This is a genomic window from Rhizobacter sp. P2_H2 (assembly GCF_056403375.1).
This window is the reverse complement of sequence record NZ_JBFUFP010000001.1, coordinates 1-56409: the sequence shown is the minus strand read 5'-3', so window position 1 is coordinate 56409 and position 56409 is coordinate 1. Positions and strand designations below refer to the sequence as shown.

Annotated in this window: 49 protein-coding genes (1 of these 49 only partly in view); 15 read left to right on the top strand and 34 right to left on the bottom strand. The window is 69.3% G+C overall.

The window, feature by feature from the left end; genetic code table 11:
- On the bottom strand, positions 1 to 1880 hold the 5' portion of the coding sequence (gene fusA, locus AC1D15_RS00245) for an elongation factor G (protein WP_477824462.1). Its footprint begins 157 nt before the window's first position; the window shows 1880 of its 2037 coding nt (coding positions 1-1880); the start codon lies at positions 1878 to 1880; the stop codon falls past the left edge of the window.
- A gap of 421 nt (positions 1881 to 2301) precedes the next feature.
- Here fusA and AC1D15_RS00240 point away from each other — a divergent pair, with 421 nt between their 5' ends.
- On the top strand, positions 2302 to 3039 hold the full coding sequence (locus AC1D15_RS00240) for an NAD-dependent epimerase/dehydratase family protein (protein ID WP_047503715.1): 738 nt from the start codon (positions 2302 to 2304) through the stop codon (positions 3037 to 3039).
- A 350-nt stretch (positions 3040 to 3389) separates the two neighbouring features.
- On the opposite strand, the gene AC1D15_RS00235 is transcribed toward AC1D15_RS00240, so the two are convergent.
- Positions 3390 to 3722 (bottom strand): hypothetical protein, encoded by a 333-nt coding sequence (locus AC1D15_RS00235; protein WP_047503712.1) that lies wholly within the window; start codon positions 3720 to 3722, stop codon positions 3390 to 3392.
- Between the two features lie 10 nt (positions 3723 to 3732).
- Positions 3733 to 4728 carry a threonine ammonia-lyase gene (locus tag AC1D15_RS00230; RefSeq protein ID WP_477824461.1) on the bottom strand — a complete coding sequence of 332 codons (996 nt, stop codon included), beginning with the start codon at positions 4726 to 4728 and terminating at the stop codon, positions 3733 to 3735.
- A gap of 58 nt (positions 4729 to 4786) precedes the next feature.
- On the opposite strand from AC1D15_RS00230, the gene AC1D15_RS00225 reads away from it, so the two are divergent.
- Positions 4787 to 5971: a class I SAM-dependent methyltransferase gene (locus AC1D15_RS00225; RefSeq protein ID WP_477824460.1), complete on the top strand. Its 1185-nt coding sequence runs from the start codon at positions 4787 to 4789 to the stop codon at positions 5969 to 5971.
- Positions 5972 to 5977: 6 nt separating this feature from the next.
- Here the strand turns inward: AC1D15_RS00225 and AC1D15_RS00220 are convergent, their stop codons facing one another.
- The 4 genes from AC1D15_RS00220 to queA form a co-directional block, all read right to left on the bottom strand.
- Positions 5978 to 7573 (bottom strand): GMC family oxidoreductase, encoded by a 1596-nt coding sequence (locus tag AC1D15_RS00220; protein WP_477824459.1) that lies wholly within the window; start codon positions 7571 to 7573, stop codon positions 5978 to 5980.
- A 17-nt stretch (positions 7574 to 7590) separates the two neighbouring features.
- Positions 7591 to 9912 (bottom strand): putative bifunctional diguanylate cyclase/phosphodiesterase, encoded by a 2322-nt coding sequence (locus AC1D15_RS00215; protein ID WP_477824458.1) that lies wholly within the window; start codon positions 9910 to 9912, stop codon positions 7591 to 7593.
- Positions 9913 to 10089: 177 nt separating this feature from the next.
- Positions 10090 to 11250: a tRNA guanosine(34) transglycosylase Tgt gene (gene tgt, locus AC1D15_RS00210; protein WP_477824457.1), complete on the bottom strand. Its 1161-nt coding sequence runs from the start codon at positions 11248 to 11250 to the stop codon at positions 10090 to 10092.
- The gene (gene queA, locus AC1D15_RS00205) at positions 11237 to 12346 is read right to left on the bottom strand and encodes a tRNA preQ1(34) S-adenosylmethionine ribosyltransferase-isomerase QueA (protein ID WP_477824456.1); all 1110 of its coding nucleotides are present in this window, start codon (positions 12344 to 12346) and stop codon (positions 11237 to 11239) included. Before queA ends, tgt begins: the two co-directional genes overlap by 14 nt.
- A gap of 81 nt (positions 12347 to 12427) precedes the next feature.
- On the opposite strand from queA, the gene recG reads away from it, so the two are divergent.
- Together recG and AC1D15_RS00195 are read left to right on the top strand one after the other, a co-directional pair.
- Positions 12428 to 14512, top strand: coding sequence for an ATP-dependent DNA helicase RecG (gene recG / locus AC1D15_RS00200; protein ID WP_477824455.1), 2085 nt, complete (start codon positions 12428 to 12430; stop codon positions 14510 to 14512).
- A 102-nt stretch (positions 14513 to 14614) separates the two neighbouring features.
- Positions 14615 to 15826, top strand: a complete 1212-nt coding sequence (locus tag AC1D15_RS00195; RefSeq protein ID WP_477824454.1) for a Yip1 family protein — start codon at positions 14615 to 14617, stop codon at positions 15824 to 15826.
- 82 nt (positions 15827 to 15908) lie between these two features.
- Here AC1D15_RS00195 and AC1D15_RS00190 read toward each other — a convergent pair whose 3' ends face one another.
- Complete coding sequence (locus AC1D15_RS00190; RefSeq protein ID WP_047503692.1) at positions 15909 to 16484, bottom strand: hypothetical protein; 576 nt, start codon at positions 16482 to 16484, stop codon at positions 15909 to 15911.
- Positions 16485 to 16658: 174 nt separating this feature from the next.
- On the opposite strand from AC1D15_RS00190, the gene AC1D15_RS00185 reads away from it, so the two are divergent.
- The 3 genes from AC1D15_RS00185 (at position 16659) to AC1D15_RS00175 (ending at position 18824) form a co-directional block, all read left to right on the top strand.
- Positions 16659 to 17579: a LysR substrate-binding domain-containing protein gene (locus AC1D15_RS00185; protein WP_477824453.1), complete on the top strand. Its 921-nt coding sequence runs from the start codon at positions 16659 to 16661 to the stop codon at positions 17577 to 17579.
- Positions 17580 to 17641: 62 nt separating this feature from the next.
- Complete coding sequence (locus tag AC1D15_RS00180) at positions 17642 to 18175, top strand: Dps family protein (protein WP_047503687.1); 534 nt, start codon at positions 17642 to 17644, stop codon at positions 18173 to 18175.
- Between the two features lie 31 nt (positions 18176 to 18206).
- Positions 18207 to 18824 (top strand): DJ-1/PfpI family protein, encoded by a 618-nt coding sequence (locus AC1D15_RS00175; RefSeq protein ID WP_465110791.1) that lies wholly within the window; start codon positions 18207 to 18209, stop codon positions 18822 to 18824.
- Between the two features lie 376 nt (positions 18825 to 19200).
- Here the strand turns inward: AC1D15_RS00175 and AC1D15_RS00170 are convergent, their stop codons facing one another.
- The 5 genes from AC1D15_RS00170 to AC1D15_RS00150 all read right to left on the bottom strand — a co-directional run bounded on the left by AC1D15_RS00170 (position 19201) and on the right by AC1D15_RS00150 (position 25910).
- Complete coding sequence (locus tag AC1D15_RS00170) at positions 19201 to 20757, bottom strand: SpoVR family protein (protein WP_047504089.1); 1557 nt, start codon at positions 20755 to 20757, stop codon at positions 19201 to 19203.
- Between the two features lie 47 nt (positions 20758 to 20804).
- On the bottom strand, positions 20805 to 22082 hold the full coding sequence (locus AC1D15_RS00165; RefSeq protein WP_047503684.1) for a YeaH/YhbH family protein: 1278 nt from the start codon (positions 22080 to 22082) through the stop codon (positions 20805 to 20807).
- 34 nt (positions 22083 to 22116) lie between these two features.
- On the bottom strand, positions 22117 to 24039 hold the full coding sequence (locus AC1D15_RS00160) for a PrkA family serine protein kinase (protein WP_047503681.1): 1923 nt from the start codon (positions 24037 to 24039) through the stop codon (positions 22117 to 22119).
- A gap of 381 nt (positions 24040 to 24420) precedes the next feature.
- Entirely contained in the window at positions 24421 to 25314 is an 894-nt protein-coding gene (locus tag AC1D15_RS00155; RefSeq protein ID WP_477824452.1) for a ParB/RepB/Spo0J family partition protein, read from the bottom strand.
- 17 nt (positions 25315 to 25331) lie between these two features.
- Entirely contained in the window at positions 25332 to 25910 is a 579-nt protein-coding gene (locus AC1D15_RS00150; protein WP_477824451.1) for an RBBP9/YdeN family alpha/beta hydrolase, read from the bottom strand.
- Between the two features lie 54 nt (positions 25911 to 25964).
- Between AC1D15_RS00150 and argC the strand changes: the two genes are divergently transcribed.
- Positions 25965 to 26906 (top strand): N-acetyl-gamma-glutamyl-phosphate reductase, encoded by a 942-nt coding sequence (gene argC, locus AC1D15_RS00145; RefSeq protein WP_477824450.1) that lies wholly within the window; start codon positions 25965 to 25967, stop codon positions 26904 to 26906.
- Positions 26907 to 26922: 16 nt separating this feature from the next.
- On the opposite strand, the gene AC1D15_RS00140 is transcribed toward argC, so the two are convergent.
- From AC1D15_RS00140 to mnmG, 4 genes are read right to left on the bottom strand one after another with little or no spacing between them, the layout of a single operon-like run.
- Positions 26923 to 27702 carry a ParA family protein gene (locus AC1D15_RS00140; RefSeq protein WP_477824449.1) on the bottom strand — a complete coding sequence of 260 codons (780 nt, stop codon included), beginning with the start codon at positions 27700 to 27702 and terminating at the stop codon, positions 26923 to 26925.
- Between the two features lie 26 nt (positions 27703 to 27728).
- Positions 27729 to 28346 carry a LysE family transporter gene (locus AC1D15_RS00135; protein WP_477824448.1) on the bottom strand — a complete coding sequence of 206 codons (618 nt, stop codon included), beginning with the start codon at positions 28344 to 28346 and terminating at the stop codon, positions 27729 to 27731.
- A complete protein-coding gene (gene rsmG, locus AC1D15_RS00130) occupies positions 28343 to 28996 on the bottom strand; it encodes a 16S rRNA (guanine(527)-N(7))-methyltransferase RsmG (protein WP_477824447.1) in 654 nt (217 codons plus the stop codon). The genes AC1D15_RS00135 and rsmG overlap by 4 nt, the downstream gene beginning before the upstream one ends.
- Positions 28983 to 30965, bottom strand: a complete 1983-nt coding sequence (gene mnmG / locus AC1D15_RS00125) for a tRNA uridine-5-carboxymethylaminomethyl(34) synthesis enzyme MnmG (protein ID WP_477824446.1) — start codon at positions 30963 to 30965, stop codon at positions 28983 to 28985. The genes rsmG and mnmG overlap by 14 nt, the downstream gene beginning before the upstream one ends.
- Positions 30966 to 31094: 129 nt before the next feature.
- Here mnmG and AC1D15_RS00120 point away from each other — a divergent pair, with 129 nt between their 5' ends.
- The 3 genes from AC1D15_RS00120 to AC1D15_RS00110 all read left to right on the top strand — a co-directional run bounded on the left by AC1D15_RS00120 (position 31095) and on the right by AC1D15_RS00110 (position 34597).
- A complete protein-coding gene (locus AC1D15_RS00120) occupies positions 31095 to 31370 on the top strand; it encodes a YkgJ family cysteine cluster protein (protein WP_477824479.1) in 276 nt (91 codons plus the stop codon).
- Between the two features lie 76 nt (positions 31371 to 31446).
- On the top strand, positions 31447 to 32430 hold the full coding sequence (locus AC1D15_RS00115; protein WP_047503661.1) for a Bug family tripartite tricarboxylate transporter substrate binding protein: 984 nt from the start codon (positions 31447 to 31449) through the stop codon (positions 32428 to 32430).
- 211 nt (positions 32431 to 32641) lie between these two features.
- Complete coding sequence (locus AC1D15_RS00110; protein ID WP_477824445.1) at positions 32642 to 34597, top strand: diguanylate cyclase domain-containing protein; 1956 nt, start codon at positions 32642 to 32644, stop codon at positions 34595 to 34597.
- A gap of 287 nt (positions 34598 to 34884) precedes the next feature.
- On the opposite strand, the gene AC1D15_RS00105 is transcribed toward AC1D15_RS00110, so the two are convergent.
- Positions 34885 to 35043 (bottom strand): hypothetical protein, encoded by a 159-nt coding sequence (locus AC1D15_RS00105; protein WP_156154782.1) that lies wholly within the window; start codon positions 35041 to 35043, stop codon positions 34885 to 34887.
- Between the two features lie 128 nt (positions 35044 to 35171).
- The gene (locus tag AC1D15_RS00100; protein ID WP_047503655.1) at positions 35172 to 35867 is read right to left on the bottom strand and encodes a helix-turn-helix transcriptional regulator; all 696 of its coding nucleotides are present in this window, start codon (positions 35865 to 35867) and stop codon (positions 35172 to 35174) included.
- Positions 35868 to 36148: 281 nt separating this feature from the next.
- Here AC1D15_RS00100 and AC1D15_RS00095 point away from each other — a divergent pair, with 281 nt between their 5' ends.
- Positions 36149 to 36427 (top strand): DUF4902 domain-containing protein, encoded by a 279-nt coding sequence (locus tag AC1D15_RS00095; protein WP_477824444.1) that lies wholly within the window; start codon positions 36149 to 36151, stop codon positions 36425 to 36427.
- A 28-nt stretch (positions 36428 to 36455) separates the two neighbouring features.
- On the opposite strand, the gene AC1D15_RS00090 is transcribed toward AC1D15_RS00095, so the two are convergent.
- The 5 genes from AC1D15_RS00090 to AC1D15_RS00070 are packed head-to-tail and all read right to left on the bottom strand — an operon-like array spanning position 36456 to position 40730.
- A complete protein-coding gene (locus tag AC1D15_RS00090) occupies positions 36456 to 36938 on the bottom strand; it encodes a GNAT family N-acetyltransferase (RefSeq protein ID WP_047503650.1) in 483 nt (160 codons plus the stop codon).
- A gap of 9 nt (positions 36939 to 36947) precedes the next feature.
- Positions 36948 to 38120: an ABC transporter permease gene (locus AC1D15_RS00085; RefSeq protein WP_477824443.1), complete on the bottom strand. Its 1173-nt coding sequence runs from the start codon at positions 38118 to 38120 to the stop codon at positions 36948 to 36950.
- On the bottom strand, positions 38117 to 38887 hold the full coding sequence (locus AC1D15_RS00080; RefSeq protein ID WP_477824442.1) for an ABC transporter ATP-binding protein: 771 nt from the start codon (positions 38885 to 38887) through the stop codon (positions 38117 to 38119). Before AC1D15_RS00080 ends, AC1D15_RS00085 begins: the two co-directional genes overlap by 4 nt.
- On the bottom strand, positions 38884 to 40365 hold the full coding sequence (locus tag AC1D15_RS00075) for an alpha/beta hydrolase (RefSeq protein WP_477824441.1): 1482 nt from the start codon (positions 40363 to 40365) through the stop codon (positions 38884 to 38886). Before AC1D15_RS00075 ends, AC1D15_RS00080 begins: the two co-directional genes overlap by 4 nt.
- Positions 40362 to 40730 (bottom strand): glutaredoxin domain-containing protein, encoded by a 369-nt coding sequence (locus AC1D15_RS00070; protein ID WP_047503641.1) that lies wholly within the window; start codon positions 40728 to 40730, stop codon positions 40362 to 40364. Before AC1D15_RS00070 ends, AC1D15_RS00075 begins: the two co-directional genes overlap by 4 nt.
- 128 nt (positions 40731 to 40858) lie before the next feature.
- Here AC1D15_RS00070 and gstA point away from each other — a divergent pair, with 128 nt between their 5' ends.
- Positions 40859 to 41464 carry a glutathione transferase GstA gene (gene gstA / locus AC1D15_RS00065; RefSeq protein ID WP_477824440.1) on the top strand — a complete coding sequence of 202 codons (606 nt, stop codon included), beginning with the start codon at positions 40859 to 40861 and terminating at the stop codon, positions 41462 to 41464.
- The gene (locus AC1D15_RS00060) at positions 41461 to 41823 is read left to right on the top strand and encodes a hypothetical protein (protein WP_477824439.1); all 363 of its coding nucleotides are present in this window, start codon (positions 41461 to 41463) and stop codon (positions 41821 to 41823) included. Before gstA ends, AC1D15_RS00060 begins: the two co-directional genes overlap by 4 nt.
- A gap of 1 nt (position 41824) precedes the next feature.
- Here AC1D15_RS00060 and AC1D15_RS00055 read toward each other — a convergent pair whose 3' ends face one another.
- The 3 genes from AC1D15_RS00055 to pabB all read right to left on the bottom strand — a co-directional run bounded on the left by AC1D15_RS00055 (position 41825) and on the right by pabB (position 45666).
- A complete protein-coding gene (locus AC1D15_RS00055) occupies positions 41825 to 43444 on the bottom strand; it encodes a thioredoxin family protein (protein WP_477824438.1) in 1620 nt (539 codons plus the stop codon).
- An 84-nt stretch (positions 43445 to 43528) separates the two neighbouring features.
- A complete protein-coding gene (locus AC1D15_RS00050; protein WP_477824437.1) occupies positions 43529 to 44260 on the bottom strand; it encodes a hypothetical protein in 732 nt (243 codons plus the stop codon).
- On the bottom strand, positions 44257 to 45666 hold the full coding sequence (gene pabB, locus AC1D15_RS00045; protein ID WP_477824436.1) for an aminodeoxychorismate synthase component I: 1410 nt from the start codon (positions 45664 to 45666) through the stop codon (positions 44257 to 44259). Before pabB ends, AC1D15_RS00050 begins: the two co-directional genes overlap by 4 nt.
- A 27-nt stretch (positions 45667 to 45693) precedes the next feature.
- On the opposite strand from pabB, the gene AC1D15_RS00040 reads away from it, so the two are divergent.
- Positions 45694 to 46221, top strand: a complete 528-nt coding sequence (locus AC1D15_RS00040) for a chorismate--pyruvate lyase family protein (protein WP_465110059.1) — start codon at positions 45694 to 45696, stop codon at positions 46219 to 46221.
- Positions 46222 to 46224: 3 nt separating this feature from the next.
- Here the strand turns inward: AC1D15_RS00040 and AC1D15_RS00035 are convergent, their stop codons facing one another.
- The 7 genes from AC1D15_RS00035 to AC1D15_RS00005 all read right to left on the bottom strand — a co-directional run.
- Positions 46225 to 47082 carry a 2OG-Fe(II) oxygenase gene (locus AC1D15_RS00035; protein WP_477824435.1) on the bottom strand — a complete coding sequence of 286 codons (858 nt, stop codon included), beginning with the start codon at positions 47080 to 47082 and terminating at the stop codon, positions 46225 to 46227.
- Positions 47079 to 47696 carry a hypothetical protein gene (locus tag AC1D15_RS00030; RefSeq protein WP_477824434.1) on the bottom strand — a complete coding sequence of 206 codons (618 nt, stop codon included), beginning with the start codon at positions 47694 to 47696 and terminating at the stop codon, positions 47079 to 47081. Before AC1D15_RS00030 ends, AC1D15_RS00035 begins: the two co-directional genes overlap by 4 nt.
- On the bottom strand, positions 47693 to 49051 hold the full coding sequence (locus AC1D15_RS00025; RefSeq protein WP_477824433.1) for a cytochrome-c peroxidase: 1359 nt from the start codon (positions 49049 to 49051) through the stop codon (positions 47693 to 47695). Before AC1D15_RS00025 ends, AC1D15_RS00030 begins: the two co-directional genes overlap by 4 nt.
- A 65-nt stretch (positions 49052 to 49116) precedes the next feature.
- On the bottom strand, positions 49117 to 51426 hold the full coding sequence (locus AC1D15_RS00020) for an alkaline phosphatase family protein (protein WP_477824432.1): 2310 nt from the start codon (positions 51424 to 51426) through the stop codon (positions 49117 to 49119).
- Between the two features lie 178 nt (positions 51427 to 51604).
- A complete protein-coding gene (locus tag AC1D15_RS00015; RefSeq protein ID WP_477824431.1) occupies positions 51605 to 52519 on the bottom strand; it encodes a hypothetical protein in 915 nt (304 codons plus the stop codon).
- A complete protein-coding gene (locus AC1D15_RS00010; RefSeq protein WP_477824430.1) occupies positions 52491 to 53609 on the bottom strand; it encodes a type IV toxin-antitoxin system AbiEi family antitoxin in 1119 nt (372 codons plus the stop codon). The genes AC1D15_RS00015 and AC1D15_RS00010 overlap by 29 nt, the downstream gene beginning before the upstream one ends.
- A gap of 99 nt (positions 53610 to 53708) precedes the next feature.
- Positions 53709 to 56409, bottom strand: a 2701-nt coding sequence (locus AC1D15_RS00005; protein ID WP_477824429.1) for a hybrid sensor histidine kinase/response regulator, incomplete at its 5' end; no start/stop codon positions are given.

The following is a 56409-nucleotide window of genomic DNA, read 5'->3' as shown; positions in this document are numbered from 1 at the left end:
TTGCCGCGCGGATGCTGGGCGCGCACGTGGCCGCGCCGGCGGTGCAGATCGCCGATGCTGTCGCCGAGGTAGTCGGCCGGCGTGACGACTTCCACCGCCATCACCGGCTCGAGCACCACCGGCGCTGCACGCGCGACGCCGTCGCGGAAGGCCGCGGCCGCCGCCAGCTCGAACGCCAGCACCGACGAGTCGCGCTCGTGGAAGCTGCCGTCGAGCAGCGTCACCTCGAGGTCGACCACCGGGTAGCCCGCCAGCACGCCGGTCTCTGCCGCGCGCTTCACGCCGGACTCGACGCCCGGGATGAACTCGCGCGGGATCGCGCCGCCCGTCACCTGGTTGACGAAGCGCAAGCCCTCGCCGCGCGCCAGTGGCGCGATGCGCAGCGTGACACCGGCGAACTGCCCGGGGCCGCCGCTCTGCTTCTTGTGCAGGTGGCTGACCTCGACCGTGCGCGCGACCGTCTCGCGGTAGGCGACCTGCGGCCGGCCCACCGTGACCTCGACGTGATGGCGCGTGCGCAGCTTCTCCAGCGTCACCTCGAGCTGCAGCTCGCCCATGCCGGACAGGATGGTCTGGCCGGATTCGGCGTCCTGGCGGATGCGCAGGCTCGGGTCTTCCTTCGCGAGCGCGCCCAGCGCCTTGCCGAGCTGCTGCTGGTCGGCCTGCGTGCGCGGCTCCACCGCGACGTGGATCACCGGTTCCGGGATCGAGATGCTCTCCAGCACGACCGGGTGGCGCTTGTCGGCGAGCGTGTGGCCGGTCGTCGTGTCCTTCAGGCCCACGAGCGCACCGATGTCTCCCGCCTGCAGGGCCGGGACTTCCACATGCTTGTCGGCATGCACTTCATACAGGCGCGCCACGCGCTCGGTGCGGCCGGTGCTCGCATTGAGCACGCTGTCGCCCGGCCGCAGGCGGCCGCGGTAGACGCGCACGAAGACCATCGCGCCGTGGTCGTCGGAGACGACCTTGAACGCGAGGGCCGCGAGCGGGCCGTCGGCATCCGACTCGGGTTGGCCTTCGGTGGCGATGTCGCCCGGCGCCGGCAGGTAGTCGACGACGGCGTCCAGCAGCGGCTCGACGCCGCGGTTGCGGAACGCCGAGCCGGCCAGCACCGGCACGAAGGCACCGGCCAGCGTGCCGGCACGCAGGCCCGCGCGCAATTGCTCGACCGAGGGTTCCTCGCCTTGCAGCCAGGCCTGCAGCAGCGCATCGTCGCGCTCGACCACCGCCTCGACGAGGCGGGCGCGCGCGATCGTCGCCTGCGCCTGCAGGTCGTCGGGGATGGCTTCGACGAGTGGCGGCTGGCTGGCATCGGCGGCCGGCCAGACGAGGGCGCGCCGGCCGAGCAGGTCCACGACGCCGCGGAACGAGTCCTCGGCGCCGATCGGCAGTTGCAGCGGCAGGGCTGTGACGCCCAGGCGCGACTCCATCATCTGCACGACGCGGGTGAAGTCGGCACCCACTCGGTCGAGCTTGTTGATGAAGGCGAGGCGGGGCACGTGGTACTTGTCGGCAAGGCGCCAGTTGGTCTCGGTCTGCGGTTCGACGCCGGCGACGCCGTCGAACACGACCACCGCGCCGTCGAGCACGCGCAGCGAGCGGTTCACCTCGATGTTGAAGTCGATGTGTCCGGGTGTGTCGATGACGTTGATCTGCGCACCATTCCAGAACACGGTGGTGGCCGCGCTGTTGATGGTGATGCCGCGTGCCCGCTCCTGCGGGTCGTAGTCCATCACGGTGTTGCCATCGTTCACATCGCCGATGCGGTGGTTCGCGCCGGTGTAGAACAGGATGCGTTCGGTGGTGGTGGTCTTGCCGGCGTCGACGTGGGCGATGACGCCGATGTTGCGAAGGAGCCGGGTGTTGTTGTTGCGGGTCATGACGAATCTTTCAAACTGGGGCGGTTTCGGCCGGCCCCGGCGAAGATCCGCCTGGGCTAGCCCGTAACTTGCATGGCTGGGGTGTTGTCGACGGACACGCCAAAGGACGAGCGCAAGCCTCCCGTGCTTTGGCGGTCCTGAATCGTGGCGATCAACTTGTCGTAGGTGCGCATGGCAGTAACGTGCAGACTGAAAAGCAAAAACCCCGGGGGCAGTGCCGACCGGGGTTTTGGGGACCGGAAGGCGCAAGGCCTTCCGATGTGGCGAAAGACCTGGAACTACACAGCGAACAGCAACACGTCGCCACGCGACGGTGCTGCTTGCGAAATGGCTTCAAGGTTCTTCAACATGGTTGCGATTGTCCTACCGACGCAGAGCACCTGTTGCCGGTGGGGCTACCGCTTTGGTGTGGAATGAGTTCATGACTGCTCAGAAGATTCTTCTCGCCGGTGCGACGGGTGTCGTCGGACGCCGGCTCGTTCCGCTGCTGGTCGGCGGCGGCTACAACGTGTTCGGCATGACGCGCAGCCAGGCGAAGGCAGCGTCGATCATGGCCGCGGGCGCCGAGCCGATCGTGCTCGACGTGTTCGATGCGGCCGCGGTGCGCGCGACGGTGTTGCGCCTGAAGCCCGACGTGATCGTGCACCAGTTGACGGATCTCGCACTGCTGAACGATGCGGCGACGCGCGACGAGGCGCTGGTGCGCAACGCGCGGCTGCGCACCGAGGGCACGCAGAACCTGGTCGATGCGGCGCTTGCCAGCGGTGCGAAGCGGATGGTGGCGCAGAGCATCGCCTGGATCTACGCCGCGGGGCGCGAGCCGCATGCCGAGAGCGATCCGCTGGACCTGAAGGCCGAAGGGGCGCGGGCCACCACGGTGGAAGCCGTGGCAACGCTGGAGCGGCTGGTGACGCAATCGCCGGGGCTCGAGGGCGTGGTGCTGCGTTATGGCCACTTCTACGGGCCGGGCACCGGGGTCGAGACGGCGGCGGGCAAGCCGTCTGCCTTGCATGTCGACGCGGCGGCGTATGCGGCGCTGCTGGCGGTCGACCGAGGCGCGCCGGGCATCTACAACGTGGCCGAGCCGAGCTGGCAGATCACGGGTGACAAGGTGCGGCGCGAACTCGGCTGGGATGCCGCGTTTCGTTTGCGGAGTTGACCGTCGTCTTTGGGCGCGAGCAAAGGCTCGGGTAGGCAGGGTGTGGCTCGCCGGTCGGTGCGGTCATCGCCCTGGGGGCGATGACTCCCCTGCGCTGACTGGTTTCATGGCCCGTCGTCGAAACTCCCTCCACTCACTTCGTTCGTTGTGGTCAAACAGTCGACGACAGTCAGTTGACGAAGCGTGCTGGCGCACGCGGGCCATGAAACCAGCCAGCTCCGGCGCCCCGCCCTGATTGGCGCTCCACACCCTGCCTACCCGAGCCTTTGCGGCCACCGTCCGTCTGTGTTTGGGGGAAAAGATTGAAGTGACCGACGAACGCGCGGACGCTCGCATACTTGTCGGTCACTTTAAGCCTGCCACACCCCGAACCCAGCCTCCCGAAGAGCAATCCCGAGCTCCACTTCCATGTCGCGCGCCCCGTCGTACGGCATCGGGTTGTAGACCTCGTACAGCTTCGGCAGCAACCGCAGCCCATAGGTCGTGACGAAGCGGTTCGCCTGGATGCCGGCCTTGTGCTTGTCGAACCTGACATCCGGGTCCAGGCCCGTCATGCCGACGTAGACGAAGGGCTTGCCCAGCTGGTAGTCGGGGTTCGCCTTGCGGAAGCTCGGCTCGTTCCACACCTGATCGGCCAGCTCCACCACGTAGACGCTGTAGTGATGCTTCGGCCGGCGCGGCATGTCCCGTCCGTCAGGCCGGCTTGCCGCGCGCCACCAGCTCGGCGTGGCGGGCCGCGTCGATGTTGCTGCCGCACATGACCAGGCCGACGCGGCGGCCGTCGAGCCGGTCCTTCAGCGGGCCGAACAGCGCGGCCACCGCGGCCGCCGGCGCCGGCTCGACCGCCAGCTTCATGTCGATGAACAGGTCGTGCATGCCGCGGCACATGTCGTCGTCGGACACGCGCACGATCTCGTCGACGAAGCGGCGGCACACGCCGTAGCTGTACGCCAGCGCATACGGTGCGCCCAGGCTGTCGGCGATCGTGTCGACCGCGTCCAGCTTCACCGGCTCGCCGGCCTGGAAGCTGCGGTACATCGCGTCGGCACCCAGCGGCTCGACGCCGTAGACGCGGCAGTCCGGATTGATCTGCTTGACGGCGGCGGCAATGCCCGAGATCAAGCCGCCACCGCCCACCGGCACCACCACCGCGTCGAGCTGCGGCACCTGCTGCATGAATTCCAGCCCGACCGTCGCGGTGCCTTGCGAGGTCAGCGGGCCGTCGAACGGGTGGATCATCGTGCGGCCTTCGTCGGCCACCAGTGCCTGCGCGCCGGCGAAGGCCTCGTGCACGTTGGCGACCAGCACCACCTTCGCGCCGAAACCCTCGCAGGTGGCGATGCGCAGCGGGCTCGCATGCTTCGGCATCACGACCGTTGCGCTGGTGCCGGCGATGCGCGCCGCGTACGCCACGGCGATCGCGTGGTTGCCGGCGCTCGCGGCGACGATGCCGCGCCGCTTCGCGTCGGCATCCAGCGCCTCGATGCAGTTCAGCGCGCCCCGCAGCTTGAAGCTGCCGGTGGTCTGGAAGAGCTCCAGCTTCAGCCAGACCTCGGTCACCGGCGCGAGCCGGGTCGCGACCGCGCCGCTCTGCCAGCGCCACGCGGGCGTTTCTCGCACCTTGCCGGCCAGGCGATCGGCGGTTGCGCGGATGTCATTCAGGGAGGGGAAGGGCGTGTCGGGGTTCATGGAGATGGATTGTCCGCGCAAGCGCTGCGGTGGCCGAGGGCCCGGGATAATGCGGCCGATGACGAGCAGCACGAGCGACGGCGACAGATTCTTCAAGCGGCTGGCCGACAGCCTGGACGAGCACAGCTTCGTCAAGCTGGTGCTGGCCAAGTACCGCGGGCCCGAGCCCGACCTGCTGCGCGCCACGCTGCGCCGCATCCAGGTGCGCGACGCCGACACCCTCAGCTTCGTCTACACCTACCGCACGCGCGACGTGACCCGCAACATGCCGCTCGCCGACGGCCTGCAGAGCCTGCGCGAACGGGCCGTCGAGCTGTTCGGCCACCTGCACCTGATGACCCGCAGCGAGGACGTGCAGCTGATGGTCAGCAAGAAGGGGCAACAGACGCTGCGCGTGGCGGCCGCCGAACACGAGGCCGACGACGCGGCCGGTGCCCACGACCGCGAGAAGCACCGCTTCGTCGACATCGCCCGCCCGTTCCTGACCGACCTCGGCGTCACGACGCCACAGCACCAGCTGGTGCCGGCGATGGCGCGCAAGTGGAAGCAGATCAACAAGTTCGTCGAGGTGCTCGACAGCGCGCTGAAGGCCTCGCCGCTGCGCGACGCGAAGGACGTGCGCGTGCTCGACTTCGGCGCCGGCAAGGGCTACCTGACCTTCGCGATGCACGAGTACCTGCACGCGACGCGCGGCATGAACGCGCAGGTCACCGGCGTCGAGCTGCGCGAGGACATGGTGCGCCTGTGCAACGCCGCCGCGCAGCGCAACGGCATGGCCGGGCTCGCGTTCCGCCACGGCGACGTGCGCACCCATGCGCGCGAACCGGTCGACGTGATGATCGCGCTGCACGCCTGCGACATCGCCACCGACTACGCGATCGACATGGGCATCCGCGCCGGTGCGTCCATCATCATGTGCTCGCCGTGCTGCCACAAGGAGATCCGCCCGCAGCTGCTGAGCCCGCACCCGCTGCGGCCGATCCTGCAGCACGGCATCCACCTCGGCCAGGAGGCCGAGATGCTGACCGACGGCCTGCGCGCGCTGCTGCTCGAATCGCAGGGCTACGACACGCAGGTGTTCGAGTTCGTGGCGCTGGAGCACACCAGCAAGAACAAGATGATCCTCGCGGTGAAGCGCACGCAACCCAGACCGGTCGACGAGGTGCTGGCGCAGATCCGCGAGATCAAGGCCTTCTACGGCATCCGCGAACACTGCCTCGAGACGCTGCTGGCCGCTGCTTGAACGGGTTCAGCCCGCGGCCAGGATCAGGTCGGCCGCCTTCTCGGCAATCATGATCGTCGGCGCATTCGTGTTGCCGCCGATCAGCGTCGGCATCACCGAGGCATCGACCACGCGCAAGCCTTGCACCCCGTGCACGCGCAGCGACGGGTCGACCACCGCCATCGGGTCGGTGCCCATCCTGCAGGTGCCGCTCGGGTGGTAGATGGTGTCGGCGCGGTTGCGGATCACCTCGCGGATCTCGTGGTCGCTCGAGACACCCGCCGTGAACATGTCGCGCTTCAGGCGCGACGCGATCGCCGGGGCCTGCAGCAGCCGCTGCGTCAGCTTCCAGCCTTCGACCAGCACCTCCAGGTCGTCGGGATCGTCGAAGTACTTCGGGTCGATCAGCGGCGCGTCGCGCACGTCGCCGCTTTGCACCAGCACCGTGCCGCGGCTGCGCGGCCGCAGCAGGCAGACATGGCATGACAGCCCGTGCCGCAGGTGCAGCTTGCGCGCGTGGTCGTCGACCAGCGCGACGACGAAATGCAGCTGCACGTCCGGTGCCGGCGAATCCGGCGACACCCGCAGGAAGCCGCCGCCCTCGGCGAAGTTGCTGGTCAAGAGGCCGCTGCGCTCGCGCCGATAGCGTGCGTACTCGCGCAGCGCGTTGATGCTGCCGGCCGGCGAGAAACCGAACAGCGAGGTGTCGGGCACGCGGTAGCCGAACGTGAAGTCGATGTGGTCCTGCAGGTTGCGGCCGACGCCCGGCAGGTGGTGCTTCAGGTGGATGCCGGTGCGCTGCAGGAAGGCGCCGTCGCCGACGCCCGACACCTGCAGCAGCTGCGGCGTCTGCRGCGCACCGGCGCACAGGATCACCTCGCGCCGCGCCATCAGCCGCTCGACATGGCGGCCGCGTGCCATCTCGATGCCGATGGCCCGCTTGCCGTCGAACAGCACGCGCAAGGTCTGCGCCGTCGTCAGCACGTGCAGGTTGTCGCGCGCGTCCATCACCGGGTGCAGGTAGGCGCGCGCGGCGCTCCAGCGTTCGCCGCGGTGCTGCGTGACCTGGTAGATGCCGATGCCGTCCTGGCTCGCACCGTTGAAGTCGTCGTTGAGCGCGAAGCCGGCTTCGCGTGCCGCCTGCAGCCAGCGCTGCTGCCACGGGTTCGCGCTGCGCAGCTCGCCGACGTGCAGCGGGCCGTCGCGGCCGTGGAACTCGTCGTGCAGGCGCTCGTTGTTCTCGGCCTTCCTGAAGTACGGCAGCACCTCGTCGTAGGACCAGCCCGCATTGCCGAGCGCGGCCCAGTGGTCGTAGTCGCTGCGGTGGCCGCGGGTGTAGATCATCGCGTTGATCGCCGACGATCCGCCCAGCGCCTTGCCGCGCGGCTGGTAGCCGCGGCGGCCGTTCAGGCCGGGCTGCGGCACGGTCTCGAAGGCCCAGTTGTTGAGCCGCGTCGGCAGCATCGTGACCGCGCCGACCGGCATCTCGATCAACGCGCCGCGGCCCTCGCCGCCGGCCTCGATCAGCGCGACGGCGGTCGACGGATCGGCACTGAGCCGGTTCGCGAGCACGCAGCCGGCCGAGCCGCCGCCGACGATCAGGTAATCAACCTCTCCCGTCATGCTGCCTCCCGTGTTCTTCAGATGAGGCTGTGACCGAACTGCGGGGGACCCGGCAACATCAGGTCCTCGATCGACGGCAGGCCGCCGAGCAGCATCGGCGTCCAGTGCTCGGCCGGCGCCGGCGCATGGAACAGGAAGCCCTGGTAGGCGTCGACGCCCAGCATCTGCAGGAAGCGCAGCTGCGCGCCGCGCTCGACCCCTTCGGCCACCACCTGCAGGTGCAGGTTGTTGGCCAGCGTGACGATCGAGCGCACGATGCGCTCGCGCCGTGCATTGCCCGGCAGGTCGAGCAGGAAGCTGCGGTCGATCTTCAGCACGTCGATCGGCAGGTCGGCCAGCTTGGACAGCGACGAGTAGCCGGTGCCGAAATCGTCGATCGAGATCTTGAACGACCATTCGCGCAGCAGCTTCAGCTGCGCGAGCGCCCGCTCGGGCCGCTCGGCGAGGAAGGTCTCGGTGACCTCCAGGTCGAGCGCGCCGACCGGCACGTCGTAGCGGCCGACCGCGGCCAGCACCGTCTCGAACAGGTTGTCGCGGTCGAGGTCGCGCGCCGACAGGTTCACCGCGACGCGCGGCGCCTGCGCGCCGGCCGCCATCCACAGCGCGAGCTGCCGGCACACCTCGTCGAGGATGTAGTCGGTGATGCGCGACACGCAGCCCATCTGCTCGGCCACCGGCACGAACTCGGCCGGCGACACCGCGCCCAGCGCCGGGCTGTTCCAGCGCACCAGCGCCTCGAAACCCAGCAGCTGGCCGTTCGAGCGCACCTGCGGCTGGTAGACGACATGCAGCTCGCGGTCGTCGATGGCCTGCTCGAGCGCCGATTCGATCGCGATGCGCCGGCTCACCGCGCGCTCGCTGATCGGCGTGCCGATCTCCTCGGCGGTGGCGCTGCCCTCGCGCGACAGCTCCATCGCGACGCCGCTGCGGTGCATCACCTCGGCGGCCTGTGCGCTGTCGATCGGGAACAGCGCGGCACCGAGCGCGAGCTCGACCAGCACATGGCCGCTGCCGACCTGCAGCTGGTGCGGCAGCGCCCGGCGCAGCCGCGTCACCGCCATCGTGGCCTGCACCGCCGGCAGCGGCGGCAGCGCGATGGTCAGCATCGAGCCGCGGGTGCGGGCGATGTAGCTGTCCTTGCCGCCGGCCTCGCGCAGCGCGTTCGCGAACGCGACGATGAATTGGTTGCCCTGCGCCATGCCGAAGCGCGCATTGACCTGGCGCAGCGAGCCCAGCCCGCACGACACCACCGGGATCACCATGCCGGCCTGCAGCGTGGCGCGTTGGCGATCGAGCCACTGCGCCATGCCCTCGGGGCGCGGCAGGCCGGTGACGACGTCGTGCGACGCCAGGTACTCGGCCTCGGCCTGGCTGCGCACCAGGTTGCGCTGCAGCTCGCGCAGTTCGGTCACGTCCTGCAAGCTGACCGCGAAATGGCGGTCGCCGCAGGCGAAGCGGCTGCGCACCACCACCCGGCGCTGCGTGCGGCCCTCGCCGGCCAGCCACTCGGTGCCGGCGTCGAAACTCGGGACAGCGCTACCCTCCGGGGCGGTCGAACGCAGCCAGCGGGACAGCGGCTGGTCGTCGATCACGCTGCCGGCGAGCTGCGCGAACAGCCGGTTGCCGCGCCGCACGCGGCCGTCGTCGCGGCACACGACGACGGCGGTGCCCTGGTTCTCGAACAGGTCCTCGTACAGGTCCTGCATGCGCTTCGCATGCTGCTGCGAGTGCTTGACCGCGCTCAGGATGCGGAACACCGCGAGCGGCAGGCAGAAGTTGAAGAAGGTGAAGAGCAGGCCGTGGATGTACAGCGGCGAGGTGTTGAGCGTGACGTCGATCCCGAACACGTTGGGCATCACGTAGCCCGAGGCCGCCAGGCCGAACGGCACCAGGTTCAGCGCCATCAGCGCGAGCGCGAGCCGGTAGCCGCGCAGCAGGCCGGCCAGCAGCGGCGCCGAGTAGCAGAACACGTAGCCGAGACGCTGCACCTCGGGAATGCGCACGCAGGTGGCGATCACCAGGCCGGCGGCGTAGACGATGACGATCAGGCCGTTGCTGGCCAGCCGCTGGTGCTGCGTCGACCAGCGGATCGCGGCCAGCAGCGCCAGGTAGAACGCGATGACGATGACGAGGATGTAGTAGACGCCGCGCTGCAGCCCGAGCCACGAGCTGTGCAGCGAGATGGCCGCCTCGAGCGTGATCCCGCTGAGCAGGACGATGCGCAGCGCGCTCAGCTGAACGCGGCTGTCGGTGTCCTGGGACGGGCGGCCTGGCAACTGCAGGAAGGCGTACATGGACGCCCACAGGCGCTCACCCGTCGAGATCAATCGGCGGAGCATCGGGTCGGGCTGGGGAGGCTGTCTGGCAAAGCTGTCGAGTGTGCCCGTCGCGGGTGTGCACGCGACGGCGGCGAGCGTGAACGACTTCACGGCAGGGTAGCCGACCCTGGTGGAAACCCGTGCATCCAGTGGCGAGGGCGATCATCGGCGTGGCGCTGCGCGATGGGTGGAGCCGGCTCAGCCGGGCGGGGCCTGTGCGGGTTGCGCCGGACCGAAGCCACGCGCGCGATCGATGGCGAACTGCCGCGCGAAGTCGGCGAAGCGGCCGGCATCGAGCGCCTCGCGCACCTCGCGCATCAGGTTCAGGTAGTAGTGCAGGTTGTGGATGGTGGTGAGCATCGGCCCGAGCATCTCGCCGCAGCGGTCGAGGTGGTGCAGGTAGGCGCGGCTGAAGCCCTGGCAGGTGTGGCAGCTGCAGGTCTCGTCGATCGGGCGCTCGTCGGTGCGGTAGCGGGCATTGCGCAGGCGCAGGTCGCCGAAGCGGGTGAACAGGTGGCCGTTGCGCGCGTTGCGGGTGGGCATCACGCAGTCGAACATGTCGACGCCGGCGGCGACGCCCTCGACCAGGTCTTCCGGCGTGCCCACGCCCATCAGGTAGCGCGGCTTGTGGGCCGGCAGTCGGTGCGGCGTGTGGGCCATGATGCGCTGCATCTCGGCCTTGGGCTCGCCGACGCTGACGCCGCCGATCGCGTAGCCGGGCAGGTCGAGCTCGACCAGCGACGCGAGCGATTCCTCGCGCAGGTTCTCGAACATGCCGCCCTGCACGATGCCGAACAGCGCGTTCGGGTTCTCGTTGCGCTGGAACTCGGCCAGGCAGCGGCGCGCCCAGCGCAGGCTGAGCTCCATCGACGTGCGGGCTTCGCGTTCGGTCGTGATGTGGCCCTTGCTCTCGTACGGCGTGCACTCGTCGAACTGCATCACGATGTCGCTGTTCAGCGCGTGCTGGATCTGCATGCTGGTCTCGGGCGTCAGGAACAGCTTGTCGCCGTTGACGGGCGAGGCGAAGCGCACGCCTTCCTCGCTGATCTTGCGCATCTCGCCGAGCGACCAGACCTGGAAGCCGCCGCTGTCGGTGAGGATGGGCTTGGTCCAGCCCTCGAAGCGGTGCAGCCCGCCGAACTGGCGCAGGATGTCGACGCCGGGGCGCAGCCACAGGTGGAAGGTGTTGCCGAGGATGATCTGCGCGCCCATCGCCTCGAGCGAGGCTGGCATCACGCCCTTGACGGTGCCGTAGGTGCCCACCGGCATGAAGATCGGGGTTTCGACGACGCCGTGGTTCAGCGTCAGGCGGCCGCGGCGCGCATGGCCTTCGGTCTTGAGGAGGTCAAACTGGAGCATGGGGGGATTGTCCGGCAATGGAAGGGCTCGAGCGCTCCAGCAGCATCGCATCCCCATAGCTGAAGAACCGATACCCCTGCGCGATCGCGTGCCGGTACAGCGCCATCACGTGCTCGTACCCGGCGAACGCGCTGACCAGCATCAGCAGCGTGCTCTTCGGCAGGTGGAAGTTGGTGACCAGCACGTCGACGACGAGGAACGTGAAGCCGGGCGTGATGAAGATGTCGGTGTCGCGGCTGCCGGCCTGCAGCGTGCCGCCGCGCGCGGCCGATTCCAGCGCGCGCAGCGTGGTCGTGCCGACCGACACCACGCGGCCGCCGGCCGCCTGCGTGCGCGCGATCGCGTCGACCGTGGCCTGCGGCACCTCGAACCACTCGCTGTGCATCGTGTGCTCGGCGATGTTCTCGCTGCGCACCGGCTGGAAGGTGCCGGCGCCGACGTGCAGCGTGACACTCGCGCTGCCGACACCGCGCTCGCGCAGCGCCGCCAGCACGCCTTCGTCGAAATGCAGCGCGGCGGTCGGTGCCGCGGCGGCGCCCGGCCGCGCGGCGAACACGGTCTGGTAGCGCCGCTCGTCATCGGCCTCGTCGCCATGCGTGATGTACGGCGGCAGCGGCACGTGGCCGTGCTGATCCAGCAGCGCCAGCGGATCGGACGGGAAGCGCAGGCGGAACAGGCTGCCGTCCGGCCCGCCGCGGCCCAGCACCTCGGCATCGAAGGCATCGGCGAAGCGCACCGTCTGGCCCGGCTTCGGCGACTTGCTGGCGCGCAGGTGCATCAACAGCTCGTTGCCCGGCAGCAGCCGCTCGACCAGCGCCTCGACCGCGCCGCCGCTGGCCTTGGCGCCGTACAGCCGGGCCTTGATGACGCGCGTGTCGTTGAAGACGAGCAAATCGCCCGGCTGCAGCAGCGCCGGCAGCTCGCGGAAGATGCGGTCGACGGGCGCGGCACCGCGCCCGTCCAGCAGCCGCGACGCGCTGCGTTCGGCGGCCGGGTGCTGCGCGATCAATTCGGGCGGCAAGGCGAAATCGAAGTCGCTGAGTGTGAAAGGACGCGTGAAGAGGCGCGGGGAGGAGGAGGACGAATCGGACGACATGGCATGCAGGCTGGACCGGCCTGGCGAAGATCTGCAGGGGACGGATTCTTTCATGGACGGTTGACGCGGCAGAATCCGCGCATGCCCGGTCGCGCCGCCTCGTCTCCCCTGGAATCTCCTGCTCCCGCTCCGGAACCCGCACGCGAGAAATCCGCGCCGCAGAAGGCGATGGAGAAGCTGGGCCTGGTGCGCGACATCGACCTCGCGCTGCACCTGCCGCTGCGCTACGAGGACGAGACCCGCATCACGCCGATCGCCGCGCTGCGCGACGGCGACAACGCGCAGGTCGAAGGCATCGTGCGCGAGTGCGAGATCCAGTTCCGCCCGCGCCGCCAGCTGGTCGTGAAGATCGACGACGGCACCGAGGAACTCTGGCTGCGGTTCCTGAACTTCTACCCGAATCACCAGAAGACGCTCGGCGTCGGCAAGCGCGTGCGCGTGCGCGGCGAGGCGCGTGGCGGCTTCTTCGGGCGCGAGATGGTGCACCCGAACTTCAAGGGCGTCGACGACGACACGCCGCTTGCGCAGGCGCTGACGCCGGTCTACCCGACCAGCGCGACGCTGCCGCAGGCCTATCTGCGCAAGGCGGTGGCCTCGGGCCTGCAACGCGCCGACCTGTCGGAGATCGTGCCGGCGGCGCTGCTGCCGAGCGGGCTGATGAGCCTGCGCGAGGCGCTGCGCTTCCTGCACCACCCGGCGCCCGACGTGAGCCTCGCGACGCTGGAAGACCACAGCCATCCGGCCTGGCAGCGGCTGAAGTTCGAGGAGCTGCTCGCGCAGCAGCTGTCGCAGCTGCAGGCCAAGCAGGAGCGGGCGCTGCAGCAGGCGCCGGCCTTCACGGTGCGCGCAGGCGGCCTGCAGGAGCGGCTGCTCGCGGCGCTGCCGTTCTCGCTGACGCTGGCGCAGCGCCGCGTCGTCGAGGAGATCGCGCTCGACCTGCAGCGCCCGGTGCCGATGCACCGGTTGCTGCAGGGCGACGTCGGTTCGGGCAAGACGGTGGTGGCCGCGCTGTCGGCCGCGATCGCGATGAACGAGGGCTGGCAGTGCGCGCTGATGGCGCCCACCGAGATCCTCGCCGAGCAGCATTTCCGCAAGCTCGTCGGCTGGCTCGAGCCGCTGGGCGTGCAGGTGGCCTGGCTGACCGGCAGCCGCAAGGGCAAGGCACGGCGCGAGATGCTGGCACGGGTGGCCTCGGGCGAGGCGGGGCTGGTGGTCGGCACGCATGCGGTGATCCAGGGCGAGGTCGAGTTCGCGCGCCTGGGCCTCGCGATCATCGACGAGCAGCACCGCTTCGGCGTCGCGCAGCGGCTCGCGCTGCGCGCCAAGCTGCAGCAGGGCGCACTGGAGCCGCACCTGCTGATGATGAGCGCGACACCGATCCCGCGCACGCTCGCGATGACGGTGTTCGCCGACCTCGACGTGAGCACCATCGACGAGCTGCCGCCCGGGCGCACGCCGATCGTCACCAAGGTCTTCAGCGATGCGCGGCGCGGCAACGTCATCCTGACGATCGCCGACGAGGTGGCGCGCGGCCGGCAGGTGTACTGGGTGTGTCCGCTGATCGAGGAATCGGAGACGCTGGACCTGCAGAACGCGACCGCCACGCACCAGCAGCTGTGCGAGGCATTGCCCGACGAGATGGTCGGCCTGCTGCATGGCCGCATGCCGGCGGCGGAGAAGGCGGCGGTGATGGCGCTGTTCACCGCGGGCGAGATGAAGGTGCTGGTCAGCACGACGGTGATCGAGGTCGGCGTCGACGTGCCGAACGCCTCGCTGATGGTGATCGAGCATGCGGAGCGCTTCGGGCTCAGCCAGCTGCACCAGCTGCGCGGGCGGGTCGGGCGCGGCTCGGTCGCGAGCGTGTGCGTGCTGGTCTACACGGCGCCGCTGTCGCCCACCGGCAAGGACCGGCTGCGCGCGATGGCCGAGACCAACGACGGCTTCGAGATCGCGCGGCGCGACCTGGAGATCCGCGGGCCGGGCGAGTTCCTCGGTGCGCGGCAATCGGGCGCGCCGCTGCTGCGCTTCGCCGACCTCGCGCTCGACGAGGCGCTGGTGCACCGCGCGCGCGCCGTCGCGACGACGCTGCTGGCGCAGCACCCGCGCATTGCCGAGCAGCACGTGGCGCGCTGGCTGGGCGGCAAGGCGGAGTACCTGAAGGCGTGAACACCCGCGACTGCGCGGGCATCCCCCTAGTTTCTCGAGCCCTCACGGTGGGAGGCGCGGGATAGCATCCCGGCGGCACCATCAACCGCGGAGGGCCTGCCCATGAACCTGATCCAGCGTGTTCAAGACATCCTGCTGAAGCCGAAGCAGACCTGGCCGGTGATCGATGCCGAGCCGGCGACACAGGCCTCGATCTACAAGGGCTACGTGTTGATCCTGGCGGCGATCCCGCCGGTCGCGGCGTTCCTCGGCATGGTCTTCTATGTCGGCCTCGGGTTCTGGGGGCTGTCGACGCTGGTGCTGGGCTACGTGCTGGCGCTCGTGAACGTCTTCGTGCTGACGCTGATCGTCGATGCGCTCGCGCCCAGCTTCGGCGGCACCAAGGGACAGGTCAGCGCGCTGAAGCTGGTGGCGTATGCGAGCACCGCCGGCTGGGTCGGCGGCGTGTTCCACCTGGTGCCGGGGCTGTGGATCCTGGGCATCCTCGCGTCGCTGTACGGCATCTACCTGATCTACCTCGGCCTGCCGGTGCTGATGAAGTGCCCGCAGGACAAGGCCGGTGCCTACACAGCGGTGGTGATCGTCTGCGCCATCGTGATCTACATCGTGCTGGGCGCGCTGACGGCGATGGGTGGGCCGATGCGCGTGGGCTCGTGGGGCGGTTGGGCCGGCTCGCACGGCAGCGCGGTGACGATCAAGACGCCGGGTGGCGAGGTCAGGGTCGACACCGCGAAGATGGATGACCTCTCGAAGAAATTGGAAGAGGCCGGCAAGCGCATGGAAGAGGCGCAGAAGTCGGGCGACCCGGCCGCCACCGGCAAGGCGATGGGCGAGATGATGGGCGCGCTGACCGGCGGCAACGGCCAGCCGATCGCGCCTGCGGACCTGAAGGCCGCGCTGCCCGAGGCGCTGGGCGACCTGAAGCGCGAATCGATCGAATCGCAGGGCGGCCAGGCGATCGGCATCGCCAGCTCGATGGCCAAGGCGGCGTACACCGCCGGCGACAGGCACCTGCAGCTGACCATCACCGACCTGGGCGGCACCGCCGGCCTCGCGGCACTGGCCGCCTGGTCCGGCATGACGATGGACAAGGAGACGGCCGAGCAGGTCGAGAAGGTCTACAAGCAGGGCGAGCGCACCGTGCGCGAGGAGTACCGCAAGGACGGCAGCCAGGGCGAGGTGACGGTGCTGCTGACCAATGGCGTGATCGTCGAGGCCAAGGGGCGGCAGGTGGACCTGGCGGCGCTGAAGAAATCGCTCGAGGCCGTCGGGCTCGACAAGCTCGAAGCCATCAAGCGGCCGACGAAGTCCTGACGCGGGCCGAGCGCCGGGCCGCCCCAAGCCGGCCCGCATCCCCACGGGGGATCGGTCGACGTACCCGTCGACCGAGGGGCCGTCATGTACCGAAGTGGATCTGGTAGCGGGCGCCGTCGGAGAACTGGCAGGCGCCGGTTCCGATGCCCGGGCCGGTGATCAGGTACTCGCACTGGGCGTTGACGCCCTTGCCGCCATAGGCGTTCGCGATGCCGCGGCGCCCGCTGAAGCTGCGCTGGTTCAGCCCCAGCACCTCGTTGTAGATGCGTCCGAAGGCGGCGTAGCTGGCATCGACGCGGGTGCTCTCGCCCTGCATCGTGTCGCCCAGGTAGGACAGCGTGAAGCTGCCGCGGCCAGTGTTGTTGTCGACGACGACGGCCGTCAGCAGGCCGCCCTTGTTGGCCTGCGTGTTCAGCGGGTAGAGGCGTGCGTTCAGCACGGTGGGCGCGGGCGGTGCCGCGGGGGCGGGCGGCGTCACGACGGTGACGCTGGCCGGTGGTGCCGTGCCGTCGCCGCGGCCGTCGGCCCGCTGGATCGGATAGCCCTGGCCGGTGCGCGGGTCGATCGGCACCACGTAGCAGGCGCTGAGGGCGGCTGACAGCGAGGCCACGGCCAGCAGCGAAGCGACGCTCAGGACACGTGAAGGGGGCTTGCTCATTCGGGGTCTTCCAGTGCGCGGCGGATGCCGCGGGCCGGAGAATCCGCCGCCGGTTCATCTGTCGCAAGCGCTACAGCCCGAGGTATCGCAAGGCGATGCCGGCAGGCGCATGACGCGCGCCCGGGTGTCGGATATTCTTCCGCTTCCTCCGTGCCGGGGTTAGAGCGGGATGCCATGACACTGACCGAGTTGAGATACATCGTTGCGGTCGCCCGCGAGAAGCACTTCGGGCGTGCCGCCGAGGCCTGCTTCGTCTCGCAGCCGACCCTCAGCGTCGCGATCAAGAAGCTCGAGGAGGAACTCGACGTCAAGCTGTTCGAGCGCGGCTCCAACGAGGTGAGCGCGACCCCGCTCGGCGAAGAGATCGTGCGCCAGGCGCAATCGGTGATCGACCAGGCGGCCGGCATCAAGGAGATCGCCAAGCGCGGCAAGGACCCGGTGTCGGGGCCGCTGCGCGTCGGCGTGATCTACACGATCGGCCCCTACCTGCTGCCCGACCTGGTGAAGCAGGCGATCGAGCGCGTGCCGCAGATGCCGTTGGTGCTGCAGGAGAACTTCACCGCCCGGCTGCTCGACATGCTGCGCACCGGCGAGCTCGACTGCGCGATCATGGCCGAGCCCTTCCCCGACACCGGCCTCGCGGTCGCGCCGCTGTACGACGAGCCCTTCGYCGTCGCGGTGCCCAAGGACCACCCGCTCGCCAAGCGCAAGCGCATCACCGCCGAGGAGCTCAAGCAGGAGACGATGCTGCTGCTCGGCACCGGCCACTGCTTCCGCGACCACGTGCTCGAGGTCTGCCCCGAGTACGCCCGCTTCTCGAGCGATGCCGAGGGCATCCGCAAGAGCTTCGAGGGCTCGTCGCTGGAGACCATCAAGTACATGGTGGCGTCCGGCATGGGCGTCACCGTGGTGCCGCAACTCAGCGTGCCGAAGGACCAGCAGCCGCATGTGCGCTACGTGCCGTTCGCGGCGCCCGTGCCCACGCGGCGCGTCGTGCTGGCGTGGCGGCGCACCTTCACGCGCTACGAGGCGATCGCCGCGTTGCGCAACGCGATCTATGCCTGCCCGCTCGAGGGCGTCAGCAAAGTGTCGTGAGGGGCCTTTGATCCCTGACTAGACTGCAATCCGAACCACCTTTCATTTCCGGAGATTCCCAGATGGCGAAGAAGACCAAGACCGCAGCCGTTGCCTCCGGCTCGACCGCCCCGAGCGGCAGCCTCGGCATCCACATCGGCATCAGCGACAAGGACCGCGCGGCGATCGCCGGCGGCCTGAGCAAGCTGCTGGCCGACACCTACACGCTGTACCTGACGACGCACAACTTCCACTGGAACGTCACCGGGCCGATGTTCAACACGCTGCACCTGATGTTCATGACGCAGTACACCGAGCTGTGGGCCGCGGTCGACCCGATTGCCGAGCGCATCCGCTCGCTGGGTCATCCGGCGCCGGGCTCGTACGGGCAGTTCGGCGCGCTGGCCTCCATCCAGGACGCACCGGCCGTGCCGCCGAAGGCGCTCGAGATGGTGCGCATCCTGGTGCAGGGCCATGAAGCCGTCGCCCGCACGGCGCGCAGCCTGTTCCCGCTGGCCGACAAGGCCGGCGACGAGCCGACCGCCGACCTGCTGACCCAGCGCCTGACGGTGCACGAGCAGACTGCGTGGATGCTGCGCAGCCTGCTCGAAGAGTGAGAGGGCCTGCCCGATGAACGGGCCCACCCCGGTGCGCGTCGCGATCGTCACCTTCGACGGCTTCAACGAGCTCGATTCGTTCATCGCGCTCGGCCTGCTGAGCCGCCTGCGGCCGGCCGGCTGGACGGTCGAGATCGCCGGCCCGAGCCAGCGGCTCACGTCGATGAACGGCGTGACGATCGAGACGCAGCAGCCGCTGGAGTTCGCCAACGAGGCCGACATCGTGCTGTTCGGCAGCGGCATCTACACGCGGGCGATCGCCGAGAACAGCGCATTGCTCGACCGGCTGCAACTCGACCCGGTGCGCCAGCTGATCGGTGCGCAGTGCTCGGGCACGCTGCTGCTGGCGCGGCTGGGGCTGCTGGCCGACATCCCGGCCTGCACCGACCTGACCACCAAGCCGTGGGTGGTCGAGGCGGGCGTGCGGGTGGTCGATGCGCCGTTCCATGCACGCGGCCCGATCGCGACGGCCGGTGGCTGCCTGGCCTCGCAGTACCTCGCCACCTGGGCGATGCTGCGGCGCGCCGGCGTCGATGCGACGGCGAAGGCGCTGCACTACGTGGCGCCGGTCGGTGAGAAAGAGGCCTACGTCGACAAGCTGATCAGCACGGTGCGGGTCTTCATACCGCCCGACGAGTTGCTGCTGTAGGTGTTCGTTCGTTCGCGCGGAAGGCGCGTGCGGGGAGGCTGTGGCTCGCCGTCAGGTGCGGTCTTCGCCCCTGTCGGGGCGAAGACTCCCCTCCACTGTCTGGATTCATGGCCCGTCGCCGAAACTCCCGCCACTCACTTCGTTCGTTGTGGTCAAACAGTCGGCGACAGTCAGTGCACGAAGCGCGCTGCGCGCGCGGRCCATGAATCCAGCCAGCTCCGGCGCACCTTCCTTATTGGCGCTCCACAGCCTCCCCGCACGCGCCTTCTGCCACCGCCCTGCCTTGTGGAGGTGACAAGCGAACAAATGGGGGTTGATTCCCGGGTTGTCACCCGGGCTGCGAGCGCCGAACGCACGAGCGTAGCGACTGGGGGGCTCAACCAGGTGCTGGCACCGACCAGCGCTTCTGCACCTCGCCCGCCGAGTTGATGCTCTCCAGGTGCACGCCGAAGCCCCACAGCCGGGCCGCATGCTTCAGCACCTCTTGCGCGCTGTCGTGCAACGGCCGGTCGTTGTGCTGGGCATGGCGCAGCGTCAGCGAACGGTCGCCGCGCAGGTTCACGCTCCACACCTGGATGTTGGGCTCGCGGCTGCCCAGGTCGTACTGGTGCGACAAGGCCTCGCGCACGCGCCGGTAGCCGCTCTCGTCGTGGATGGCCGAGACCTCCAGCTCCTTGTCCTTCTCGTCGTCGACGATCGCGAACAGCCGGAACTCGCGCATCAGGTTCGGCGACAGGTACTGGCCGATGAAGCTCTCGTCCTTGAAGTTGCGCATCGCATGGTCGATCGACTCGAGCCAGTCGCTGCCGGCCAGCTGCGGGAACCAATGGCGGTCCTCGTCGGTCGGGTTCTGGCAGATGCGCTTGATGTCGGTGTACATCGCGAAGCCGAGTGCGTACGGGTTGATGCCGTTGTAGCCGCGGTCGCCGACACGCGGCTGGTACACCACGTTGGTATGCGACTTCAGCCACTCGATCATCATGCCGTCGCTCAGGTAGCCGTCGTCGTACATGGTGTTCAGCAGCGAGTGGTGCCAGAACGTGGCCCAGCCCTCGTTCATCACCTGCGTCTGGCGCTGCGGGTAGAAGTACTGCGCCACCTTGCGCACGATGCGAACGATCTCGCGCTGCCACGGCTCCAGCAGCGGCGCGTGCTTCTCGATGAAGTACAGCAGGTTCTCCTGCGGCTCCTCCGGAAAACGCCGCGACTCGGCCTCCTCCTGCCCGGCCTTGTCGGCCTTGCGCGGCAGCGTGCGCCACATCTCGTTGATCTGGCGCTGCGCATAGGCCTCGCGGTCCTTCGCGTCGGCCAGCTCTTGCGCGAGCGACTTGCGGCTCGGCCGGCGGTAGCGGTCGACGCCGTGGTTCATCAGCGCATGGCAGCTGTCGAGGAAGTTCTCGACCGCGTCCAGGCCGTGCCGCTCCTCGCACTCGGTGACATAGTTCTTCGCATAGACCAGGTAGTCGATGATCGACGACGCATCGGTCCACATGCGGAACAGGTAGTTGCCCTTGAAGAAGCTGTTGTGCCCGTAGGCCGCGTGGGCGATGACGAGCGCCTGCATCGCCATCGTGTTCTCCTCCATCAGGTAGCTGATGCAGGGGTCGGAGTTGATGACGATCTCGTAGGCGAGGCCCATGTGGCCGCGGCGGTAGTTCTTCTCGGTCGAGATGAACTCCTTGCCGTAGCTCCAGTGGCGGTAGTTCACCGGCATGCCGACCGACGCGTAGGCGTCCATCATCTGCTCGGCGGTGATGATCTCGAGCTGGTTCGGGTAGGTGTCCAGGCCGAAGCGCTCGGCGGTCGCCTTGATCACCTCGTGGTAGCGCTCAACCAGCTCGAAAGACCAGTCGGTGGGCGAGGGCAGCGGCTCGTGCGCACGCTTCGGTGCGGCCAGGTCGGAGGCACGGCGTTTCGGGAAGGCGGTCAGCATCTGTTTCTTGCGCCGCTCGGCGCCCCAGGGTGGAGTGGCGTGGAGGTTCATGTCGGTGCACCCTCCTTCTTGAACAGCTCGCGGAACACCGGGTAGATCTGCGAGGCCTCGGTCACCTTGCGGATCGCGAAGGCCTTCGTGTCGGCGGCCAGCGCCGAGTACTCGTCCCACAGGTTCTGCTCTTCCTCGGCCACCTGCACGTAGGCGAAGTAGCGGCACAGCGGAAGGATGTTGTTGGCCAGCAGCTCGCGGCAGCGGCCGCTGTCGTGGTGCCAGTTGTCGCCGTCGCTCGCCTGCGCGCCGTAGATGTTCCATTCGCTGGTCGGGTAGCGGGCCCGGGCGATCTCCTCCATCAGCACCAGCGCGCTCGACACCACGGTGCCGCCGGTTTCGGTGGAGTGGAAGAAGTTCTGCTCGTCGACCTCCTGCGCCTGCGTGTGGTGGCGGATGAAGACGATGTCGATCTTCTCGTAGTGGCGCGTCAGGAACAGGTACAGCAGGATGAAGAAGCGCTTCGCGAGATCCTTGCGCGCCTCGTCCATCGAGCCGGACACGTCCATCAGGCAGAACATCACCGCCTTCGAGGTGGGCACCGGCACGCGCACGCGGCTGCGGTAGCGCAGGTCGATCGGGTCGAGGTAGGGGATGCGCTTCAGGCGTGCACGCAGCGCCTCGATCTTCAGCTCGAGCGGCGGGATCTCGTGCGCGAACGGGTTCGGGTGCGGGTGGCGCTTGAGCTGCACCAGCTGGTCTTCGAGCTCGCTCAGCTCGTGCCGCGATTCGGCGCCGAGCGCGATGCGCCGGCCGATCGCGCCGCGCATCGAGCGCACCACATGCAGGTTGTTCGGCGTGCCGTCGCTGCTGTAGCCGGCACGGTGGGTCTTGAACTCGGGCGTGTCGGCGAGCGTCGTGCGCGCGAGGTTGGGCAGCGCCAGGTCGTCGAAGAAGACCTGCATGAACTCTTCCTTGCTGAGGTGGAAGACGAAATCGTCGTCCCCCTCGCCGGAATCGCTCGCCTGCCCCCCGCCGCCGCCGCCCCCGCCGCCCTTCGGCCGCTCGATGCGGTCGCCGCGCACGTAGTCCTGGTTGCCCGGATGCACCATCTCGCGCTTGCCGCCCTGGCCGTGGCCGAACACCGGCTCGGCGATGTCGCGCTTCGGGATGTGGATGTCCTCGCCCTGCGCGATGTCGCGGATGCCCCGCCCATCGACCGCGCGCTTGACCGCCTCGCGGATCTGGTCCTTGTGGCGGCGCAGGAAGCGCTCGCGGTTGCCGATGGACTTGTTCTTGCCCGCCAGCCGTCTGTCGATAATCTGCTGGAGCATGAGGGCCTTTCGTCGTCGATCGTCGGTCGGCGGGTCAGGAACTCTTACGCACGCGCAGGTACCACTCGCAGAGCAGGCGCACCTGCTTCGACGTGTAGCCCTTGGCGACCATCCGCGTGACGAAGTCCTCGTGCTTCTTCGCCTCGTCGGCGCTCGCCTTCGCGTTGAAGCTGATCACCGGCAGCAGCTCCTCGGTGTTCGAGAACATCTTCTTCTCGATCACCGTGCGCAGCTTCTCGTAGCTCGTCCAGACCGGGTTGTTGCCGGCGTTGTTGGCGCGTGCACGCAGCACGAAGTTGACGATCTCGTTGCGGAAATCCTTCGGGTTCGCGATGCCGGCCGGCTTCTCGATCTTCTCGAGCTCGGCGTTCAGCGAGCCGCGGTCGAACACCTCGCCGGTGTCGGTGTCGCGGTACTCGTGGTCCTGGATCCAGTAGTCGGCATACGTGACGTAGCGGTCGAAGATGTTCTGGCCGTACTCGCTGTAGCTCTCGAGGTAGGCGGTCTGGATCTCCTTGCCGATGAACTCGGCATAACGCACCGCCAGGTGCTCCTTGATGAACGCGAGGTACTTCTGCTCGACCTCGGCCGCGAACTGCTCGCGCTCGATCTGCTGCTCGAGCACGTACATCAGGTGCACCGGGTTCGCGGCGACCTCGGTGCTGTCGAAGTTGAAGACCTTCGACAGGATCTTGAACGCGAAGCGCGTCGAGATGCCGCTCATGCCCTCGTCGACGCCGGCGTAGTCGCGGTACTCCTGGAAGCTCTTCGCGCGCGGGTCGGTGTCCTTCAGGTTCTCGCCGTCGTACACCAGCATCTTCGAGTAGAGGCTGCTGTTCTCGGGCTCTTTCAGGCGCGTGAGGATCGCGAACTGCGACATCATCTTCAGCGTGCCCGGCGCGCAGGTGGCCTGCGCGAGCGACGAGCCGCGCAGCAGCTTCTCGTAGATCTTGACCTCTTCGCTGACGCGCAGGCAGTACGGCACCTTGACGATGTAGATGCGGTCGAGGAAGGCCTCGTTGTTCTTGTTGTTGCGGAACGCCTTCCACTCGCTCTCGTTGCTGTGCGCGAGCACGATGCCGTCGAACGGGATCGCACCGAACCCTTCGGTGCCCTTGTAGTTGCCTTCCTGCGTGGCCGTCAGCAGYGGGTGCAGCACCTTGATCGGCGCCTTGAACATCTCGACGAACTCGAGCAGGCCCTGGTTGGCCAGGCACAGCCCGCCGGAGTAGCTGTACGCATCGGGGTCGTCCTGCGCATAGGTCTCGAGCTTGCGGATGTCGACCTTGCCGACCAGCGACGAGATGTCCTGGTTGTTCTCGTCGCCCGGTTCGGTCTTTGCGATGCCGACCTGCTTCAGCACCGACGGGAAGCGCTTGACGATGCGGAACTTGCGGATGTCGCCGCCGAATTCATCCAGGCGCTTGACGGCCCACGGCGACAGGATGCGCTGCAGGTAGCGGCGCGGGATGCCGTATTCCTTCTCGAGGATGGGGCCGTCCTCGATCGCGTCGAACAGGCCGAGCGGCGACTCGTTCACCGGCGAGCCCTTGATCGCGTAGAACGGCACCTCCTGCATCAGCGCCTTCAGCCGCTCGGCGATCGACGACTTGCCGCCGCCCACCGGGCCGAGCAGGTAGAGGATCTGCTTCTTTTCCTCCAGCCCCTGCGCGGCATGCCGGAAATACGACACCACCTGCTCGATGGAGTCTTCCATGCCGTAGAACTCGGCGAAGGCGGGGTAGATCTTGATGACCTTGTTGGCGAACAGACGGGACAGCCGCGGATCGTTGCGCGTGTCGATGGTCTGTGGATCCCCGATCGCCTTGAGCATGCGCTCGGCAGCGGTGGCGTAGGCCACGGGGTTGCGCTTGCATTCGGCGAGGTACTCTTCCAGCGAGAGTTCCTCCTCACGCGTGCGCTCGAAGCGTGCGGCGAAATGGCTGATCACGTCCATGCTGACCTCCTGAGACATCGGGTGGGCGACAGCGAAGGGGCCACCTTCGCTGCCGTCTGGGGAAGTTCTGATGAAGTCCCGGTTGAGGGCTCCATCAGAGCTTTCCTGTGCGGTCAGCTGATCTCGTGATTCAAGCTTGCGTCATTTCGGGGTGTCGTGTGCGTGGAGATGTGGAGAAATAAGCCCGCTGTTCAACGCTTCGGTGATGTGAAGGTGTACAGCAAATAGTGTGCCCCTGTCTGTTGCAGCGTGTCACCCACCTGAGTGGATGATGCATGCAATGAGCCGTTGGAGGCCGGGGAAGTTCCTGATGCGGGGCTCAGGGATTCTGCGGACGGATCTGCGCAACGATGTGCGGTCCGGCGGTTGTCGATCGGCATGTCAGGTGCTGGTGAGTCCGAGCTTGTCGAGGAGTCCATTCAACTCCTCCAGCGAGCCGAAGGCAATGGCGACTTCGCCTTGTTCGCCCCGCTTGGTGCGCTTCTTGACGCGGATCTCGACCTGTGCCGTCAACGCATCGGAGAGCTCTTCCTCGATGCGTGCGATGTCGCGCGGCTTCTCTTTCGGCACGCGCAGCAGCGGCTGCTGGCGCGACGAGCCGAGCCGGGTCACGAGCTTCTCGGCCTCGCGCACGCTGAGCTTCTTCGCGACGATCTCGCCCGCGCCGAGGATCTGGTGCGCCCCATCGAGCGGCAGCAGCGCGCGGGCGTGGCCCATGTCGAGGTCGCCGGCCATCAGCATCTGCTGCACCGGTTCGGCGAGGTTCAAGAGGCGCAGCAGGTTGCTCGCGGCGCTGCGCGAGCGGCCGACGGCCTGGGCCGCCTGCTCATGCGTCAGGTGGAACTCGTTGACGAGCCGCGCGATGCCGTGCGCCTCTTCGAGCGGGTTCAGGTCTTCGCGCTGGATGTTCTCGATCAGCGCCATCGCGGCGGCCGACTCGTCGGGCACCTCGCGCACCAGCACCGGCACCTCGTCGAGGCCGGCCAGCTTCGCGGCCCGCGTGCGGCGTTCGCCGGCGATGATCTCGTAGCGGTTCGGGCCCACCGGGCGCACCAGCACCGGCTGCATGATGCCCTGCGCCTTGATGCTCTCGGCGAGCTCGTACAGCGAGCCCTCGTCCATGCGCGTGCGCGGCTGGTACTTGCCGGGCTGCAGCTGGGTCAGCTTCAGCGTGCGCGGCGTGCCGTCGTCGGCCGGAACAGGGGAGTCGCTGACCGTGGGGCCGAGCAGTGCTTCGAGGCCGAGACCGAGGCCTTTGGGTTTCTTGGTTGCCATCCGGGCATTTTCCCTGATCACCCGGCGCGGGCCGCGGGCGATCGAAGCGATTGCAGCAGCACGCGTCCCTCGGGCCAGGCGCCGAGCCCGGACTGGCTGTCGATGTGGCCGCGTGGGCCGATGTCGATTTGCCGGCTGCCCCAGGCGCGGGTCATCTGCGCGGCGCGTTCGGCGGCGCAGAACGGGTCGTCGCTGCTGACGACCGCGATGCTCGCGAACGGCAGGGCCTGGCGGGCGATCGGGCGCCAGGGCGTCAGCTGGGGCGGCATGTCGGGGCGCTCGATGTCGGGCGGCGCGACCAGCAGCGCGCCGCGCACGCGGGCCGTGTGCCGCGAGTGCGAGGCCCATGCGGCGACCAACTGGCAGCCGAGGCTGTGCGCCGCCAGCAGCGCGGGCCGCTCGTCCTGCAGCAGCACCTCTTCGAGGCGGGCCATCCAGTCGCCGCGTTTCGGCCACAGCCAGTCGGCCTGCTCGACGCGGAGGTCGCCGTGTTCACGTTCCCAGAGGCTTTGCCAGTGACCGGGGTCGGAGTTCTCCCAGCCGGGGAGCAGGAGCACCCGCACGTCGTGCAGGGCTTGCGGATCAGCGTTTGTCATGCAGGTGGCTTATCCTCGCGGTCCGAGTTCTTTTTCAGGCGGGTGGACGATTCAATGAAGCATCGCGTGTTTGTCGACGGCCAGGAAGGCACGACCGGTCTGCGCATCAACGAGTACCTGGCGGCGCGCAGCGACGTCGAAGTGTTGCGCATCGATGCCGACCGGCGCAAGGATGCCGCCGAACGCGCCCGCCTGCTGAATGCCGCCGACGTGGCCTTCCTGTGCCTGCCCGATGCGGCGTCGCGCGAGGCCGCGGCCCTGGTGACGAACCCGAACACCTGCCTGATCGACGCCAGCACGGCCCACCGCACGGTGCCGGGCTGGGTGTTCGGCCTGCCCGAACTGGCTGCCGACCAGCGCGCGAAGATCCGCGGCAGCAAGCGCCTCGCGAACCCCGGTTGCCATGCCAGCGCCTTCATCCTGCTGATGCGTCCGCTGGTGGATGCCGGGCTCGTGCCGGCGCCGCTCGGCGTCAGCGCCACGTCGATCACCGGCTACTCCGGTGGCGGCAAGAAGATGATCGAGCAGTACGAGGCGGGCGGTGATGCGCGCCTCGATGCGCCGCGGCCCTACGGCTTGACGCTCGCGCACAAGCACATTCCCGAGATGATGGCCCACACCGGGCTCACGACGAAGCCGGTATTCATGCCGATCGTTGGCAGGTTCTACAAGGGCTTGGCGGTGAGTGTGCCCTTGCACTTGGCAAGCCTGTCGGCGAGTGCGAGCCCGGAGTCGCTGCATGCGGCGCTGACGAAGCGCTACGACGGCGAGCGCTTCATCCGCGTGATGCCGCTGCGCGATGCGGCGACGCTCGAGGACGGCTTCTTCGACGTGCAGGCCTGCAACGACAGCAACCGCGTCGACCTGTTCGTGTTCGCGAACGAGAGCCAGGTGCTGCTGATGTCGCGGCTGGACAACCTCGGCAAGGGCGCCAGCGGTGCGGCGGTGCAGACGATGAACGTGCACCTCGGGCTGGACGAAGGGCTGGGGCTCTGAGTCGACGGGACGGGCGTCAGGCCGGCACGGCCTCGCGGGCCCGCGCGACCATCTCGGCCGCGAATTCGACGAAAGCCTGCGCGCCCCGCGAGGCGGGGTCGAACACCACGCCGGGCAGGCCGTAGCTGGGCGCTTCGGCCAGGCGCACGTTGCGCGGGATCACGGTGTTGAACACCTTGTCGCCGAAGTGCGTCTTCAGCTGATCGCTGACCTGTTGCTGCAGCGTGATGCGCGGATCGAACATCACCCGCAGCAGGCCGATCAGCTGCAGCTCGGGGTTCAGGTTGGCGTGCACCTGCTTGATGGTGTTGACCAGGTCCGACAGGCCTTCGAGCGCGAAGTACTCGCACTGCATCGGCACGACCACGCCATGGGCGCTGCACAGGCCGTTCAAGGTCAGCAGGCTCAGCGACGGCGGGCAGTCGATCAGCACGAAGTCGTAGTCGGTCGAGACCGCCTCGAGCGCGGTCTTCAGGCGCTTGTCGCGCCGCTCCAGCTTGACCAACTCGACCTCGGCGCCGGCGAGCTCACGGTTCGCGCCCAGCACGTCGTAGCCGACCTTGTCACTGCGCTGGCGGGCCTCGGCGATCGTGGCCGACTCCAGCAGCACGTCGTAGACGCTCAGCGACAGCGCGCGCTTGTCGATGCCCGACCCCATCGTCGCATTGCCCTGCGGGTCCAGGTCGACGACGAGCACGCGCTGGCCGATCTGCGCCAGGCCGGCGGCCAGGTTGACGGTGGTCGTCGTCTTGCCGACGCCGCCTTTTTGGTTCGCGATGCAGAAGATGCGGGTCATGGAGGAGGGCGCTGCTGGAAGAGGGATCAGTTGCTGCCGAGGCGGATGCCGAAGCCGATCAGGAAGATACCAGCCGCCTTCTGCAACCACGCGGCCCATCGGCGGTGCCGGCGAACTTTGTTCGACACCGACTGCGCGAAGGCGCACAGCGCCAGGCAGTAGGCGAGGGTGATCAGTGCGATCGTCGCGGCCATCGCGGCAAAAGTGACCGCGCCGCGCTGGGTGGCAGGGTCGATGAAAAGCGGGAAGAAGGCCATGTAGAACACGATGGCCTTCGGGTTCAGCAAGGTGATCAGGAAAGCCTGGCGTGCGTAGTCGCGCGGCTCGATGCGGATGGGCGAGGCGTCGCCGGGCCGGGCCAGCAGCAGCCGCAGGCCGATCCAGGCCAGGTAGGCTGCGCCGCCGTACTGCACCCACCGAAATGCTGTGGGGTGTGAGGCGAGCAAGGCCGCGACGCCGCCGACGGCCAACCACAGCAGCACCTGGTCGCCAGCGATCACACCGAGTGTGGCGGCCGCACCGGCACGGAATCCGCCTTTGGCGGTCGAGGTCAGCAAGGCCAGCGTGCCCGGACCGGGCAGGGCGAGGAACAGCACGATGGCCAGACAGAACGAGCCGTAGTCGGAGATGCCGAGCGCGCTCATTCGGCAGCCTTCGGGCGGATCCAGACCAGGCAGCGCTCGGCATCCAGGTCGGGAACGGTCAATGGTTCCACGTGAAACACATCGAGGGTGGCCGGCAGCTCGGCGATTTCGGCGGTCGGTGCCTTGCCCTTCATCGCCATCCAGATGCCGCCCGGGGCAAGGTGCTTTTCAGTCAGCCGGGTGAAGTCGCTCAGCGAGGCAAAGGCACGGGAGGTGATCACGTCGGCTTGGGCGGGTGGCATCGCCTCGACCCGTGCGTGCTCGGAACGCAGCTGCCGCAAACCCAGTTCGGCGGCAGCCTGCTGGATGAAGCTGGCCTTCTTGCCAACGGTGTCGACGCAGGTGATGCGCCACGACGGCTCGGCGATGGCGAGCACGACACCCGGGAGACCGGCGCCGCTTCCGACATCGAGCACCCGCAACGGTCGCCCGGCGGCATGCCGGCGCAGCGGCCCGACGACCGACAGGCTGTCGAGCAGGTGGTGCGTCAGCATCTCGGACGGGTCGCGGACGGCCGTCAGGTTGTAGACCCGGTTCCACTTTGCGATCAACGCCTGGTAGGCCAGCAGCCGAGCTTGCTGGTCGGCGTCGAGCGTGAGCCCGAGCCGGTCCAATCCGCGGGCGAGGGTATCGGCCTCAGGCGGCTGCATCGGTCGGCGTGCTGTCGTTGCCGGCGCGGTCGGCGGCCATGAACTCCTTGAAGCGACCCTTCTTCAGGTGGATCAGCAGCAGCGAGATCGCGGCCGGGGTGATGCCTGAAATGCGCGAGGCCTGTCCCAGGGTCTCCGGCCGGTGCTTCGCTAGCTTCTGGCGCGCCTCGAAACTGAGCGCGGTGACCTGGGCGTAGTCGAGCTCGGCCGGCAGGCGCAGGCTCTCGAAGTGGGCGGCCCGCTCGACTTCATCGTTCTGCTTGGTGATGTAGCCGGCGTACTTGATGCTGATCTCGGCCTGCTCGATCACGGTGTCGGCGAGCGTCTGGCCCAGTTCGGCATGAAGGGCCGGGCGCGAAACACCGGCCTCCGGCTTCGCGATGGAAGCGACGGCAGCGACTGCATCGAAATCCACCCCGGGCCGACGCAGCAGGTCGGCCAGGCTGTATTCGTGCTCGATGGCTTTGCCCAGCAGCCGCTCGGCATCCGCGGCCGGCAGCAGGTTGGGGTGCACCCAGGTCGAGCGCAAGCGCTCGGTTTCACGTGAAACAGCATCGCGCTTGCGATTGAACGCATCCCAGCGCGCGTCGTCCACCAGGCCCATGTCCCGGCCAGCCTCGGTGAGCCGGAGGTCGGCGTTGTCCTCGCGCAGCTGCAGCCGGAATTCGGCGCGGCTGGTGAACATGCGGTAGGGCTCGGTGACGCCCTTCGTGATCAGGTCGTCGACCAGCACGCCGAGGTAGGCCTGGTCGCGGCGAGGCGTCCAGGCGTCCTGCCCTCGCACCTGGCGGGCGGCGTTGATGCCGGCGAACAGCCCCTGGGCCGCCGCTTCTTCGTAGCCGGTCGTCCCGTTGATCTGGCCCGCGAAGAACAGGCCGCCGATGGCCTTGGTCTCGAAGCTGGCCTTCAGGCCGCGCGGGTCGAAGTAGTCGTACTCGATCGCATAGCCCGGCCGAAGGATGTGCGCGTTCTCCAGCCCTTGCATCGAGCGCACCGCGGCGAGCTGGATGTCGAAGGGCAGGCTGGTACTGATGCCGTTCGGGTAGAACTCGTGGGTCGTGAGGCCTTCGGGCTCCAGGAAGATCTGATGCGAGTCCTTGTYGGCGAAGCGGTTGACCTTGTCTTCGATGCTCGGGCAGTAGCGCGGCCCCACGCCCTCGATGACGCCGGTGAACATCGGGCTGCGGTCAAAGCCGCTGCGGATGATCTCGTGCGTGCGCTCGTTGGTGTGCGTGATCCAGCAGGGCAACTGCTGCGGATGCTGCGAGGCATGGCCCATGAAGCTGAACACCGGCACCGGATCGAGGTCGCCGGGCTGCTCGGTCAGCTTCGAGAAATCGATCGAGCGGCCGTCCAGCCGCGGCGGCGTGCCGGTCTTCAAGCGCCCCTGCGGCAACTTCAGCTCTTTCAACCGGGCCGACAGCGAGACTGCCGGCGGATCTCCGGCGCGGCCGCCCGCATGGTTCTGCAGGCCGACATGGATGCGCCCGTCCAGGAACGTGCCGGCGGTCAGYACGACGGCCCGGGCGCGGAAGCGGATGCCCACCTGGGTGACAGCGCCGACCACGCGATCGCCCTCGACGATCAGGTCATCGACCGCCTGCTGGAACAGCGTCAGGTTCGGCTGGTTCTCCAGCCGGTGGCGAATGGCCGCCTTGTAGAGGATGCGATCCGCCTGCGCGCGGGTCGCGCGAACCGCAGGGCCCTTCGAGCCATTGAGGATGCGGAACTGGATGCCGGCTTCGTCGGTTGCGGTCGCCATCGCACCACCGAGCGCATCGACCTCCTTGACCAGGTGCCCCTTGCCGATGCCGCCGATCGACGGGTTGCAGCTCATCTGGCCCAGCGTCTCGATGTTGTGCGTCAGCAGCAAGGTGCTGCAACCCATGCGTGCGGCGGCGAGCGCGGCCTCGGTGCCGGCATGGCCGCCGCCGACGACAATCACGTCGAAATCATGGGGGAACAACATGGGGGCTCCGGTTGGGGTCACGGCAGCAATGTCGGCTGCTGCAAACGCAGGGCGTGAGGGACGCCGGCGAAGGTCGGATTTTAGGCGGGGGGCGGCTTTCCGTCACCTTGGTTTCACGTGGAACAACCGATGAGCATGGGTTTGAAGTGCCGACCGACGTGTGGGGCGTGTTGCATCGCGCCGTCGATCAGCACGCCGATTCCCGGGATGCCGAATGGCAAGCCGGCGGGCGTGCCCTGCGTGCAGCTCGACGCGGATCTGCGCTGCAGGATCTTCGGGCACCCCGAGCGGCCGGCCGTCTGCGGCTCGCTGCAGCCCAGCACCGAGATGTGCGGCGCGGATGCCATCCACGCAATCCACTGGTTGACCCAGCTTGAACACCAGACCCGCCCCGCGTCGCCTTGACGCTGCGGCTACCCCCAATGCCCCGGCCGCCGAGGCTCTCTAGACTCGTTCATCCCTACTGCGCGGAGCCATCGACATGCGATTCCCATCCATCACCCGCCGCGACTGGCTGGCCGCTGCGGCGGCAGGCTCCCTTCCCACGATCGGCTGGGGGCAGGGCGCGGCCTGGCCGACCAGGTCGATCCGCTTCGTCGTGCCGTTCGCACCGGGCGGCAGCTCGGAGATCGTGGCTCGTTCAACGGCTGTCGAACTGAGCAAAGGCCTTGGCCAGACCGTCTACGTCGAGAACAAGCCGGGCGGCAGCGGCAACATCGCGATGGCCGACGTGGCACACGCCGACGACCAGCACACGCTGATCCTGGGGCACATCGGTACGCTCGCCGTGAACCCGTTCATGTACGACAAGCTGCCGTACGACCCAGTCAAGGATTTCCGCCCGATCACCTTGCTGGCCAAGGTGCCGAGCCTCTACGTCGTTCACCCGGACGTCCCGGCGAAGACCCTGAAGGAGTTCATCGCGCTGGTGCGCAGCAAGCCGGGACAAATGAACTTCGGCTCGGCCGGCAACGGCAGTGCAGGGCACCTGGCGATGGAGTACCTGAAGGCCGTCGCCAACCTGTTCATCGTCCATGTTCCCTATCGCGGCACCGGACCCCAGCTGACGGACCTGCTGGCGGGGCGGCTCGATGCGGCCTCGGTCGGCGCGCCGGCCATCCTGCAGTTCATCAAGGCCGGCAAGCTGCGCTGCCTGGCGACAGGCTCGAAGCAGCGCCTCGCGCAACTGCCCGACGTGCCGACCGTGGCCGAGCAAGGGTTTCCGAACTTCGAGATGACGCAGTGGTATGGGTTGATGGCCCCATCCAGCCTCGCGCAAACGTATGCGGACCGCCTCGCGGTGGAGGCGGCGAAGGCGATACGTTCGCAGGCCGCCAAGGAGCGCCTGGAGGGCGATGCGGCCGAGGCGATCGGCAACACCCCGGCGCAGTTCGCGCAGTTCATCGCCCAGGAGCAGGCGCGCTGGAAGCCGGTGATCACGCGGGCGCGCATCAAGCCGGACTGATCCGGCAAGGGCGGAACTGCACCGCGATCGACCCGCTTCCCGGCGTTTTGCCGCCTGGGGGTGCGTGGGAGCATCCGCGGGCACGGTTTGTCGGGCGGCGCTGGGTTGCCGCCGACACCGTGGGTTGGATCCGCTGTCCATGGTCTTGATGTTTCGTCAGCTGCTGCGTCGGGTTGCGTCCTCGGTCAAATTCAAGATCGTTGCCGCCGGCGTGGTCACTGCGGTTGCCGCCACGGCCGTCACGACGCACTTCGTCCTGTCGACCACGCAGAGCCGCTCGCGGCAGCAACTGCTGCTGCAAAGCGCCAATGACGTCGAGCGCACGGCCAACCTGCTGTCGAGCAAGCTCGAACTGCTGCAGACGGCGCTGCAGGGCGTCGCGAGCCAGGTGCGGCCCGAGATGCTGCGCGACCGGCCGGCATTGACGCAGTTCCTGGTCGACAAGCCGTCGGCGGGGCTGCTGTTCGATTCCGTTTTCATCCTGGCCCCGAACGGGGATCTGCTGGTGCGCCTCGAGAAGGGCGTGCCGGGCACCCAGTTTCCGAACCTGGCCGACCGCGAATACTTCCGGCGCGCGATGCGCGAGAAGCTGCCGGTGGTCTCACGGCCGCTGGTCAGCGCGATCAGCCATGCGGCCGTCCTGATCTTCGCCGTGCCGGTGCGGCAGGTCGATGGCCAGGTCACGGCCGTCGTCGGTGGCGCGCTGCGCCTGGACAAGACAGGGCTGCTGTCATTCCTGCGCGACTCGTCCGGCCGCGACAACTCGCGCGATCTCGTCATCGATCGCAGCGGGCAGATCCTCGCGCATGCCGATCCGAAGCGGATCATGGGCCATGCGCGCGACGAGGTCGGGCTGAGTGCGGAGTTCGAGCGCTGGACCCTCGACGGCAGCACGATCCACGTGGAGGGGGCGGCCTCGCTGGGCCATGGCTACCTGGTCGCGCTGGCCGGGGTGCCCGCTGCGGAATGGATGCTGATTCACGTCACACCGGAGGCGGACGCGATGCAGTCGCTCGCCGCGGCACGCGACACGGCGTGGCGCGTCGGCGCGATCGTGGGGCTCGCGGCGGCGCTGCTCGCGGGCTTGCTGGCCTGGTTCATCACGCGGCCCATCTCCCAGCTGCATGCGAGGGCGATGAGCCTGCTCGATGACGAGGCGGCCATCCGCGGCGACTGGCCGCGCGGTGAAGGGGAGATCGGGGCGCTGTCGCGCGCGTTCCAGCACGTCGTCGAACAGCGGGTGCTGCGGGGTCGTGAGACGCACCGGCTGCTGGTGCAGCTGCAGGCGGTTCTCGATGCGGCGCATGCCGGCATCGCGCTCACGCGCGAAGGGCGCTTCGAGCTGGTGAGCCGGCACTTCTGCGAGCTGTTCGGACGCGACAAGGCCGAGTTGCTCGGGCATGACACGCGGCTGATCTTCACGAGCGAGCTGCAGCACCAGCAGCTGAGCCAGCAGTCGCGCGATGCGCTCGACGCCGATGGTGCCTACGAGGCGGAGAGCCCGCTCGCGCGGCGCGACGGCAGCACGTTCCGGGCGCACATCCGCGGCAACCTGCTGCCCGGCAGCGACCGCCGCGCCGGCATCATCTGGATCATCGAGGACGTGACCGAGGCGCATGAGCGCAACGCGCGCCTGTCCTGGTCGGCCACCCATGACGCGATGACGCGCCTGGCCAACAGGGTGCAATTCGACCAGGTCCTCGAAGAGGCGACCCAGCGCGCCGGCGAGCAGCCGTTCTGCGCACTGTTCATCGACCTGGATCGCTTCAAGGCCGTCAACGACACGGCGGGGCATGCGGCGGGAGACGCGTTGCTGCGTGACGTCGCATCGCAATTGCAGGAGCGGGTGCGCCCGTCGGACACGGTGGCGCGCCTCGGCGGCGACGAGTTCGCGGTGTTGCTGCCGCACTGTCCGGTCAAGCGCGCGCTGGCCATTGCAGACAGCCTGAGGGCCGCGATCAACGGCTATCGCCTGGAGTGGGAAGGCCGCAGCCTCGGCGTCGGCGCGAGCATCGGGCTCGTGCAGGTCGACGCCAGCTTCGCGAATGCGGCGGCGGTGCTCAAGGCCGCCGACATGGCGTGCTACGCCGCGAAGCGCGATGGACGGAACCAGGTGGTGGTCTATACCACTGCGATGGCTGCGTCGCGGAATCTGGTGGGGGTTTGAAGGGCCGGCCTCGGGACCGAGGCGGCCGGGCCAAGCCTGTTGTCACTTCGACAATTCAAAGCGCAACAGACCTGGCTTGGCACGACTGACATTGACGAGATCAGGGACACCCCTGTCTCTTCGAGGGAACCTCGCTGCGGTGACAGCCGCTCACGGGTTCCTCTTCGATTTACTACTTCCTCCGCTGAGTTCGTTGCAGTGATCCCGGGAATTTGGAGCGCCCGACCACTGCTCGATCAACTTTTACTACGGTCACACACACACGACTGGACTTGCGTCCAGGAATCTCACCAAGTCTTGTTCGGCTGGTCGGTGCCGCCGCTGATCAAACGCAGCAACTTGCTGTCGAGAACGACGGGCTCATTGCGAACGATCTTCGATTCGTTTTCGAAACGAGCGTTGTCGTTCGATTGCGTCGAGGGGATCAGTGCGATTGCTTGTTGCATGAGGAGCTCCTGGCTTGCTGCGTGCACGCCAACTCGTGCACTGGCTCTATTGCAGCAGCCCCCCTCGTTTGCGGTAACTGTCAGCTCTTACAGGTATCGCTGCACGCCAAGTTCAGGCAGTGCAAAACTCAACGAATCAGACCCATGCGCAAGGCCTTCAAGACGGCCTGATGCTTGTTGACGCAGCCAAGCTTGTGCATTGCATTGTTCACATGCAGTACAGCAGTTCGCTCACTGATACCGAGGATGTTGCCGACTTCCCATGCGGTCTTGCCATCCATCGTCCAGCGCAAGGTTTCGACTTCACGTGGCGTGAGTGGCGACGTCCCTGGCTCCTGGGCCGTGGGGATGAGGATGCGTGATGCGGTCTCGTAGGCGTGCACGGTGAACAGCTGCAGGTCGGCGACGATGCGCGTCAGCTCCTGGCGGTCCGTCGGCAGCGGCTGATCCCGCTCGACACCGAACATGAAGTGTTTGCCGTCAGGCAGATGCAGCGTCAGCCCGATGCCGTGCGAATAGCCGAAGCGGGCTTGCTGCTCCCACTTCTCGCCCTGGCCCACCGAGGTGTACGTCTTCTGATCCCAGATGATGGGAACACTCTGTCGCTTGCAATGCTGCATCACCGGGTCGGTGCGGCCATTGCCCACCTCCTCGAACGAATCCCGGTACGCCGACGGCGCATTGTCGACGGCGATGAATTCCGGGTCGCCCAGGAAATGGTCGATGACCGTGATGGCGCTGACTTTCTCGAAGCCGAGTTGCTGTGCAAAGCGAACGATCTCGCCCTGGAACTCCTCGCGGGTTCCAGCTTGCAGCACCGACATGTACCCACCTTGCAGCATGGTCCTCTCACCTCGCAACCGTTTGCTCCGGCCTCACTACCTCAAGCGACCCTGACAGGTCTTACAGCTGACAGAGATTACAGCTGGCAAGGTTTACAGCTAGGCGCGACCGTGACTTGACCACATTATTGGCCAATCACAAAACTCAGGGATCAACACGATCAACCGCTATGACGCCTGCATGGACCATCTACGCCTGGCCGCCCGTCAAGTGGCAGGCGGACAGTACCCCCGATCTTCACTTCGTGCATTTGGGCACACGCGTGTTGAATCCTGGTGACGATGCCGGGCCGAGCACCGGCCAGACGCTGTGGGGCGGGCCGCTCTCCGAAGGCGCGGCCGGCGTGGCGTGGGACTGGGTGCAACTCGAGCAGGGGATCGTCGCGATGGCCGACCCGCTCGGCCTGATCACGAACCTGCAGTTGCTCGGTGCCGGTGGCGAGAAGCTGAGCGGCATGGAAGTGGCGATGCGGCTCAACGAGATCGTGCACACGCTGCCGTGGCAGAACGAGGTGCAGCGGGCGCTGGACCGCGCGGCCTGACACGCGGCCTGCGGGCCGCACCATCGATTCAGCCTGCGGCGAGCACCATCTCGGTGTGCGGGATGCCGTCTTCGAGGTAGCGCTCGCCGACCACCACGAACCCGAAGCCCGCATAGAAGGCCTCCAGCCGCGACTGCGCCGAGATGCGGATTCCGTGCCCCGGCAGCACCTCGTGCGCATGCGCGATCGCGCGCCGCACCAGCTCGCGGCCGAGACCCAGGCCGCGCGCGGCCTCGCTGGTGATCACGCGGCCGATCGACGGCTCCACGTACTTCGCGCCGGGCGGCAGCACTCGGGCATACGCGAACGGCTGGCGCTGCGCAGGCAGCCACGCGGCGAGGTGCCACGCCGCCTCGTCATGGCCGTCGACRTCGAGGTAGGCGCAGTTCTGCTCGACCGAGAAGACCTGCTGGCGCGTCATGTAGATGTCGTGCAGCTCGCGCAGCGAGAGTTCGTCGAAGCGGCAGAAGCGCCATTGCAGCGCGTCGAGGGAAAGAGGTGAAGTGCTCATCCCCGCATGCTATCGAACGGCGGCAGCGCGCAGGTGCTTCGCCACGAAGACGACGCTCACCACCGTCAGCACCGTGCAGACCGCCAGCGAGACCGCCACCGGCTGCATCGCCAGCGCCTCGCCCTTCAGCACGCGCGTCATCAGCGTGAACTGCGCGAGTCCCGGCACCCAGGCGTGCCACCAGGCTTCGCCAGTCTGGTTGAAGAGCGTCATCAGCGGCAGCAGCGAGGCCGCGAGCACCACCACCGTGCTGTTCGCCTGGGCCTCCTTGAAGGTCTTGCAGCGGATCGCCACCGCCATCAGCAGTGCCGACAAGGCCGCCGCCAGCGGCAGCAGCAGCGCGATGAACAGCATCGCCTCGACCCAGCCGAACTGGAACATCGCCTGCAGCGTGTCGCTGCGCAGCAGCCACTGCGCCGGCAGGAAGCTCAGGCAGCACAGCACTGCGATCAGCATCGCGAGCGCGAACACCGCGCCCCATTTGCCGCCGACCAGCGCCCAGCGCGGTGCCGGGTTGGCCAGCAGGGGCTCCAGCGACCCCCGCTCGCGCTCGCCGGCAGTCGTGTCAAGCGCGGCGTTCAGCGCGCCGTAGACCACCGCCATGATCACGAAGAACGGCAGCATGCCGGTGAGCTGCGCGGCGCGGCCCTGCGCGCTCGCGAGATCGCGCTCCTCGACCTGCATCGGCTCCAGCAGCTGGGGTGAGACGCCGCGCAGCGCCAGGCTCAGCGCGCCGCGCTCGCGGGCATAGGCCGCGAGCAGCCGCTGCACGCGCCCGGCACCGGCCTCGGCCGCCTTGTTGCCGGTGTCGGAGACGATCGCAAGCGCCGGCTGCTCGCCGCGCAGCAGCGCGGCCTCGAAGCCGGGCGGGACCACCAGCACCGGATCGCCGAGCTTCTGCGCGCGCAGCTTCGCTTCGTAGTCGGCTGGCGCCGGCGTCACGACATAGCTCTGCCGCTCGATGAAGTTGCGCAGCGCCGGCGCATGCTCGATGCCCGACACGACCACCTCGCGCTTCTCGGCCTGCGCCTCCAGCGTCGCGATCAGGCTCGACAGCGCGACCAGCACCAGCGGCCCGAGCAGCACGCTCGAGATCAGCACGACGATCAGCGTGCGGCGGTCGCGCAGCGCATCGGCCAGCTCCTTGCGCAGCACGATCAGCAACAACGACAAACCGCTCATGCCGCGTGCTCCGCCTGTGCGAGCTCGTCAGCGAAAGCGAGCTTCACGAATGCCTCCTCGAAGTCCCGCTCGCCGGTCTGCGCGAGCAGCTCGCCCACCGTGCCGCTGGCGACGGTGCGCCCGTGCGACACCACCGAGACGCTGTCGCACAGCCGTTCCACCTCTTGCATGATGTGCGTCGAGAACACGATGCACTTGCCGCCGCCGGCCGGGCTGCGCAGGTGGCGCAGCACCTCGCGCAGTGCGCGCGTGGCGAGCACGTCCAGACCGTTGGTCGGCTCGTCCAGCACGATGTTCGCGGGGTCGTGCACCAGCGCGCGCGCCAGCGCGGTCTTCATGCGTTCTCCCTGGCTGAAGCCGTCGGTGCGGCGCTCCAGCAGCGGCTTCAGGTCCAGCGATTCGGCCAGTGCCTCGGCGCGCGCCTGGGCGGCGTCGCGCGAGAGCCCCTGCAGCCGACCGTAGTAGACGATGTTCTCGCGCGCGCTGAGCCGTGGCGAGAGCCCGCGCGCGTCGGCCAGCACGCCCATGCGCGCCAGCGCCGCCCGCGGCTGCGTCGCGACGTCCAGCCCGTCGACGGCCAGCCGGCCGGCGTCCGGCGTGATCAGCCCGGCCAGCATGCGCAGCGTCGTCGTCTTGCCGGCGCCGTTCGGCCCGAGCAGGCCGGTGATGCAGCCGTCGGGCGCGTGCAGGTGCACGTCGGCGACGGCCTGCACGCTGCGCCCGCGCGCGGCCGTGAAGCGCTTCGCGACGTGGTCGATGTGGATCATGGCGTCGCTCCGGTCTGCAAGGGGACGAAGGCCGGCGGGCGCGGCACCGCGACCAGGCAGCTCGTGTCGAGCGCGAGTGCCGCGGCATTGTCGGCCGCGTCGATGAAGCGCTGTATCAGGTCGCGCGCGCAGCCGACGCCCATCACGCCGTGGCCGGCATTCGGCACCACCACCGAGCGTGCCTGCGCGCCCAGCGCGCGCGCGACGCGGTCCGCATGGCGCGGCGGGGTGATCGGGTCGAGCCCGCCGCTGAGCAGCAGCACCGGCGTCGCGCTGGCCGCCAGGCGGTAGAACGCCTCGGGCACCGCACCGCGCGGCCAGCTGGCGCAGACGCGCTCGTACAGCGCACCCAGCGTGCGGCCGAAGTCGGCGCCGGGCGGGTCGGTGGCCTGCGCCATCCGCGGCACATCCTCCGCGCAGACCACGCTGAAATGCATGCCCATCGCGAGGCCCATGCCCTTGCGCGCCCCCAGCAGTCCGCCCAGCCCGACCAGGCCGTCGACACGACCCTGCGCCGCCTCGTGCAGCGCCGTCGGCAGCGCGGCGGCGATCCATGGCGCATACAGCGTGCCGCGCACCGCGCCCAGCACCATCTCGCGCGTCAGTGTGAAGCGCTCGATGCGGCCGGTGAGCGGGTGGGCCGCGCTGACCTCGCGCGGCAGGCCGGCGAGCAGTGCCTTCCAGTCGGCACGCAGCGTCGGATGCGCGCGCGTGCACTCCGCCTCGGCCTCGCAGGCGGCGAGCAGTGCGTCGAAGGCCTGCTGGCCGTCGGTCGAGAAGCTGACCGGCAGCACCATGTCGGCCGGCGCGACGCCGTCGAGCACGCTGCGCCGCAGCCGGTCCGGAAACTGCCGCTGGTACTCCAGCGCGGCGCGCGTGCCGTACGACGCGCCGAGCAGATTGATGCGCGGGGCGCCCAGCTGCGTGCGCACGGCATCGAGGTCCTGCATCGCGAGCGTGGTCGTGAAGAAGCCGAGGTCGGCCGGCGCGGCGAGCGGGGCACGCGTGGCGAGCCGGTCGCGGCATGTGGCCATGCGGGCGAACTGCCGCGCCGGGTCGGCCTCGTCGGCGAGCGCCGCCTCGCCGGCCTTCGCCTCATCCTCGCACGCGAGCGGTGCCGAGCGTCCGGTGCCGCGCTGGTCGACGAACACGATGTCGCGCCGGTTGTTCAGGCRCTGGAACAGCGGCATCACGCTGCCGGCCAGCGAGATCGCGCTCTGGCCCGGCCCGCCGGCCAGCAGGAACACCGGGTCGGGCAGCTTGCGGCGGGCCATCGCCGGCACGACGACGTAGTGCACGTCGATCTGCGGCCCGGCCGGCCGGGCCGGGTCGAGCGGCCGCCGCACCTGGCCGCAGCGCACCTCGTTGCGCAGCCCGGCCACGCGGCACGGTGTCGTCGCCTCGTCTGCGGCGCGCGCCGGCGCCGCCGCAACGGCGAGCAGGGCCACCAGCGCCGCGGCAAGCAGCGTGCGCGTCATTCGCCCAGCAGCCGCTTCAACTCGCCGCTGTCGATCAGCCGCTGCACGTCGGTCTGCCCGCCGACCAGCGTGCCCTTGACGAACACCATCGGGAAGGTCGGCCAGCCGGTCCACATCTTCAGCGCCGCGCGGCGCCGCCACAGGCTGAAATAGCTGCCGTACTCCAGGTAGTGGTGCGCGACGCCGGCGGCTTCGAGCGCCCGGCGCACGCCGCGGCAGTGCGGGTTCTGCGCCATGCCGACCACCAGCACCGGGTTCGAGGCGGCGGCCGCCTGCACGTTGTGGACGATGTCCGCGTTCAGCGTCGCGACCTTCTCGCGGATCGCCGGGTGCAATCGGGATTCTTCAAGGACTTGGCGCGGCATGCAGGCTCCAGGGCAGGTCGGTGCAAAGGCGGGAGATTAGCCGACACGGGCACCTCCTCGGCCCCGATGGCGTCGCTGGCCCGCCCGCTGTGTAATACCGGGTCCGCCACTCCCGACGAAGGCTCACCATGAAGCTCTACTACAGCCCCGGCGCCTGCTCTCTGTCGCCCCACATCGTGCTGCGCGAGGCCGGGCTCGCGTTCGAACCGGTGCTGGCCAGCACCAAGACGCACCAGCTCGCCGACGGCACCGACTACTACACGATCAGCCCGAAGGGCTATGTGCCGCTGCTCGAGCTGGACACCGGCGAGCGGCTGACCGAAGGCCCGGCCATCCTGCAGTACCTCGCCGACCAGGTGCCGACCAAGAACCTGGTGCCGGCCAATGGCACGATGCTGCGCTACCGGGTGCAGGAGTGGTTGAACTTCATCACCAGCGAGCTGCACAAGGGCTTCGGCGTGCTGTTCAACCCGGCGATGCCGGAAGAGGCGAAGGCGGTGATGCGCAGCAAGGTGCAGGGCCGCTTCGCGTGGATCGACGCGCAGCTGAGCGGCAAGGCCTACTTGATGGGCGAGCACTTCAGCATCGCCGACGCCTACCTCTACACCGTGAGCCGCTGGGCGCCGCGTGTGGGCGTCGAGATCGGCGGGCTGGCGAACGTGACGGCATACGTGGCGCGGGTTGGCGCACGGCCCGCCGTCAAGGATGCGTTGCAGGCGGAAGGCTTGACGTGATCCACCTTCGAAGCGCCTTCGCCGGGGTGTTTGCCGTGGTGGCGATGGGGGCGCAGGCCGCCCCGGCCCCCGGCCGTTACGAGGCGCAGCTGTGCGTCGCGCTGTCGGACACCGCGCCCACCTGCGGCCCGGCGCAGGTCGACTGGCGCAGCGGCCAGCGCGTGCGTGTCCAGCTCAGCGACATCGTCTACCAGCTGAAGCTGCACAGCAGCCAGCTCGATGTCGTGCTGAAGCAGGGCAGCATGCAACTCGACGAGTTCAGTGCCGACTATGCGTGGCAGGGCGACACGCTGCAGTTCGCCGACCGCGACAAGGACGCGCGCTACGAGCTGCAGCTCGGCGCGCGCCGGAAGAAGTAGCTCAGGCCGTCTTCTTCGGCGCCGGCTTCAGCAGCGCATCGCAGGTCGCGCGCTGGCTGTCACCGTCGGGCAGCTGCTTGCACACGCCGTCGAGTTGCGCCTGCAGCCGCTTGAAGGCCGGGCCGTGGCCGGGCGCGCGCTGCCAGGCCAGCAGCTTGTCGCCGGCGCGTTGCAGCGAGCGGGCGCTGCGCTCGTAGAAGGCGCCCGGCTGCTCCGCTTCCTTGAAGAGCTGCTGCGCCGCGCGCTCGATGCGCGCATCGTCCTGCGGCGACAGGTCGACCAGCGCCGCCAGGTAGCGCGCGCCCCATTGCAGACGGGTCGCCGGGCCCTCGCTCTTGTCGAACGATTCCTCGTACCAGTGCAGCGCGCCGACCTTGTCGCCGCGCTTCTTCGCGTTGGCGGCGAGGCCCAGCATCAGGTAGTACGGCGAATGGCTCTTCGCGAGGTTGGCCTTCAGCAGCGCGTCCGATTCGTCCAGCAGCCCGGCCATCTCCAGCATGTCGGCCGCGCTCGTGATCACGGCCTGGCGCTCGTAGCCGTCGGTGATCTCGCGGTCGGATCGCGCCGCCAGCTCACGCACCTCGGCCAGCAGCGCCTCGGGCATCGCCGGCGTCGCGTCCTTCGGGGCATCGATGCGGGCCAGGTCGACGCGCGCGATCAGCGCGGTCAGCCGGTCGGCACGCGACAACGTGGCGTCGGCCTGCAGCCCCTTCAGCGCCCCGTCGAAAGCGGTCAGCAACTGCGTGCGCTGCGGCGTCTTCGCGGCCGACAGCACGCGCACCAGGTCGGCGGCGCTGACGGTCAGCACGTCCATCTGCGCGCGGGCCGCCGCCGGATCGGCCAGCAGCGCGAGCACGCGCTCGCGGTCGGCCGGGGTCGCCTTCACCGTGGCGGCCTCTCCAGCGGTCAAGGCCTTCAGCAGCAGCCGCTGTGCCGTTTCCGGCTGGTCGGCGGGGCAGCCTTGCGCGAGCTGGCGCAGCACCGCCACCGATTGCGCCTTCGGCAGCACCTGCTGCTCGTCGGTCTCCCACGAGTAGAACGCGAGCAGCTTCCAGTCGTTGGCCGACAGGCCCGCGGCACCGGCGCGCGCATCGGCCAGCACCGCCTTCACCGGCCGCTGCGCGCTGATGCCCAGCGTCAGCACCTGCGTGTACTGGGCGGCATCGACCTCGCCGGGCAGGCGCGTCACCTCGGCGCCGGCCGGGTTGAACAGCACCATCGTCGGATAGCCGCGCACCGCGAAGCGGGTGCCGAGCTTCTGCGCGCCGGGGCTGTCGCCGTCGATGTAGACCGGCACGAAGGCGCGCGAGCGCTCGATGAAATCCTGCCGGTTGAACAGCGTGGCCTTGACCTGGTTGCACGGCGGGCACCACTTGGCACCCCAGTAGACGAAGACCGGCTTGTTCGCGGTCTTCGCGTCGGCGAAGGCTGCATCAACGTCGGCGTCGCTCGCGGCCTGGCGCCAGGCAATGCCGGGCTTCTCGGGGGCGTCGTGCGGTGCGCTCGCGGCGCTGACGACGGGGGCAGTGGCTGGGGCGGGCGAGGGTGGCGCTTCCTGCCGGGAGCAGGCGGCCAGCAGGGCCAGCAAGGTCAGGATCGCAAGGGGCGGGTGGGTTTTCATGGGCATCTCCCGGGCGCAAGACACGGAGTGTGGCGCATCCTGTGGTGCGTCGGCGAGGGGGAGATCCTCGAAATCCGGCCGACCTTATTCGTCCGGCAACGAAGCGTCCGGCAGCGAAGGCGGGGCCCCCAGGTGCGCCTGCGCGTCCTCGTCGCGCCAGCCCTCCAGCGGCGTGGCGCGCGCGAGCGCCATCCACAGGTGGAAGGGCATGCGCATCGGCCGCCGCGGCGCGGGCCGTTCGACCTCGAGCCCGCCGCCGCGCGCCACCAGCACGCCGCACTCGGGCGGGATCTCGTCGGCCTGCGCGATGCCGTCGGCCAGCACGTACCAGCACTCGCTGCTCAGCTGCAGGTAGGCCGCGCGCTTGGCGGCGCGGCGCAGGTCCGACAGCAGGTCGCTGCGATGCACCTTGACCTCGTGGACGATCGGTTCCAGGTAGGCCTCGACGGTGGTGTGGCGGATCGAGAACACGTCGGGCATCGCCATCACCCAGCCCTCGTCGACCTTCGCGCGCAGCGACAGCCCGCGCCACGCGAGGCGGCCGGCGCGTGTCATCTCGCGCGCGACGCGCTCCACCAGCTGCTCGTGCGCGTCGCGGCGTGCGCGGTTGCGCTGCAGCGTCTCGGCCAGCACCGCGATGCCGGCTTCGGTGACGCGCAGCGTCTCGTGGCCCGACACCTGCCGCACCCGCTCGAGCAGGCCGAGGAACAGCAGCTCGACCTCGACCAGGTCCTGGCACGGCCAGCCGGCCGAGCGCCAGACCTCGCGCAGGCGGCGGCGGTGCACGCCGGTCAGCAAAGGGGTCGCCTGGTTCATTGCAACGGGAGTGTCGACCCCTCGCGCAGGGCGTGCAACAGCAGCCGGCCCTTGGCCAGCGTCTCGTCGAGCTCCTCGCGCGGGTCGGAGTCGGCGACGACGGCGCCGCCCACCTGCACCATCACCCGCCGGCCGTGCACGACCGCGGTGCGGATCACGACCGACAGGTCCATGCCGCCGGCCGCGTCGAAGTAGCCGATCGCGCCGGCGTACGGCCCGCGCCGCACCGGCTCGATCRCTTCGATGATCTCCATCGCGCGCACCTTGGGCGCGCCGGTCATCGAGCCGGGCGGCCAGCAGGCGCGCAGCAGCTCGGCGGTGCCGGCGCCGTCGCGCAGGCGCGCGCGCACCGTCGACACCATCTGGAACACGCTCGGGTGTGCCTCGATCTCGAACAGGCCGTCGACGCGCACGCTGCCGACCTGCGCGACGCGGCCCAGGTCGTTGCGCATCAGGTCGACGATCATCAGGTTCTCGGCCCGGTCCTTGGTGCTGGCGACCAGCGCGGCACGCTGCTGCGCATCGGCCTGCGCATCGGCGCCGCGCTCGCGCGTGCCCTTGATCGGCCGCGCGCTCACCTCGCGGCCGTCGAGCCGCAGGAAGCGCTCGGGCGAGACGCTTGCGATCGCGCCGTCCGGCAGCGGCAGGTAGGCCGAGAACGGCGCCGGGTTCAGCGCGGTCAGCGTGCAGTACAGCGCGAACGGGTCGCCTTCGAAATCGCCCTCGAGGCGGTGCGACAGGTTGGCCTGGAAGATGTCGCCCTGCGCGATCAGCGCGAGCACCTCGCGCACCTGCTGCAGGTAGCGCGGGGCCGGCGTGCGCGAGCGCATCTCGCCGGCGCGGAACTGCGTGGCCGCCGGCATCGGCCCGGCCGCCCGGGCGAGCGTGGCGGCGTGCACCGCGTCGCGCGGCGGCAGCAGGCCGGGCAGCTGCAGGCGGGCTTCGTACCAGCGCTGCGTCGCGTGTTCGTAGGCGAGCACCTGGTCGCACAGTTGCAGCCGCAACGCGGGCAGGTCCGGGTCGGCGGCGGCGTGCACCGGCAGCCGTTCCACGTGGCGCGCGAGGTCGTAGCCCAGCCAGCCAAGCCAGCCGCCGGCGAAGTCCAGCCCGGCGGGGCGCCCGGTAGCGGGCGCGGCGCTGCGGGCCAGCAGCTCGCGCAGCGCATCGAACGGATCGGCCCACCGCTGCAGCACCTGCCCGTGCGCATCGCGCAGCCAGGTGCCCTGCGCATCGGTCTCCAGCAACGCGGCGGGCGGTCCGGCCAGGTAGGACCAGCCGGACAGGCCCGGCATCGCCTTGCTGCTTTCCAGCAGCGCGGCCGGGCCTTCGGCGAGCAGCCGGGCGCACAGGTCCTGTGGCCGGCCGGTGAGCGTCAGGGGTAGGATCGTCGACTTCGAATCGGCCACGCAGTACACGCACAGGACACAGGGCGCATGAGTGTAGAGCGGCAAATCTTCCCTCCGGCGGCGCGGCACGAGCCGCTGCGCCGGCTGCTGCTGGCGCAGGACGGCTCCACCACGCGCACCTGCTCGGCGATGTGCGGCCTGCCGGTGCAGGTGATGCTGCACCACCAGCACCGCACGGCCGAGGTGCCGCGCACGGTGGCCGAGCAGCTGGGCGGCACGGCCTGGCTGGAGCGCGTGACGAGCCTGGTGGCCGGCGGCCGCGTGCTGATGGACAACCTGTCGTACACGCGGCTCGATGCGGTGCCGGACTGGTTCCTGCGCGGCCTCGACGAAGGCGCCGCGCCGATCGGCCACCTGCTGGCGCGCCTGTTCGTGCAGCGCCAGGCGATCGAGAGCGAACCGGCGCTCGAATCGGGGCTGTGGAAGGTGGTCGGCCTGCCGGATCCGCGGGCGAGCCGGGCCTACCGCATCGTCACGCCCGAGGGGCCGCTGATGCTGATCTTCGAGGTGTTCCGCGGCGCGATGCTGCCGCAGGCGGAGTTGATCGCCGACTGATCGTCATTGGCTGATGAACGGCCGCTCGCGCATCCACTTCGTCGCCACCCACTTCTCGCCGGCGAGCACCGGCCGGCTCGCATGCAGCGAGCGCTCGTCCCGCCCGTCGTACTCGAAGACCACCGCGTGGCCGCGCTGCGGCGTCACCTGCAGGCCGCGTTGCGGAAAATCGGTCTCGCCGCCGCCGGCCACGTCGTTCAGGTAGCACACCAGCGTGCTGATGCGCTGGCCGCTGCGCGCGATGGACGCGCGGTTGGCCTCGTTGACCGGCTGCAGGAAGTCGAAATGCGGCGCACTGCCGGCGCCGACCGGGTAGTGCAGCAGCTGCAGGCCTTCGCCGTGCGAGGCGGGCAGCCCCATCAGCGCGGCGAGCCTGCTGTCCAGCCGCTCGATCAACGGCGTCTCGGCGGGCCGGAAGAACATGCCGAGGCTGGCGCGCAGGCCGCTGCGCACGTCGCGCCCGCTCATCGGGTCGACCAGCGTCGACGGCTTCAGGCGCGGCCGGGCGAGCGCGATCAGGGCCTCGCACTCATCGGCGTCCAGCACGCCCTGCAGAACGGCGATCAACGGCGCATCGGTGCGCATCGCGACGCGGATGCGGCGATCGTCCACTTCGATCACCGGCCCGTCGGCCAGCCGCGCGCGCGGCGCCTGCGCATCGACGGTGTCGATCGGCAAGGGCGTGCCGCGCTCGCGCGCCCGCACGAACGCGTCGACGATGGCCCGGGCTGCGTCCGGCGCCACCTGGCGCTCGCACATCGCGTCGACCAGCGCGGCAGGCGATTGCCCTTGCGCCAGGTGTTGCGCGACCCAGTCGCCGAGCGCCGGCGTGAAGCGCAACTGCGAGGCTGCGTTGCTCATGCGCCCAACAGGTCCACCGCGACCCAGCCCCGTTCGGTGCGCACGAAGTTCTCCTCCAGCTGCGTCGTGCCGGCCCCGCGCACCATCCCGGCCACCACCGGGAACACCTTCTGGATCTCGCTGTCGCCGGTCCACGGCGCGGCGTCGATCCGGTAGGTGTAGGTCACCAGCGCATGGGTGTCGGGGCCGCGCTCGCCGCGGTCGAGCTTCCAGCCGACGACGCGGTCCAGCGTCAGGTGCGCGGCGCAGAAATCGCGCGTCTTCGCATCGCGCTGCACCAGGTAGCGCCTGCCGGCGTCGGTGAGCTCGAAGCGGCGCACCTTCATCTCGTGCTTCGTGCCCTCGTCGTCGACGACGACCTCGGCGACGCTGGAGCTGACGAGGCCGAGCCGCTCCAGCGGCGGCATCTGCCGCGCATTGCGGCCGCCGACATCGATCTCGTGCTGCGTCACGTCGATCGGCCAGGTGGACTTGCCCAGGCACAGGTCGCCGCGCTGGGCGAGGTAGCTGTTCATCGCGGCCGTGAAGGTGGCCTGGTCGGGGGCCGGGTGGCAGCCGGCGATGGCGAGCACGGCGCCCATCAGGGCGAGCAGTCGAAGCGAGAGTGGGTTCATTGCGTGCAAGGTCCGGTGGTCGGGGCCGACGCGGGCGGCTGGTAGCCGTCGGTCAGCGTGTTCAGGAAGCAGATCAGATCGACGACGTTCTGTTCGCTCATCGGCGGTGCGCTGTGGGCCTGGCGGCCGTCCAGCGGCATCTGCGTGTCGATGTTGGCGACGAACTGCGGCGGCAGGTCGTCGTATTTCTTCACGGTGCCGCCGGTGTACTGCGTCGTGACGAGGCCGTAGGTCGGGAAGCCCGCATCGGGCTTGGCGCGCGGCTTGCCGCCGACCGTCGGGTACCAGATCTCCGGCCAGGTGTCGCGCGTGTTGTAGAAGCGGATCACCTGCTCCAGCGAGTGCATCACGCCGTTGTGGAAGAAGGCCTTGCGGGTCGCCACGTTGCGCAGCGTCGGCGCCTTCACCATGCCGCAGAAGGTGTTGCCTGCGGCCGGCGGGTGGTCGCTGCGCAGCGGGCCGCACAGGCCGAGGTCGACATACGCCGCGTCGGCATTGGCCGGGATCGCCGGGTTGCGCGGCACGCCGATCGCCTCGTACGAGAAGTCGGTGAACAGCGCCGAGCTGCCGTTCAGCCCCGCGCCCTGGTAGTGGCACGAGGCGCAGTTGCCCACCTTCGGGTCGGCGAAGACCTTGAGGCCGCGCACCTCGGCCGGCGTCAGCGTGCCGCCGATCTTGTTGGCGGCGTACAGGTCGTACTTGCTGGAGTACGGGTGGAAGCTGCGGTCCTCCAGCTGGTAGGCCTGCAGCGCGAGCCCGGCCTTCGAGAACGCGGCGGCGGTGTCGTCGAACACGCCGGCGCCGAAGGCTTGCCGGAACAGCTCCGCATAGGGGCCGGCCTTCAGCTTCGCGACCACCGCGGCCGCGTCGGCATTCGCCATCTCGTTGGCGGCCAGCAGCGGCATCTGCGCCTGCGCGGCCAGCGTCGGCGCGCGACCATCCCAGGCGAAACCGCCGCCCGGGCCGGGCACGCTGATGCCGTCGGGGTTGTCGAGCAGGTCGGCGTACGGCGGCGTGACTTCCTTGTAGCGCAGCGACGGCACGGCGCGCGTGCCGCTGGCCTTCAGGTCGGCGCCGCCGGCCTGCACCGCGAGGTCGTTGGACGGCGCGTGCGCATTCTTCGGGTCATGGCAGGTGGYGCAGGCCATCTGACCGGAGCCGGACAGCGAGGTGTCGACGAACATCTTCTCGCCGACCTGGGCGGCCAGGCTGAGCGAGCTGGCCGCGAGCGCGGGTGTCGAGGCGGCAGCCGTCGCCTCGGTCGGCGCGTTGCGCCCGCCGCAGGCGGCCAGCGCCGTTGCCAGTGCGAAGGCCGCGGTCAGTGCCGCGGCCCGGTGGAGCAGGGTGGTGTGCATGGTGGAGCGGCCGCCGGCCACGGGTTGCCGTGCCCGGCGGCGGTGCTGCGTTGCTGTCGGAGGAGTTACTTCAACGACCAGACGCCGGTCTGCTGGCTGTCCGGGCCGATCTGCGCCGCGGTCGTCACGTCGGCCGACTGCTTGGCCGTGTAGGTGGCCGGTGCGACGAAGGCGTGGTTGATCGGCCGCACCGCGTCGAAGTGGGTGTCGGCGCTGCCGGCGAACTCGGGCAGGTTCATGATGTTGGCCGCGATGAAGTGCTCGGTGTACTTCGAGCGGTTCATGTACGAGCCGTCCACCGCCGGGTCGGCGAGCTGGAACATGTCCTGGAAGGTGCGCACCAGCGAGAAGTGGCTGTAGGCGTCGCTGTCGCTGATGCCCTTCGGTGCCGCGGCCTGGTTGCTCAGGATGCCGAAGATGCTCTGGCCGTGCCCGCGGTTGCCGCGCGTGTAGTTGTTGATCGTCGCATCCGGCGAGAAGCTGCCGTCGGCGTTCTGCTTCAGCGGCTTGGCCACCGCGCTGTTGGCCACGTTCCAGCCGCAGCAGGAGTTGAAGCCGCTGGTCGCATTGCCTTCGTCGAACATCAGCACGATGGCCACGCGGCGGTTCGGGTTCTTCCAGATCGGCGAGGCCTGGATGCGCTTGACCAGCGCGTCCACATAGTTGTCGCCGCGGGCGATGATGTTGCCGCCGGTGGCCACCGGCACGTTGTTGGCCACGCTGGCGCAGTCGCTCGCGGTGACGCCGGTGGCGCCTCCCGCCACGTCGCCCTTGACGGTGATGCCGTGCATGTCGTCGCACTGGTCGGGCACCAGGAAGTTCAGCGTGCCGACGTTGCCGCTCGCGAGGTCGGTGCCGAGCTGGTCGACGTCGTAGTTGGCCGGCACGGTGTAGGCCGTGCCGTTCTTCAGCACCGCATCCCACTGGCCGCCGCCCATCGTGCGGTTGCTGTACTTCCATTCCGGCGCGCTGCGCACGTTCTGGTAGGCCATGCCCGGGTGGTGCTTGGTCTTGTACAGGCCGGCCGGCATCGGCAGGTTCAGGTTGGGGGTGCCGATCTGCACGGTGTTGCCGGCGAGCGTGCCCGGCGCGTACATGTGGTCGGCGGCGACCACTGCGGCATCGGCCACGCTGTCGGTGCGGTAGTCCTGGCCCGGGTTCATCGACTCGTTGTAGGTGCGCCAGGTCAGGCCGGCCGCGCTCAGTGCGTTGAACAGGTTCGGCGCGGTGATGTTGTGGTTCACGCCGACGGCCTGCGTGCAGGTGGCGGCGAACGGCGAGCTCTGCAGTCCGGCCTGGGTCTTGTCCGGCAACGGCAGGTCCTTGACGGCGTTGTCGCCGGTGGCGTCGCAGTTCCACTGGCTGTCGTCGGTGATGCCGAAGTCGTCGCCGCCGCCGAGCGCGGTGTAGTTCGGCTCGCTGGGGTTGCCGGTCGCGTAGTACGAGGTCAGCTGGTTGCCGGCCTTCAGCAGCGCGTTGATCTTCGGTGCGAAGGCCGAGCCGGCGATCGACGAGGTGGCCTTGTTCTCGAGCATCACGACGAACACGTTGTCGTAGCGCGGGATGCCTTCGAGGTTGAACGCGGCCTGCTCGGCCTGCGCGAAGGTGATCTTCGCGCGCGTGTCGGCCGCGGTCGGCGCGGTGGCCTGCGTCACGTTCGCGGCGCCGGTCAGGCGCGGGTCGCCGCCGGGGACGGCCAGCGCATCGGGATAGAGGTCGCCGCGGTCGAGCTTGGTGATCGCGAAGGTGAAGCGGTTGTCCAGCACCTTGGCCTCGGCGAGCATCGCGGCCTGCTCGGTGCCGGTGACGCCGTTGACATCGGCCAGCAGGTGGGCCGCGCTCACGCCGATGCGGTCGGCCAGGTTCTGCTTCTCGGCGGCGTAGGTGCTGCCGTTGGCTTCCATCGTGCGCAGCACTTCGGACGACAGCGGGCTGATCACGATCGTGCCGCCGGCCTGCTCGACGACCTGGTCGAGCGAGGCGCGCAGCACGTCGCGGCTGGCGACCTTGGCGCCGCTCGCGGTGTTGACGGCGTCGGTGCCGATGTCGGCGATCAGCGCGGCGTTGGTGGCCATCGCGATCGTGAACTTGCCGTTGGCATCGGTCGTGACCGGGTTCTCGCTCGCCTCGCAGAGGCCGTTCGCGTTGGCGTCGACGCAGACCTTGGCGCCCTGGTAGTAGGCGGCCTTGATGGTCGGCTCGGTGGCGCTGCCGGCGACGAAGTTCGTCGCGGTGACGACGCCGCTGACGGTGGGCGTGGGCGCGGGCGACGAGCTGTCGCTGCCGCCGCAGGCCGCGAGCACGGCGGCGGCGAGCAGGGTCAGCGAGGCGGTGCGGGACGTCGAGAGGGCTGGTGCGGTGATGATGCTTCGCATGGCAGGGTCCGGGTGGTGGGTGAGCGCGGCGGACTCTAGGGAGCGCGCATGACGGATCGGTGTCAGGAACCGCGTCCGTCCTCACCTCGGTCGGCGCCAGGCCGCATGGCGGCTCGCTCTGCGGGCCTTCGTAAAGTACTTGTGGGTTCGTGTGTCGCCGAATGTCGGCGTCGCGCCGTCAGCGGCGGGATGAGCGCTCGACGAGTTCAAGGAAGCGGGTGACCGCTCCTGCGGCGAAGAGGCGTTCCCTGGCACGTTCCTGCTCCAGATCCGGATCGTCGCCGTACAGGAACCGTGCGTACTGCATCGGCCCATCGCGTTCATGCCCTTCCACGCCATCTCCATCGCAGAATCGGCGGCGCAAGGTGGACAGCGTCTGCCGGAAGGCGTCAGCGTGAAAGCCGGTGGCCATGCGCTGCGCGAAGAGTGCAGCGGTTTCTTCGAGCGGGCCGGCATAGCGCAGCACGTGCAGCAGGTCCCCCACATCCTTCGGCTCGTTGCGTTGTCCGCAGGCCAGGGCCTTCAGCAGGATGAAGGCGACGAGATCGGCGAAGCGCACGACCTCGGTGGCCTTGCCGCCGCCATCGAAGAGCTCGGCGGTGATTTCGATCTCGCGGTACCACTGGTGGACCACGCCGCAGTGCGGGATGCGGACCGCCGAAATGCCTTCCGCCGGCACCGCGCCGACGCGGCGTTCGACGGGCTCGTCGAGCGGGTCCTGCAGGAACTCGACGACCACGTGCTGGTGATGTCCGACGCGCCGTTGCCAGCGCCAGTTCACGGGTACACCGGCGGCGTTTGTCGCGCGCTCGAACTTCAGGGCCTGCAACTGCTCGGCCAGCGTCGAGTACGCACCTTCATCGGCCAGGACCTGGAGATTCAAAACGACATCGACGTCCTGCGTGCCCGCATGGGCCGGCACGAAAGGGTCGTCCTGTGGCGGGGTCAGGTACCGCGGCACCAGGCCGCCGACGAGGCGAATCGTGTCCTTGAGGGTGCCGAAACCTCGCAACAGATTGACCAAGGCCTGTTCGCAGGCGAGGGTCTGCACCTCGGTGTAGCCGTCAGCGGTCGCCGGCTTGTTGCTCGTCATGGTCGGCCTTCTGATCGACGCTGAGCACGGTGGCTCGCAGATGCTGCGCCAGTTCGTTGTTGCGACCGCGGCCATCCAGCGTGTCGGCGTAGGCCACGATCGGGCTCGCGAAGTGGCAGGCGGCGTCGCCCACCTGGCCGGGCACCATGGACGAGCGGCCCGTCACGGCGCGTTCGATGAGACGCACGTTGAAGCCGGCTTTCGCAGGCTTGAGGCCGAGCGCCGTGGCGACGGTCTGCGAGGTTCCAGGCGGGACGACCACGTCGACCACGTCGATGTTCGTCAGCCACGGCGCGTGGTGGTTGGCCGCTGCCGCGCCGGTGATGAACGTTCCGGGCTCTCGCCCGATCTTCTCCGCCACGGCGCGAAGCAGCGCAGCTGGATCCTGCGCGAACAGATACCCGTGCGAAGTCGAGTCACGCCGGGATCGATTCGCCGCGACCCATTCGTCGAGAACCTTGCCGGGGTTGATCAGGCGGCGCTGCAGTGCGCGACCGGCGCCTTTCGTCTCGATCAGTTCCTGTCGGGCCAGCTCGTTCACCGTCTGCGACACCGTGAAGGTGGAGGTTCCGCTGCGGACGGCCAGCTCGCCTCCGGCGTACCAGGCACCGCGTGCTTCCAGCAGTGCGAGCACGACCGCGCCGCTGGCACCTTGGTAGATCGACTGCGTGCGGCGTGCTGCCTGCTTGGGCGACGGGCGGTCGATGTGGATCAACAGGTCGCCGAACGCCAAGTGCATGCTGCCGCTGCCGTCGAAGTAGCCGAAGTTGCTTTCGCGAAGCAGGGTGCGCGCCGCTTCCGTCAGGTGGGGGCTGAGCAACACCACTTGGTCGGCCGGGGGCTGGTTCGATCCCGTCGGCTTGCTCTGGCGTTGTTGCCGCTTGAAGACCACCTCGCGGACGTCGCGGGGATAGGTGGCGCGCCTGTACTCGAAGGCCAGGAGGTGCCCCGATTCCAGCCGCATCCACCCGTGGGGGCCATCGCTGTCGAAAGCGGCCTGCTTGAGGTCGACCGCCTTGCCTGTCGCCTTGCCGAGCGACAGCATGAACTGATCGAGCAGTTGGTTTGGTGACGCGGTGCCGATACCCATCGGCGCATTCTAGATTTGGATTTGCTGATCAGCAAATAAGTAAAAAACCCATAACTTATGCAAAAGTGGYTGATTTGCTGTTCAGCAAACAAGGGGGCTTCACATCTCGGTCAGCACCGACAGCAGAAGCTCCATCTGCGCCTTCACCTCGACGACCAACTCGGGTGGCACCGCCGTGTTCTGGCGCAGCAAGCCTTCCATGTGCGCCGCGGCCGTCGCCAACGGCACGGCGCCCAAGGTCGCTGCCGTCGACTTCAGGTCATGCGCCAGCCGCAGCACCTGTCCGGCGTCGCCGGCCGCCTGCGCCGCGGCGAAGCGGCCGTTCCACGCCGCGAGCGCGTCACGCGCCGCCTGCAGCACGCGCAGGTAGAGCGCGGTCTGGCCTTCCATGCGGGCGAGCGCCGTCGCGAGGTCGAAGCCGGGCAGGGCCGCCAGCGCCGGCAACGGCGGCGGCGCGTTGGCGAAGGCCGCGATCTCGGGTCGGTCGGCCGGCATCAGCTGCTCCGCCGAGCCGGTCAGCCGGGCGATCACGCGGCGCAGCTGCGCGCGCGAGAACGGCTTCGTCAGGTGCGCCTGGCAGCCGGCCTGCAGGCTGCGCCGCTCGTCGTCGGGCAGCGCGTTCGCGGTCAGCGCCACCACCGGCACCGGTGCGCTGCCGCGCCGCCGCTCCAGCGCGCGCAACGCGGCCGTCGCCTGGTAGCCGTCCATGCCCGGCATCTGCACGTCCATCAGCACCAGGTCGTACGGTTGCGCCGCAAAGCGCTCGACCGCCGCCGCGCCGTCGTGCACCACGTCCAGCCGGTGGCCCTCGCCTTCGAGGTAGGCCTGCACCAGCAGCACGTTCTGCGGGTTGTCGTCGGCCAGCAGGATGCGCAGCGAGCTCTGCATCACGCCGGCCGGCTCGGGCGTGCTGGGCGCCCACACCACCACCGGCGCCTCGGTGCTGACGGGCAGCGACAGCTCGACGTGGAAGCACGAGCCCTCGCCCTCGCGGCTGTCGACGCCGATGCGCCCGCCCATCAGAGCCACCAGCCGGCTGCTGATCGTCAGGCCCAGCCCGGTGCCGCCATAGGCCCGCGCGACACCGCTGTCGGCCTGCGTGAAGGCCTCGAAGATCGTGCGCTGGCGGTCGGCCGGGATGCCGATGCCGCTGTCGCGCACCTCGAAGCGCAGAACCCCCGGTGCATCCGCCACCCGGTGCACCGCCAGCGTCACGCTGCCGCGGTGCGTGAACTTGACGGCATTGCCCAGCAGGTTGCGCAGCACCTGCGCGAGGCGCGGCGCATCGCCGTTGACGACCGCCGGCAGCTCGGGGTCGAACTGCGTCAGCAGCCGCAGTCCCTTCTGCGACGCGCGCGCCTCGAACAGCACCGTTTGGCTCGCGACCAGCTCGACCAGCGAGAACGGCTGGGGGTGCAGCTCCAGCAGCCCGGCCTCGATCTTCGACAGGTCGAGCAGGTCGTTCAGGATCTCCATCAGGCTCGCGCCGGCCGACTGGAACAGCGCGACGTGGCGGCCCTGGCGCTCATCGAGCTTGGTCTGCGCGAGCAGCTCGGCCGAGCCGAGCAGCGCGTTCATCGGCGTGCGGATCTCGTGGCTCATGTGCGCGAGGAACTCGCTCTTCATGCGGCTCGCCGCCTCGGCACCGGCGCGCTCGCGCTCCAGCTGCAGCCGCTCGGCGCGCAGCACGCGCCGGCCCTGCCAGTGCGACAGCGCCGCGAAGCAGGCCGGCACCACCAGCACCGGCAGCAGGTTCGACAGCTGCGAGCGCCACAGCACGCCGGCTGCATCGAGCAGCAGCAGCCCGAGCAGCGTGACGGCGCTCCAGCCCAGGTCGGCATGCGAATGCAGCGCGCCGCGCCGCAGCGCGACCAGGCCGGGCAGCAGCGCGGCCAGCCACCACAGCGCATCGAGCGGGGGCCGCGGCGGCGCAAACAGCGCGCCGGTGGCCAGCGCCGACTGCACCTGCGCGAGCGCGGCCGGCGCCCAGCGTGGGCCGAGCGGTGTCTGCACGCGGTCGCTCAGCACGGCGCTCGCGCCGATCACGATGGCGCGGCCCTGCACCTGCTCGCGCAGCGCGTCGTCGCGCAGCGCGCCGCGTGCGGCCTGCACGACCGACACATACGGGCGCAATGCGACGGCATCGCCGCGCGCCGGCCAGCGCGGGCGCACGCGGCCGGCCTCGTCGATCGGCCAACGGTGCGCGCCCGCACGCGCCTGGCCGTCGGCGCAGGCCAGGGCGGGTGGCGCGATGCCGTCGCCCGCCAGCAGCGAGGCCAGCGCGAGGGTCGGCACGCCCTGCGCCGTGGCGGCGTGCCACAGCGACAGCGCGCGCAACTGGCCGTCGTCGTCGGTCGGCGTCGACGCCATGCCGAGCACAGGTGAAGCGGCCAGCAGTGCGGCGGACGGCAGCTGCAGCCCCGGCCAGGCCTGCGCGCCGCAGCCGCCCGGGCCGGGCTGCGGCGGCAGCGATTCGCTGTCGCCGGGCGGCAGCGGCACCACGCTGACCGCCAGCACGATGCGGCCCGGGTGGCGCGCCAGCGTGGCGGCGAGCGCCGCATCGCCGTCGCGCGGGTCGGCCAGCACCAGGTCGATCGCGACGCTGCGCGCGCCGATGTCCAGCAGGTAGTCGGTGACCAGCGCGAGCAGCGTGCGGTCCGGCGGCCAGCCGCCGAACTGCGGGCGCAGCGCCGCGACCGAGGCCTCGTCGATGTCGACCACCAGCACGCCGGGCGCGCCGTCGCGCGCTGCCAGCGCGCGCGCCTGCAGGTCGTGCCAGGCGGTCTGCGCGGCCGCCAGC

Bases quoted from the DNA above. Each gene is read 5' to 3' on its own strand.
- AC1D15_RS00180 (WP_047503687.1), top strand. From the start codon at position 17,642: ATGGCGAAGAAGACCAAGACCGCAGCCGTTGCCTCCGGCTCGACCGCC.
- AC1D15_RS00030 (WP_477824434.1), bottom strand. From the start codon at position 47,696: ATGAACCCACTCTCGCTTCGACTGCTCGCCCTGATGGGCGCCGTGCTC.
- AC1D15_RS00040 (WP_465110059.1), top strand. From the start codon at position 45,694: ATGAGTGTAGAGCGGCAAATCTTCCCTCCGGCGGCGCGGCACGAGCCG.
- AC1D15_RS00085 (WP_477824443.1), bottom strand. From the start codon at position 38,120: ATGAGCGGTTTGTCGTTGTTGCTGATCGTGCTGCGCAAGGAGCTGGCC.
- AC1D15_RS00235 (WP_047503712.1), bottom strand. From the start codon at position 3,722: ATGCCGCGCCGGCCGAAGCATCACTACAGCGTCTACGTGGTGGAGCTG.
- AC1D15_RS00100 (WP_047503655.1), bottom strand. From the start codon at position 35,867: ATGTCGGTGCTGCAAGCTGGAACCCGCGAGGAGTTCCAGGGCGAGATC.
- AC1D15_RS00035 (WP_477824435.1), bottom strand. From the start codon at position 47,082: ATGAGCAACGCAGCCTCGCAGTTGCGCTTCACGCCGGCGCTCGGCGAC.
- AC1D15_RS00120 (WP_477824479.1), top strand. From the start codon at position 31,095: ATGAGCATGGGTTTGAAGTGCCGACCGACGTGTGGGGCGTGTTGCATC.
- AC1D15_RS00240 (WP_047503715.1), top strand. From the start codon at position 2,302: ATGACTGCTCAGAAGATTCTTCTCGCCGGTGCGACGGGTGTCGTCGGA.
- AC1D15_RS00170 (WP_047504089.1), bottom strand. From the start codon at position 20,757: ATGCTGACCGCCTTCCCGAAACGCCGTGCCTCCGACCTGGCCGCACCG.
- AC1D15_RS00155 (WP_477824452.1), bottom strand. From the start codon at position 25,314: ATGGCAACCAAGAAACCCAAAGGCCTCGGTCTCGGCCTCGAAGCACTG.
- AC1D15_RS00050 (WP_477824437.1), bottom strand. From the start codon at position 44,260: ATGAACCAGGCGACCCCTTTGCTGACCGGCGTGCACCGCCGCCGCCTG.
- AC1D15_RS00195 (WP_477824454.1), top strand. From the start codon at position 14,615: ATGAACCTGATCCAGCGTGTTCAAGACATCCTGCTGAAGCCGAAGCAG.
- AC1D15_RS00135 (WP_477824448.1), bottom strand. From the start codon at position 28,346: ATGAGCGCGCTCGGCATCTCCGACTACGGCTCGTTCTGTCTGGCCATC.
- AC1D15_RS00165 (WP_047503684.1), bottom strand. From the start codon at position 22,082: ATGCTCCAGCAGATTATCGACAGACGGCTGGCGGGCAAGAACAAGTCC.
- AC1D15_RS00015 (WP_477824431.1), bottom strand. From the start codon at position 52,519: ATGACGAGCAACAAGCCGGCGACCGCTGACGGCTACACCGAGGTGCAG.
- tgt (WP_477824457.1), bottom strand. From the start codon at position 11,250: ATGCTCCAGTTTGACCTCCTCAAGACCGAAGGCCATGCGCGCCGCGGC.
- queA (WP_477824456.1), bottom strand. From the start codon at position 12,346: ATGTCGTCCGATTCGTCCTCCTCCTCCCCGCGCCTCTTCACGCGTCCT.
- AC1D15_RS00115 (WP_047503661.1), top strand. From the start codon at position 31,447: ATGCGATTCCCATCCATCACCCGCCGCGACTGGCTGGCCGCTGCGGCG.
- gstA (WP_477824440.1), top strand. From the start codon at position 40,859: ATGAAGCTCTACTACAGCCCCGGCGCCTGCTCTCTGTCGCCCCACATC.
- AC1D15_RS00215 (WP_477824458.1), bottom strand. From the start codon at position 9,912: ATGCTCCGCCGATTGATCTCGACGGGTGAGCGCCTGTGGGCGTCCATG.
- AC1D15_RS00225 (WP_477824460.1), top strand. From the start codon at position 4,787: ATGACGAGCAGCACGAGCGACGGCGACAGATTCTTCAAGCGGCTGGCC.
- AC1D15_RS00140 (WP_477824449.1), bottom strand. From the start codon at position 27,702: ATGACCCGCATCTTCTGCATCGCGAACCAAAAAGGCGGCGTCGGCAAG.
- AC1D15_RS00190 (WP_047503692.1), bottom strand. From the start codon at position 16,484: ATGAGCAAGCCCCCTTCACGTGTCCTGAGCGTCGCTTCGCTGCTGGCC.
- AC1D15_RS00010 (WP_477824430.1), bottom strand. From the start codon at position 53,609: ATGGGTATCGGCACCGCGTCACCAAACCAACTGCTCGATCAGTTCATG.
- argC (WP_477824450.1), top strand. From the start codon at position 25,965: ATGAAGCATCGCGTGTTTGTCGACGGCCAGGAAGGCACGACCGGTCTG.
- AC1D15_RS00230 (WP_477824461.1), bottom strand. From the start codon at position 4,728: ATGAACCCCGACACGCCCTTCCCCTCCCTGAATGACATCCGCGCAACC.
- recG (WP_477824455.1), top strand. From the start codon at position 12,428: ATGCCCGGTCGCGCCGCCTCGTCTCCCCTGGAATCTCCTGCTCCCGCT.
- AC1D15_RS00055 (WP_477824438.1), bottom strand. From the start codon at position 43,444: ATGAAAACCCACCCGCCCCTTGCGATCCTGACCTTGCTGGCCCTGCTG.
- AC1D15_RS00105 (WP_156154782.1), bottom strand. From the start codon at position 35,043: ATGCAACAAGCAATCGCACTGATCCCCTCGACGCAATCGAACGACAAC.
- AC1D15_RS00070 (WP_047503641.1), bottom strand. From the start codon at position 40,730: ATGCCGCGCCAAGTCCTTGAAGAATCCCGATTGCACCCGGCGATCCGC.
- AC1D15_RS00020 (WP_477824432.1), bottom strand. From the start codon at position 51,426: ATGCGAAGCATCATCACCGCACCAGCCCTCTCGACGTCCCGCACCGCC.
- rsmG (WP_477824447.1), bottom strand. From the start codon at position 28,996: ATGCAGCCGCCTGAGGCCGATACCCTCGCCCGCGGATTGGACCGGCTC.
- AC1D15_RS00080 (WP_477824442.1), bottom strand. From the start codon at position 38,887: ATGATCCACATCGACCACGTCGCGAAGCGCTTCACGGCCGCGCGCGGG.
- AC1D15_RS00150 (WP_477824451.1), bottom strand. From the start codon at position 25,910: ATGACAAACGCTGATCCGCAAGCCCTGCACGACGTGCGGGTGCTCCTG.